Origin of the sequence: Mesorhizobium sp. B2-4-7, assembly GCF_006442685.1 — a bacterium.
Taxonomy (GTDB): domain Bacteria; phylum Pseudomonadota; class Alphaproteobacteria; order Rhizobiales; family Rhizobiaceae; genus Mesorhizobium.
On record NZ_VFVH01000013.1, the window covers coordinates 113,749 to 167,766 of the forward strand.

Consider the following 54,018-nt stretch of genomic DNA (forward strand, 5'->3'; position numbering starts at 1 on the left):
CCGCGACGCGCTCGATGAATTCTGGCGGGTGGAAGTCGCGCTCGACATGGCCGAAACCGCGCGCGACCAGCTTGCCATCGAGCCAGGCCAAATCGTGTCCGGCTTCTGGCCAATGCGCTCGGAAGTCGATGTCCGGCCGCTGATGTTCGCCTTGCGCGAAAAGGGCGCACGGCTCTGCCTTCCGGCGATCCTCGACAAGACGACCATGGTCTTTCGCGAATTGGTACGCGGCGCGCCGATGATCGATATGGGATTTGGCACCGTCGGGCCGCATGAGGAAGCCGAAGTTCTTGACCCCTCCGTCATGCTGGTGCCGCTCGCCGGCTTCGACGCGCGCGGCCACCGCATCGGTTACGGCGCGGGCTATTATGACCGTGCGATCGCCAAGCTTGTCGACAAGGGGCATGCGCCCCGGCTGATCGGCATTGCTTTCGACTGCCAGGAAGTGACGATGGTTCCCAATGAGGACCATGACGTCATCATCCCGGAAATACTCACCGAGAGCGGGTTGCGCCGGTTCGAGCCAGAATTGTAGATAGTTCTTTGGAACGCATGATCTTTGCCGAAAGTCATGCCACTTTTCGGGGTCAAGCGTGATGAGACTTCTCTTCCTCGGCGACATGGTCGGCAAGACAGGCCGCACGGCGGTGTGGGAGCAATTGCCGGGCCTGATCTCGGACTTCAAGCTCGATTTCGTCATCGTCAACGGCGAAAACGCGGCCGGCGGCTTCGGCATCACCGAGGAGATTTTTCGCGAGACCATCGCGGCCGGCGCCGATGTCGTCACCACCGGCAACCATGTCTGGGACCAGCGCGATGCGCTCGCCTTCGCGCCGCGCGAAGAGCGCTTCCTGCGCCCCTCCAATTTTCCCAAGGGTACGCCAGGGCGCGGCTCGGGCGTCTACATCGCCAGGAGCGGCGCGCGCGTGCTGGTCGCCAACATCATGGGCCGGGTGTTCATGCATCCCGAGCTCGACGATCCCTTCCAGGCTGGCGAGCGCGAGCTTGCCGCCTGTCCGCTCGGCGAGCAGGCGGATGCCGTGGTCATCGACTTCCACGCCGAGGCGACCTCCGAAAAAATGTGCTTCGCGCATTTCGTCGACGGTCGCGCCAGCCTCGTGGTCGGCACTCACACCCACCAGCCGACCGCCGATCACCATATCCTCAATGGCGGCACCGGCTACATTTCCGACGCGGGCATGTGCGGCGATTATGATTCGTCGCTCGGCATGGACAAGGAGGAGCCGCTCAACCGGTTCCTGTCGAAAGTGCCGAAGGGGCGTTTCGAGGCGGCGACCGGACCCGCGACCTTGTGCGGCGTCGGCGTTGATATTTCCGACCGCACGGGGCTGACCGAGAAGATCGCGCCGTTTCGCCGCGGGCCGCGGCTCGAGGAAACGGCGCCGTCCTTCTGGACGTGACATTGATATAGGGGCTCTCAATACCTAACTGCCGGCGACACTGCTCTAGATCGTAGAGGGGACGACCTCCATGCAGCTTATCGAGTTCCTGGCGCCGCACTTCGCCTTCGTGTCCGATCCCACCGCCTGGGTCGCGCTGTTGACCCTGGTGGTGCTCGAGATCGTGCTCGGCATCGACAACCTGATCTTTATCTCGATCCTGACCAACAAGCTGCCGGAAGCACAGCGAGCCCGCGCCCGCCGGCTCGGCATCTCGGCGGCGCTCGTCATGCGGCTGGTGCTGCTCGCCACCATCTCGATCATCGTCCAACTGACGGCGCCGGTCTTCACCGCCCTTGGCCACGGCTTTTCCTGGCGCGACCTGATCCTGATCGCCGGTGGCCTGTTCCTGGTGTGGAAGGCGACCAAGGAGATCCATCACACGGTCGACCCCGACGACCACCAGGACACGATGCTGGGCGAGACCGTGCAGATGAGCCTTGCCGGCGCCATCTTCCAGATACTGCTTCTCGACCTTGTCTTCTCCATCGATTCCATCATTACCGCCGTCGGCATGACCGACGAGATCGCCATCATGTACATCGCCGTCATCGTGGCGGTTACGGTGATGATGCTGGCGGCTACGCCGTTGGCGAACTTCATAGCCAGGAACCCGAGCATCGTCATGCTGGCGCTGGGCTTCCTGTTGATGATCGGCATGACGCTGATCGCCGACGGCATGGGCTACCATGTGCCCAAGGGTTATATCTACGCGGCGATGGGTTTTTCGGCGCTCGTCGAAGGCCTCAACATGCTGGCGCGGAACCGCAAGAAGGCGAAGTCCGGCGGCGGGCATTGAGCCTGACGACATGGCCAATGCCGAGTTCAGGCTGACTCTTACGAAATTGTACGTACAATATCGTTGCGATTCGAATGGGATGCTGAAAGAGCCAGGCGCAAACTTGCCAAGCTCGGCATCGGATTCGATCTCGCGCAGAAGGTGTTCGATGATCCGCTTTATCTCATCGTGCCCGACCGGTTTGAAGATGGTGAGCAGCGTTGGCACGCTATCGGGACGATCGATGCCGTAGTGGTCATGCTGGTTGTACACACATATCCTGATCGCGAAGATGAGGAACGAGTTAGGATTGTTGGTGCCCGGAAAGCGACAGCGCATGAAAGGAGGCGCTATGAGCAAGAAGGACCTTAGTCAGGATCAGCGCAACCAGCTCGCCAAGCTGGCTGGTTTGCCTGACCGCGAAATTAATACTTCCGACATCCCAGAAGTTCCGGCGGAGAATTGGATTCATGCTCGTCGTGGACATCTTTACAGACCACTCAAGCAGCCAGTGACAATCAGACTCGATGCCGACGTGCTATCGTGGTTCAAGGAGCATGTCGGGGGTGGTGGTTACCAGACCGAAATCAATCGTGTGCTCCGCCATCACGTGATCGAGCAGGAAAAGCGTAGAACCTGAGCCGGTTCAACTCCCCGGCGCGCCCTTCGGGTGACGGTCGCCGATCAGGCCTAGTGTCAGGCCTTGTTCGAGCCAGGCCTTGGCGCCGGCCAGAACGAGCGTGAAGCCGCCGGTTGAATCGACCGCCTGTTTCGCCTGTTCGTCGCCGTTGCCGGCAAAGCCGAAATTGCGGACCTCCAGGAAGGTCGCGTCACCTGGCATTTCGGTGAAGGTCCAGATCACCGTGGTCGGCGGATCGCCCCATTGCATGGAGATCTTTTCGTTGGCGACGATCTCGCTGACGACCACGGTCGTCGAGATGCCATACATGCGCCACTCCCATTGAACCGGCTTGCCGCCGTCCAGCCTGCCGCTGGAATGGGTGAACCAGAATTTCGTGGTGATCTCCGGGTCGACGATGGCCTCGAAAACGTCGGAGACCGGCCGCCGGATCATCATGGCGGCTTCGGCCGTCGGTGTCTCGCGGATTTCCATACCGTTCTCCCCTGCCGAATACGCCTTCACCAGGCGTCGGGCTCCCGCACCATGTGAACGATGTTGGCGGGGCTGGTGATCCAGAAACCGCGGAAGCCTTCTCGCCGCGGCTCGATGGCGTCGCATCGCTCGACGCCGACCTTGGCGAGATGATCGGCGGCGCCCGGGAAATCCCCGGTGAACAGTCCCAGCCAGATCTCGGCTTGGCCCGGTCCTGCTATGGCAGATTGATCTGCCAGGAAACGCCGAACCTGTCGTTCAGCCAGGCGAAACGACGGCTGAAACCGTAATTGCCGGTCGGCATCAGAAACGTGCCGTCTTTGGACAAGGCCTCGACGATGCGCTCCAGCTCTTCTTCGGTGGAACAGTCGACGAAGAGCGAGACCGACGGCGTGAAGGTGAAGGCGTGCTGTACCGGGCTGTTGAAGATCATGACCTCCGTGCCGCCGATGGATGCGCGAGCCAGCTTGACTGCCCCTGCGGGTCCGTCCTCGCCTGCACCGTAGCGCGTGAGGTCGAGGACGCGGCTATCCGGAATGGTCTCACAATAGAAGGCCATGGCTTGCTCGGCCTTGCCTTCGAACATCAGGAACGGGGTTACTTTCACGGCAGGCCTCCCTTCGCTCAAATGTTGGTCTCGTTGGCAGGCTCGCCCTTCATCTCGCTGCGGTAGTAGCCTTCGCGCAAATTGATGCCGTGTTCGACATAGGCCTTCATGCAGGCCAGCATCTGCGACCAGCCCTCGCAATTGAGATAGGACTTCTTCAGGCCGACCGCGTCCTCGTGCCAGCCGGCCTCGGCGATGGTGACGAAGGTGCCGCCGTCGTCGAGCGGCTCGAAATTCATCTCGATGCGGGTCTTGTAGGCCGGCTTTCCCTCTTCGTCGGTGGCATCCCAGCGCAGCACGATGCGGCTGTCCCTGACGATTTCGTCTACTTCGACCGGCACCTTGCCCCACCACACGACATTGGCGCCCGGCACCAAGGGCGCGCTGGCACCGCCGATGGTGGTGAAATAGGAGCTGAGCTTCTTCGGATTGACGACCGCGTCGAAGACGTCGGCGACCGGTTTGCCGATGCGTCCTGAAACCCTGAAACCAAGAGACATATCCACAGTTCCTTCCTTGATTGATAGGAGCTTATGTTATAAAAAAATAACATGTCAAGCCGATCGCAAGACGACAATGTTTTCAAGGCGCTGGCGCATCCGCGTCGGCGCGAGATGCTGGATCTGCTGAAGGACGCGCCAAAGACGACCGGCATGCTGTGCGAGGCGTTTTCCGACATCGACCGCTGCACCGTCATGCTGCATCTCAAAGTGCTGGAAGAGGCCGATCTCATCGTGGCGCGGCGCGAGGGGCGCGAGCGCTGGAACCATCTCAATGCGCTGCCGATCAAGCAGATACACGACCGCTGGATCAGCCAGTACGCAGGCCATGCTCTTAGTATCATAGACCGGCTGAAGTCGGATCTGGAGGGGTGAACAGCCGTCACGGCTTTTGCCGTGCGTGGTAAAGCGCGGCGCGGCTGGACGAATTGAGCCGATTTATCTATAAGCCGGCCATTCCGACAAAGAGCGCCATACGTCCATTCGGACGCAGCAGGGACGTTCTGACATTTTGAATTCGAGCATTGCGGAAGGCGGGTCATGCATCTCGCCGCGCAATGCTCTAGCCGAACACGACAGGGGTGCCATGGCTGGCCATTCACAGTTCAAGAACATCATGCACCGCAAGGGCCGTCAGGACGCGGTGCGGTCGAAAATGTTTTCCAAGCTGGCGCGCGAAATCACCGTCGCGGCCAAGAGCGGGACGCCCGATCCGTCGATGAATCCGCGCCTGCGCCTTGCCGTGCAGAACGCCAAGGCGGTGTCGATGCCGAAGGACAACATCCAGCGCGCCATCAACAAGGCGTCGATGGGCGACGCCGAAAATTACGAAGCCGTGCGTTACGAGGGCTACGGTCCCGGCGGCGTCGCCGTGATCGTCGAGGCGCTGACCGACAATCGCAACCGCTCGGCTTCGAATGTGCGCGCCGCCTTCACCAAGGCCGGTGGGGCGATGGGTGAAACCGGCTCGGTGTCCTTCATGTGGGATCGGGTCGGCGAGATCTATTATCCAGCATCGGCCGGCAGCGCCGACAAGGTCATGGACGCGGCGATCGAAGCCGGCGCCGATGACGTGGAGTCGGATGAGGAAGGCCACACCATCTATTGCGCCTTCGAAAACCTCGGCGAGGTGTCGAAGGCACTGGAAGCCTCTCTCGGCGAGGCGGAATCGGTGAAGCCTATCTGGAAGCCGCAGAACAATGTTCCGGTCGACGAGGAACGCGCCCAGTCGCTGATGAAGCTGGTCGCCACGCTCGAGGACGACGACGACGTTCAAAGCGTCTACGCCAATTTCGAGGTCGACGAGGAGACCATGGCCAAGCTCAGCGCTGCGTGAGCAAAGCCTGACATGACCGAAAAACCGCTGCCCATCATCCGCATCACCTATTGCACGCAGTGCCAGTGGCTGCTGCGTGCCAGCTGGATGGCGCAGGAACTGCTATCGACATTCGGCACCGATCTGGGCGAGGTGACGCTGGTGCCCGGCACCGGCGGCGTCTTCACCATATCGTGCAACGAGGTGCTGGTCTGGGATCGCAAGCGCGACGGCGGCTTTCCGGATGCGGCAAAACTCAAGCAACTGGTGCGCGACGTCATCGACCCGGACCGCGATCTCGGTCATTCCGACCGCAAGGCGAAGAGCTGAGACTTCCGCAGAAGCCGGACGTCATTTTCCTCGCCTCTGCCCGAAAATCGCGCCGATCCCTGCGCCGATTGCTATGCCCATGCCGATGCCGACGGCAGGGTCATCCATCGCTGCGCCACAGACAGCGCCGAGGCCGATCCCCGCGGCAATGCCCAAGGCCATGGTGGAATCGGGTCGTTCACGGCGCTTCTCCCGATAAACACGCCTCGGTCGCCGCGATGCCGAACGCGGCGGACCGAGACACGTCAACGCGCGGCGAACCAGAAGGATGCCAGCGCGGTGATGGCGGTGATCGCGCGCACGTGGTTCCACATCACCCAGTCCCTGAGATAGGTGGTCCATACAGCAGCGCCGTTGCTGCTGGCCGGATCGATGGCGGCCAGCGCGTCGTTGAGCGGCACGTTGAAAACCATCGTCACGATCGGGTTGCCGACGAGATAGATGACTGCGCCGGCCAGCAGCCAGAAGGAGCCTGGCTGCTGCCAGCCGATGATGGCGCCGGCGATCAAGACAAGGCAGATCAGGCCGGTGCCGAACAAGGCGGTCATGAACATCGGCGTGATGACGGTGATGTTGATCGAGTTCATGGCGGCGATACCGCCCGCGGCAGGCAGGCGAGCCATTGCCGGCATGACGAAGTTGGAAAAGGCGAAGAACACGCCGCCAACAACGCCCGAGCCGATAGCGGCGATGAAGATGAGGGTGGGAAGTAATTTCGGGATCATGTCAGTTGCTCCAGATGCCGGTTGCGGCGGTTTCAGTCGCAATGGGCAGAAAAGTTTTGGGGGGTGGCCGGGCACCTGTTCGACGCCTTCAAATCAATTATCCCGTCTGCTTCTTTCAAAACATGATAAATCCTCATATTTGCAAAACGTGATAAACCCTCGTATTTTGCGAGTCAAGTCATTTCTGGGTGGCATTGCCGCCCGGCGTCTGTTGAAGAGCCATGGAAAAAACCGCCACGTCCCCACCGGAACAGGTCGCCACGCCACGCCGCGCGCCGAGCCAGCAGCGCAGCCGTGAACGGGTCGAGCGCATGCTCGCCGCCGCCTCGGCGCTGATTGCGGAGCAAGGCAGCGATGCCATGCGCATGGGCGAGGTGGCGGAGCGGGCTGGGGTGTCGATCGGCTCGCTCTACCAGTTCTTCCCCGACAAGCGGGCGATCGTCTGGGCGCTGGCCGAGCGCTACACCGCCGAAAGCCAGGCCTGTATTTCAGCCGCGCTCAAGGACGTCGGCGACGCCGAGGGCCTTCGGCGGGCGTTCTCGGAGCTGGTGGACATTTATTACCACCTGTTCCTGGCGGAGCCGGTGATGCGCGACATCTGGTCGGGCACGCAGGCCGACAAAGCGCTGCGCGAACTGGAGCTCGCCGACAGCCGTGCGAACGCCGAATTTCTCACTGCGACGCTCAAACGCCTGCGGCCCGATGCCGATGCCGTCGCGCTGGAGACGACGGCGTTTCTCGTCTGGCAGATGGGCGAGGCCGCCATGCGGCTGGCGATCTCGGTCGAGCGGAAGGAGGGCGACAGGCTGGTCGCCGCCTACAAGCGCATGGCGCTCAGGGAATTGCTTGCGGAATAGGATGCTCTCACCCGCCCCCTCGTGGGGAGGGTCGCTGCGAAGCAGCGGGGTGGGGGCAGCGCCGACCCACCCGACCTTCGGTCCGACCTCCCACACGGGACCGACAAGGGGGAGGTGGAGGCAAGCGCCAGCGTGAAGGGACGTGCATTGGCCAACAAAAAACCCGCCACGAGGACGGGTTCTCTGGTCAGCGAAAAGCTGATGGGGCCTAGAGGCCGAAACCTTCGAAGCGCTTCTTGAACTTCGACAGGCGGCCGCCGCGGTCGAGCAGGGTCTGCTGGCCGCCGGTCCAGGCCGGGTGCGTGGTCGGGTCGATGTCGAGGTTCATCGTATCGCCTTCCTTGCCCCAGGTCGAACGGGTCATGTACTCGGTGCCGTCGGTCATGACGACCTTGATGGTGTGGTAGTCGGGATGGATATCGGTCTTCATGGCTCGGTTCCTGGTTTGCCGGGTGCGGCTGACGGGCTGAAAGCCTGCGTCGATGCGCCCCTTTTTAAAACTCGAAGCCGCAGCTATTGAGGAGCCACGGCTTCTAAAACGGTCGGCGAGCCTATACATCAGCCGGAATTGAATCACAAGGCCGCGGCAAGCGCATATTGAGGCGCATAGCTGAAGGCGGCCAAGAGGAAAGACCAGGATGGCGCAAACCAGCAGCGCAGACGAGCGCCGGCGCTCGCTCAAGCCGCTCAGGCGCCTGTTTCCCTACATCGGCCGCTACCGCACATTGGTGGCGGGCGCCGTCATCTCGCTGATCGTCGCGGCGGTGACGACGCTGGCGCTGCCGCTGGCGGTACGGCGCATGATCGATCATGGGTTCACGCCGTCCGGTTCCTCCTTCATCGCCGAATATTTCGCCGCGCTGGTGGCGATGGCCGCGCTGCTGGCGGCGGCATCGGCGGGCCGCTACTATTTCGTCATCACGCTCGGCGAGCGCGTCGTCGCCGATATCAGGCGCGATGTCTTTGCCCATGTGACGAAACTGTCGCCGGCCTTCTTCGACACTGCCCAGTCGGGCGAGATCGTGTCGCGGCTCGCCGCCGACACCACGCAGGTCAAATCGGCGGTCGGGGCGACCGCTTCGGTGGCGCTGCGCAATGTCATCCTTGGCCTCGGCGCGGTCGCGATGATGGTTTTCACCAGCCCGAAACTGTCCGGGCTGGTCATCGCAGCCATTCCAATCATCGTGCTGCCGCTGGTCGCCTTCGGCCGCTCGGTGCGGCGCAAGTCAAGGCAGGCGCAGGACACGCTGGCCGATGCCACCGCCTATGCCAGCGAGCAGATCGGCGCGGTGCGCACATTGCAGGCCTTCACCAATGAGACGCTGGTCACCGGGCGTTTTTCGGGTGCCGTCGAGGCTGCCTTCGAGGCCGCGCGCGCCTCGATCTTCGCGCGCTCGTTCCTCACCTTCTTCGCCATCTTCACGATTTTCTCCTCGGTCGTGGCGGTGCTGTGGTTCGGCTCGCGCGACGTGCTCGACGGCAATCTGTCGCCGGGCACGCTAGGCCAGTTCCTGCTCTATTCGGTATTCGCCGCCGGTGCGCTCGGCGCGCTATCGGAGGTCTGGGGCGAATTGGCCCAGGCAGCAGGTGCCGCCGAACGGCTGACCGAAATCCTGGCCGAGGAGCCGGCGATCGTGGCGCCTGCCAATCCCAGGCCGCTGCCGGTGGCGAGCAAGGGAGCGATCAGCTTCGAGGCCGTGTCCTTTTCCTACCCGGCCCGGCCCGACCGCGCCGCCGTCCACGGCCTGAGCTTCTCGGTCAAGCCTGGCGAGACGGTGGCGATCGTCGGTCCCTCGGGAGCGGGCAAGAGCACGGTGTTCTCGCTGATCCTGCGCTTCTACGATCCGGAGACCGGCAGGATCCTGATCGACGGCGTCGACATCCGCGAAGCCGACCCCCTTTCGATACGGCAGCGCATCGCCATCGTGCCGCAGGACGTCACCATCTTCGCGGCCAGCGCGCGCGACAATATCGGCTTCGGCCGGCCGGGCGCCAGCGAGTCAGAGATCGAAGCGGCGGCAAAGGACGCGCTGGCCGACGAATTCATCCTCAAGCTCGAGAAGGGCTATGACAGCCAGGTCGGCGAGCGCGGCGTGACGCTGTCGGGCGGGCAACGCCAGCGGGTGGCGATCGCCCGCGCCATCCTGCGCGACGCGCCGATCCTGTTGCTCGACGAGGCGACCTCGGCACTCGACGCCGAAAGCGAGACGCTGGTGCAAATGGCGCTGGAGCGGCTGATGCGGGGCCGCACCACGATCGTCATCGCGCACCGTCTGGCGACGGTGCTGAAGGCCGACCGCATCCTGGTCATGGATGGCGGCCGTATCGTCGAGGAAGGCACGCATCAGAGCCTGGTGACCAAGGGCGGCATCTATGCCCGGCTCGCCAAGCTGCAGTTCGAGACCGGCGCCAGCGCCTTCAGGGGCGCGGCTGAGTAGCGGCGACGCTGGCGTGCTCACGCGGCTCCATACCGTTTGCGCAGGTGGTCGGTGAAATAGACGGCATTGAGCTTTTCACCGGTGGCGCGTTCGAGCAGGTCGGGCGTCGACCAGCGCGATCCGTGCGACCATATGTTCTTGCGGCGCCAATCGTTGATGGCACCGAAATTCCCCTTGGCAAGATCGTCATCGGCCGACGGATGCTCCCGCGTCAGCGCAGCCCATTGCTGCGCCGCCATCATCGCGCCCAGCGTGTAGGAGGGAAAGTAGCCAAAGGCGGCAGCAGGCCAATGCACGTCCTGCATCGGCCCGTCCGCGGGATTGTCGATGGTTGAGAGGCCGAGATAGTCGCGCATCCTGGCGTCCCAGGCCTCGAGCAGGTCGGCCACCTCGAGCCTGCCGGAGACGAGCTCCTGCTCCAGTTCATAGCGCAGGATGACATGCAGCGGATACGTCACCTCGTCGGCATCGACACGGATCAGGCCGCGCTCGACATGGTGGACATGCGGCAGGATATCATCAAGCGACCAGGCTTCGCCGAGATGCTTTTCCACGACCGGCAATGCCCAACGCCAGAAGGCAGGATTGCGCCCGATCTGCTTTTCAACGAACAGGCTCTGGCTTTCATGCACGGCCATGCCGCGCGCCTTGCCGAGCGGCCAGTGCGACCAGGCCTTCGGCAGGTTCTGCTCGTAGAGTGCATGACCGGTCTCGTGCAGCACGCCCATCAGCGCCGACAGGAAATCGGACGTCTTGTAGCGGGTGGTGATGCGCACGTCGCTCGGCACACCGCCACAGAACGGATGGTGCGACACCGACAGCGAGCCGTGCGTCAGGTCGAAGCCGACCGCCGCCATCATGGCGAGGCCGAGTTCGCGCTGCCTGTCGACCGCATAGGTTCCCGAAAGCGGCTTGAGAGGGCGCTTGCGCAGCCGCGCTTCCTGCACCGCCAATGCTTCCGGCACGAAACCCCTGAGAAATGTCTTCAGCTGGGTGAAGACAGGCGTGATATCCGCGGCGCGGTTGCCGGGGTCGTATTGCTCCATCAGCGCGTCGTAGGGGGCGAGGCCGAGGATGTCGGCGCGCAGGGCCGCCTCTTCGCGCACCAGCGCCACCACGCCTTCAAGCGCCGGCAGGAAGCCCGCCCAGTCGTTCTTGGCCCGCAGGTCGCGCCACAGCTGCTCGCAGCGCATGCGGGCGGTCGTCTGGCGTTCGACGAATTCGACCGGCAGGCAGGTCAGGTTGGTGTATTGCCGCCCCAGTTCGGCCAGCGCCGCCCGCTGTTCATCGTCAAGCGCCTCGCCTTCGGCGGCGGCGATCCAGTCCGCTATTTCCGGCGCGGTCGCCCTGGTGTGGTACATGCCGGCAAGTGCCGCCATGGCCTCGGCGCGCTTCTCGCCGCCACCGACGGCCATGTGGGTCGCTTCATCGGCGCCGAGGATGGCCAGCGCGTGCTCCAGGGCTTCGAGCTTGTGGCCGAGGTCATCGAGTTTTTGAAAGGACATGGCGGCTTCCGTGATTGAGGAAGGGGCGAAAAGATACCAACGCCGGAGCGTTTGCAACCCTCACGCGCCATCCGGCAGATGCACCTTGCGCTGGCGAGCCGACGCGTGAAATGCTGCCCGACGATACATCACGAGGGAATACGATGATCGGCAACATCCTGGTCGGGCTGGTGGCCTTGATCCATGTCTATATCGTCTATCTGGAGATGGTGCTCTGGGACACGCCGCGCGGGCACAAGGCATTCCGGCTGACGCCGGAATTCGCCAGCGCCTCGAAGGTGCTTGCCGCCAATCAGGGTCTCTATAACGGCTTTCTCGCCGCCGGCCTGATCTGGGCCCTCTACCTCGGCACGGCCGGTTTCCAGGTCAAGGTTTTCTTCCTGCTCTGCGTGGCCGTTGCCGGGCTCTACGGGGCGGCAACGGTCGGTCGCAAGATCCTGTTCGTGCAGGCCGCGCCGGCAGCGGCTGCCTTGGTAGCGGTCTGGCTCGGCTGGTGAGGAAAAGAGGCGCCTGCGGGATTGGGTCCCGTAGACGCCAGGTGGTCCCTTCCTTTTGGGCCGCGATCAGAATGGCCTCAGCCGTTCGGATAGTTCCCGCCGTCGGCGCCGTCGCCCATCAGGAAACCGCTACCGATGTCGACCCTCAGCCGCTGGTCGACATTGTCGAGACGGCGCAGCAGGTCATGATATTGTGCGGCCGGTATCCTGCCGTGATCCGACGAGGCTATCTTCTCCGCCGCCTGACCTATGCGAGCGGTGCGCATCTCCAGGCGCTCCGCCGCGGCCGGGGTGATGTTGTTGGCCTGTCTGGCGGTGATTATGCCCTGATGCACGCCTTGAACCTGTTCAATGAGAGCCTCGACACGCGGGCCGGTCATGTCGGTTGGGTCGGTCGCGTCGAGCGCGCCCTTGTGGTGACCCGCGGCGTAGGCGCCGGCAAGCGGGGCGGCGACAAGAATCGCGGCAAGGGTTGCAGTCTTGAGAGATGCTGAAGAGCGCATGACGGCGCCTCCTTTTGCTGCGGAAAAGAACGGCTCTGCCGTTCCGCTTCCGGACGATGCGGGCCGTCCAGTTCCGTCGCGTCGCGATGGGAGGCATCGCCGGCGGTTCTCGGCCCTGCGCAGCACGCTAGGAGCGCTTTGCGGCGAAGTGTAATTAAAAAAAGATAATCTTTTCAGGCCTTGCCGGTGCACAACTGCGCCCTATAGTTGAGCCGGCGAACAAATTCGCGTGAGATCGCGTGATGATGGATCACCGTTCGGTGAGCTTCAGTTCGATCCGGCGGTTCTTGTTGCGCGCCTCTTCAGTGTCGGCGGGATCGAGCGGCTGGAACTCGCCGAAGCCGGCGGCGACCAGTCGGTTGGCCGGCACGCCGTTCTCGATCAGGAACTTCACCACGGAAGTGGAGCGCGCCGTCGACAGCTCCCAATTGTCGCGATACCGACCGGTGCCGGACAGCGGCTTGTTGTCGGTATGGCCGTCGACGCGCAGCACCCAGTTGATCTCCGGGGGAATCTCCTTCTGCAACTCGATGATGGCGTCGGCAAGTTTCTTCATCTCGACCTTGCCGGCATCGTTGATCACCTCCGAGCCGGTCGGAAACAACACTTCCGACTGGAAGACGAAGCGGTCGCCGACTATGCGGATGTTCTCGCGGTCGGCGAGGATTTCGCGCAGGCGGCCGAAGAAGTCGGAGCGGTAGCGGTTGAGTTCCTGCACGCGCTGCGCCAGCGCCACGTTGAGGCGGCGGCCAAGGTCGGCGATCTTGGTGTTGGAATCCCGGTCGCGGGCCTCGGAGACGTTGAGCGCGTCCTCGAGCGCGCCGATCTGCTTGCGCAAGGCCGCGATCTGCTGATTGAGGATCTCGACCTGGCTCAGCGCCTGCTGGCTGATCTGGCGCTGGCTGTCGAGCTCGCCCGTCAGCGCCGCCGCGCGCTGGTTGGCCGCATCACCGGCGCCCGCACCTTGCGCCAGCAGCTGCTGGAGCCGGCTCTTCTCCGCTTCGGCCGCCGACAGCGATGCCTGCAGATTGGCGAGCGAATCCTCCTTGTCCTGTGTCGTGGAACGCTCCAGCGCCAGAAGCTGCGTCAGTTCGTTGATCTGCGAATTGAGACGCGACAGCACGGCGTCCTTGCCGGAGATTTCGCGGCCGAGCAGGAACTGCGCCAGCACGAAGACGGTGAGCAGGAACATGATGGCCAGAAGCAGCGTCGACAACGCGTCGACGAAGCCCGGCCAATAGTCGATGCGGCGGTCGGCGCGCCGGCTCCTGGCGAGCGCCATGCTAGTGCACCCCGGTCTTCTTCAGGGCGTCGGCGATCTTTTCCAGCGTGTTGCGCATCGCCTTTTGTTCATCCGACTGTGCTTCGACCCAGTCGCGCATGATCTGCTGCTCGGAGCGCATGTTCTTGACCAGGCCGGAAATGCCGTCGGCGAGATTGGCCATGGCGGTGGCGACGCGCGGATTGGAGCCGCCGCCATTCTCCTGCATGCTGCGCAGCCGCTCCGACAGCAGGCGGATTTCATCGGAAGGCTCGGTCCGGACCGCGTCGGAGACGACGATGTCGGACGACAGGTCGGTGACCGAGGACAGCCAGTTCTCCAGTTCGGTGTAGAAGCGCGTTTGCGCGCGGCCGGCCTGCAGGTCGAGGAAACCGAGAACGAGCGAGCCGGAAAGGCCGAACAGCGAGGACGAGAAGGCCGTGCCCATGCCGGCGAGCGGCGCCGACAGCCCTTGCTTCAGCGAATCCAGCACAGCGGCGGCATCGCCCGTGCCGGGATCGAGCGACTCGATGGTCTCGCGGATGGAGCCGATCGTGTTCAGCAGGCCCCAGAAGGTGCCGAGCAGGCCAAGGAACACCAGGAGGCCGACGAGGTAGCGCGAGGTGTCGCGGCTTTCATCGAGCCGCGTGGCGATGGAGTCGAGCATGGTGCGCATCGAGCTGGTCGAAAACGCCATGCTCGACGAGCGGCCGATCATCGCCTTCATCGGCGCCAGCAGCACCGGTTCGGTGATCTCGGAACCGGCGCGGAAGGAGTTGACCCAGCGCACTTCGCGAAACAGCCGCCCGACCTGGACGAAGGCCAAAAGGATGCCGACGGCAAGCACGCCGATGATCAGGCCGTTGAGCCCCGGATTGGTGACGAAGGCGGTCGAGATCTGCCGTGTCAGGATCGCTGCGATGAAGGCGACGATGGCCAGGAAGATGACCATGGTCAGCAGGAAGACCTGCGGGCTCGACAATTTGTGTGGGTCGTAGATCAGCACGTCGGAGCGCCTGCCCATGCCGAAGGATCTGAGAAAAGCCATCCGTGCCCCGTTTCCGATGCCGCTGCCGCCGATCACGTCGTCGGCGACTCTAAACGGAATTGTGACCAAATTGAATGGTGCTTGGCAATATTGCCGCCAGCAGTTTCAGAGACGGTTGATGACCAGGCAATCGACCATCGCCGCCAGATGCAGGCCTGCGCCGGTGACCACGAAACCATGCCACAGCGCGTTGTGGAAGCGCAGCGCCTTCCAGGCGAAGAAGATCACGCCGCAGGAATAGACGACACCGCCGGCGACGATGAGCACGATCGCCGTCGTCGGCAAGGTAGCGACGAGCGGCTCGACCAGGACGATGCCGCTCCAGCCGATGGCGAGATAGAAGACGATCGCCAGCCGGTCGAAGCGGCCGGGGAAAAACACCTTTATGGCGATGCCGATAATGGCCGCGGTCCAGACCAGGACGATCATCCAGCCGGCCAGCGCCGAGCCGTCGAGCTGCGCGAGAAAGGGCGTGTAGGTGGCGGCGATGAGCAGATAGATCGCAGCGTGGTCGAAACGCCGCAAAATCCATTTCACCGGCGAAGTCACCGGCCATAGATTGTAGGTCAGCGACACCGAGAGCACAGTGAGCAGCGACACGACATAGAAGGCGGCGGCGATGTATTCGCCCGGTCCGACCCGGAAGGCGGCCAGCGCCAGCAGCGCCGAACCGGCCGCGATCGCCAGCACGATGCCGACGGCATGGACGATGCCGTCGGCGATCATCTCGGCACGCGAATAGTGCCATCGTCCGACAAAGGGGATCTCGATCTGCGGCGGCGTCTTGATCATCATCGTCCTGCGTCAACCCTATCTGGGCAAGCGCCGGACAGTATTTCAAGCTTTGTTTGCGGTTTTGCGACTGCGGCGCTTCAGCGCGGCGGGGATTTGACATTACTCCGCGCTTATTCCTGCTTCAGCGGGCAGCGAGCGGCTTTTTCACGGCCTTCAGGAGGGCGCGCTGGATGATCTCGTTGCCGGCGACGACCGAACCGTTGTCGAGCATGTCCTGACCGCCGTCCATGTCGGAGGCGAACCCTCCTGCTTCACGGATCAGCAACAGGCCGGCTGCGATGTCCCAGGGCGACAGGCCGACTTCCCAGAATCCGTCCATGCGGCCGGCGGCGACGTAAGCGAGATCGAGCGAGGCCGAACCCAGGCGCCGGACGCCGGAAACCTCGGCCATGACATTGCGTAACTCGATCAGGAAATTGCCATGCTGGCCACGCCCCAGATGCGGCACCCCGCAGCCGATGACGGTGTCGATGAGCTTGGTGCGGCCGGCGACACGCAGGCGGCGGTCGTTCATGAAGGCGCCGCCGCCGCGCTCGGTCGTATAGAGCTCGTCCATGGCCGGATTGTAGATCACGCCGGCCACGATCTGGCCCTGGCGCTCGAGCGCGATCGAGACAGCGAAAAGCGGAATGCCGTGCAGGAAATTGGTGGTGCCGTCGAGCGGATCGACGATCCAGCGGTGCTGGCTGTCATCGCCGGCGATCGTGCCGCGCTCTTCCATCAGGAAGCCGTAACCGGGCCGCGCCTTCGACAGTTCGGCAAAGACAATATCCTCGGCCTTGCGGTCGGCCTGGCTGACATAGTCGCCCGGTCCCTTCATCGAGACCTGCAGGTTCTGGACCTCGCCGAAATCGCGCGACAGCGAGCGGCCGGCCTTCATTGCGGCCTGGACCATGACGTTGAGAAGGGCTGAGCGTGCCATCGTAACTCTTCCTGCTGCACGCGCTTTAACCTTTGTCCTGATGCATGTCGGTGACCCGAAACCTGGGCCACCTCTGGGCGACATGCATCAGTCGGCGCGGCGCATATAAGTGATTTCATTGGTGTCGACGACGATGCGTTCCCCCGCGCCGATGAATGGCGGCACCAGCACGCGAATGCCGTTTTCCAGCACCGCGGGCTTGTAGGAAGAGGCCGCCGTCTGGCCCCTTACCACCGGGTCCGCTTCGGTGATGGTCAGCGTTACCTGGTCGGGGAGCGAAATGCCGATAGGCCTTTCCTCGTAGAGCTGGACCGTCACCATCATGCCGTCCTGCAGGAAAGCGGCGCGGTCTCCGACGAAGTCCTTCGCCAGCTCGAGCTGCTCGTAGCTCTCGGTGTCCATGAACACCAGGGCGTCGCCCTGCTCGTAGAGGAAGGAAAAATCCTTGAGATCGAGCCGGATCTGCTCGACCGTCTCTGCCGAACGGAAGCGCTCGTTCAGCTTTGTGCCGTTGATGAGGTTCTTCAGTTCGACCTGGTTATAGGCGCCGCCCTTGCCCGGCTTGACCGTGTTGGTCTTGACGGCCACCCACAGGCCGCCATCGTGCTCGATGACGTAGCCGGGACGGATTTCGTTGCCGTTGATCTTGGCCATGATGATGTGATCCGGGAATGAGATGTTCGCAAGACAGCGATTTCGGGCCTCCAAGACCACAAATCGCCCGAAGAGGCAAGCTGGCGCTGATCGGGTGTCCCGTGGCGGCGGCTCAATCGAAGCGCACGATGGTGCCGCGTTGCGGCGTCTTGTCCTGCGAGAAATCGAGCATGACCTCGTCGACATAGCACCAGCCCCACGTCTCGGGCGGGTCGTAGGCCTCGATGACCGGATGGCCGGTCGCCCGGTAGTGGCCGGTGGCGTGACGGTTCGGAGAACTGTCACAGCAGCCGACATGGCCACAGGTGCGGCACAGCCGCAGATGCACCCACCAGGAACCGGTCTTCAGGCACTCCTCGCAACCTTCGGCGCTTGGCGTTACCTCGAGGATGAAGCTGCCATGCGTGCATCGTTTGTCGGGCGAAGCCATTTCATTGCCTCCTTGGAGAAGCGATGCCGCGATATAAACCCTCAACCGCTCTCATCGAAACCGCGGCGACCGCTTCGGTAATGATATCGAAGACTTTTGCCAGCCGACGGATCTGCGACGACCGCATGATAGCCATCTGCATGGAAAGATCGAGGTCACTTGCCTCGACGAGCATCGCGCGATGACTTCCGCTGGATTTCCGCTGATCGCGTCAGGGCAGGCGGTTTGCCTTCTGCAGTGCCTGCTTGGTCTGGTCGTCGCTCAATCCTTGCAGGAAATCGTCCATCTCGGGGTCGATGAGGCCGGCGCGGCGGGCGACGATGTACCAGGCGCCGGCAAGCACGAGGTCCGGCTCGGTGCCGATGCCTTGCATATAGAGTTTCGCCAGGCGGTTCTGGGCGGCGACATTGCCGCCTTCGGCGGCCTGCTTCATCCAGCCGAAGGCGGATTTCAAATCACGCCCGCCGCCGCGGCCCTCGATCATCCAGGTGGCGAGGTCGAGTTGCGCGGTGTCATAGTTTTGCCGCGCGGCCTGAGCCAGCAGGCGCCGGGCCTGGGCGTCGTCGCGCGATTTGCCGCCGACGCCGTTGGCATAGATCTGTGACATCGCATACTGGGCGTCGGCGAGGCCGGTCGCCGCGGCGCGCTCGTAATAGGTCACGGCCTTGGCGATGCCGGCGTCGCCGGGGTCCTGCTGGACCAGCATCTGCGCGAAATTGAATTGTGCCAGCCGGTTGCCCGCTTCGGCGGCGGCCTGCATCAGCGCATAGGCTTCCTTTTCGTCCTTCTTGACGTAGCGGCCGTCGAGCAGCATCAGCGCATATTGGAACTGCGATTCCGGCACCCCTTGCTCGGCGGCGGCTGCGTACCATTTCGCCGCTTCGGCCGCATTGAGGGGCACGCCCAGTCCGCGCGACAGGATCTCGGCCACCAGCGTCTGCGCCGCCGGGTCGCCGTTTTGCGCCCGCACCAGCGCGAGGTTGTAGGCGGTCTTGTAGAGTCCGCGCTGGAAAGCCCCGTAGGCCGCATCCGCCGGCTTGGCGCCGAAGCGGTCGGGATTGATCGCGTCGGCCGAAGGCAATGGCGCTGGCTCGGCGGTGGTGGCGGGCTGCGGCAACTGCTTTTCGATCGGCTTGTCGGTATGCACGCCGGCATCCGGCTTAGGGTGCGGCGAAGGAATCGTTTCGGCGGCAGCGGCCTGGATCATGACCGCAGCAAGCAGGGCCTGAAGGGGAAGCCTTGCCGAAGACACGTCAGTCCTCGAAACGCGGTGCGGTTTCGTCGAGCAGCGCATTGGCCCGCGCGATCGCCGCCTTGGGATCGACGCCGTCGGCGAACACCGCACTCGACAGGGCGACGAACTCGGCGCCCGTATCTGCGACGGTTTCGATCGAAGCGAGCTCCGATCCGGCCATGACAATGCAGGGGATCTGAATCATCTGCGCCCACCATTGTCCCAGCGCCAGGTTGCGCGGATGCGGATCGGGCTTGTTGTCGTAGCCGAAGCGGCCGAAGAAAATATAGTCGGGCCTGACTTCGCCGAGTTCGAGCGCGTCATCACGCGTCTTGGCGCCGCCGGCGCCGACCATCATTTTTGCCTGGAAATGCTCGACCGTCTCGGCGAGCTCGGCCTTGGAGACCTCGACATGAATGCCGTCGGCCTGGACACGCCCGGCGATGCGCGTATCGCCGGCAATGACGACCGCGATGCCGGCCGCCTGTGCCGCCGGTACGATTTCGGCGGCGAAGGCCTGGAAGGAAGCTTCGTCCATGTCGTTCTGCGGCAGGATGAGCGAGGCGACGTCGCCGCCCTCGAAGGCCGAGACGATACGGGCGGCCGGCACGCCAGATGGCGCGATCAGCACGATGCGGCAGCGATTGGGGGGCGTTGCGTCGTTCATGGCCTTCGATCCCGGGTTTCGCCTATGCCGGGCGAAGATGGTTGGATTGCGGCATAGAGCAAAGTGCCCGCTTTGAACAGGCGGGCAGGCGGGATCGCTATTTTTGACCGCCGAAGCGCCGGCGATTGGCGTTACTCGATCGGTTGCGCACCTGCCGCGGCAGGCCTTGGCTTCCACAATGTCCAGCCGAGATTCATGCCGGCGGCCGCGATCAGGATGGCGGCGGCGCCGACGAGTTGGCTGAGATGCAGGCGATGGCCGAATGCCGTGACGTCGACCAGGATCGCAACGATCGGGTAGATGAAGGACAGCGACCCCTGCAGGTGCGTCGGCAGCTTCTGGATGGCGCCGTACATCAGGATGTACATCAGACCGGTGTGGACGATGCCGAGCGTCGCCAGCATGGCCCAGCTCCTTGCGTCGGTCGGAAGATGCGAGAGATTGGCGAAGGGCGCCAGCATCAACACGCCGACGCAGACCTGGACGAGCGCGATGAGATGCGGCGGCGTGCCCTTGAGCTTCTTGGTGACGATGGCGGCGACGGCCCAGAAGAAGGCAGCGGCCAGCGCCATGACGATGCCGGCGAAATAGTTGGTGCCGATATCGCCGGCGTCAGGGGCGGCCTCGACGATCAGCACCATGCCGGCGAAGGCGATTGCCAGCCAGGTCAATTTCGTCAGGGTCAGCCGCTCGCCGAAGAAGAGCGCGCCGAAGCCGACCAGCATGAAAGGCTGGGTATTGTAGACAGCGGTGGCGATCGAGATCGACGCGCGCGAGAATGCACTAAACAGCAGCAGCCAGTTGACGACGATAGCGGCGCCACCGAGGGCCGCGATGGCGAAAACGCGAAGCGACAGCCTGTTGCGCAACAGGCCGAGGCCGACGCAGATGAAGAGCAGCGTCACCGCGCCGAAAGCGCAGCGCCAGAACACCACATCCATGATAGGCTGGCCGGACAGGACGACGAACCATCCGATCGTTCCCAGGATCGCCATTGCGGTGGACATTTCGATCGTCCCACGTGCTGTATCGCTCACGGCAAATCTCCAGATCATTGAGCGTGCATAATCTCATGCTGATCCTGGGCTTTCCATCCAGCGAGAAAGGTGACATGCTGGTTTTGCCTATTAAAAATAGGTAAATACCCGGAAATCCTGAGAATGTGAAATGCTTGACGATCTCGACCGACGTCTCCTCGAAATCCTGGTGAGGGATGCGCGGACTTCGCTGAAGGAGCTGGCCGGCCAGGTCGGCCTGTCGTCGCCGAGCGTTTCGGAGCGGCTGCGGCGGCTCGAGGAGCGCGGCGTGATCAGGGCTTTCACCGTCGAGATAGACCCGCTGGCGCTCGGCTATACATTGCAGGCGATCGTGCGCATCAAGCCGCTGCCGGGCAAGCTGCACATCGTCCAGAAGCTGATCGAGGAGATCGCCGAATTCGGCGAATGCGACAAGGTGACGGGGGACGACTGCTTCGTCGCCAGGCTGTTCGTGCGTTCGATCGGCGACCTCGACGGCATCCTCGATCGGATCGCCGACAAGGCCGAGACCAGCACCGCCATCATCAAGGCGCAGCCGATCCGGCGGCGGCCGCCACCGCTCGGCGCATGACCGGTCCGCGTTTCTTGACTCTGCTTGGCGGTGGTGGAAATGCGTGGCGGCTCCGCCAGTCAGGCATATGAACAACTAGGAAAGAACATGGCGCAGAATGTCTATGATCAGCCGGACTTCTTCGCAGGCTACAGCCAACTCGGCCGGTCCGTCGAAGGGCTGGAGGGCGCCGCCGAATGGCCGGCGCTGCGCGCGATGCTTCCCGACGTCAGCGGCTTGCGAATCGTCGATCTCGGTTGCGGCTTCGGCTGGTTCTGCCGCTGGGCTCTTGAACACGGGGCCAAGGAGGTTCTGGGTCTCGACCTGTCGGAAAAGATGCTCGCCCGGGCGCGTGCCGCCGGCCCGGACGCCGGCATCGTCTACGAACGCGCCGATCTCGATGAACTCAGCCTGCCGCCGACGGCTTTCGATCTCGCCTACAGCTCGCTTGCCCTGCACTATGTCAGCGATGCCGCGCGGCTGTTCCAGACCGTGCACCGGTGCCTAGTCCCCGGCGGGCATTTCGTCTTCTCGACGGAGCATCCGATCTATATGGCTCCGACGCATCCCGGCTGGTCTGTCGATGCCGAAGGCCGCAAGACATGGCCCGTCGACCGGTATCTGGTGGAGGGACCGCGCAAGACGGACTGGCTGGCCAAGGGAGTTGTGAAACATCACCGCACCATCGGCACCACGCTCAACACGCTGATCCGGTGCGGCTTCACCATCGAGCATGTCGAGGAATTCCGTCCGACCGACGCGCAGATCGCGGCCAAGCCCGAACTGGCGGAAGAGCTCGAGCGGCCGATGTTCCTGCTGGTCTCGGCCCGGCGATAGGCAGAGCAGAATGGGCCGGCCTTGCTGTGGCGACGCCCACATTTGCTGTCGCTCCGCTCGGGAATCTGGGCTATTCAGGCGTTGACTCGCTTTCCCTCCAGACCAGTCCCTCCTCCATGTCAGGCCTGCTTTCCGATCCGTGGTTCTATGCGGCCGCCGTCCCGGCGGTCATTCTGGTCGGCCTGTCCAAGGGCGGATTTGGCGGCGCGGTCGGTTTCGTCGGCGTGCCGCTGATGGCGCTGACCATGCCGCCGGTGCAAGCGGCGGCCATCCTGCTGCCCATCCTATGCCTGATGGACATCGTTTCGGTATGGACATGGTGGGGCGTCTATAACAGCAAGATGCTGGTCGACATGATGCCCGGCGCGGTGATCGGTATCGGTCTCGGTTGGCTGACGGCCGCACTGGTCACCGAGGAGGCCGTGCGGCTGATCGTCGGCGCCGTCGCCATCATTTTCGTGCTGCGCTGGCTCTATCTGAAATACCGCCACGGCGCCGACCATGCGGCGCACCCCAACCGCGTCGCCGCGGCCCTCTGGGGCACGGTCGCCGGCTTCACCAGCTTCGTTGCCCATGTCGGCGGCCCGCCCTTTCAGGTCTACGCGCTGCCGATCCGGCTCGACCCGAAGGTGTTGTCCGGCACGGCGGCGATCTTCTTTGCCGCCACCAACGCGCTGAAGCTCGTTCCCTATTTCGCGCTCGGCCAGTTCGACAGCACCAATCTGACCGCGTCGGCGGTGCTGATGCCGCTGGCGCCGCTATCCACCATCGCCGGCGCCTGGCTGGTGCGCCGCATGCGTCCGGAGATCTTCTATCCCTTCACCTATGCGACGGTGGCCGTCGTCGCGGTGAAGCTTCTGTGGGACGGGATCGCCGGCCTGATGTAGCCGGGACCGTTTTCGCCTGCCTCAGGCGACGCTCGGCACCATGCGCCTTGGTCGGCCGAGCGCCAGGGTGGCGCCGGCCGCCAACACAAGCCCCATGGCGGCAAGGACCGTGAAGTCGTCGATGGTCGGCTTCAGCACCATGTCGGCGATGATGATCAGCATTACCGCATAGTCGAAGCGCGCCGCCCGCAGGATGCGCTGGCCAAAGGCAAGGGCGGCCGGCGTCACGCCATCCCTGGCGATCATCGCGCCCATATGGTCGGCGCTCGGCTTGAAGACGAACATGCCGATTGAAAAGGTGGTGGCGTAGCCGGCAAGGCCGATCAGGATCCACAGTTGCGAGAAGCCGACCCAGAACCAGCACATGACTAGCCCGAAGGCCAATGTCAGCATCGACATCGGCGCGAAGAAGCGGTTTCCCAATTCGCCCGTAGCCCGCATTGCCTGCAGCGTTCCCTGGATGTTTCCCGACCGATCGGCGAGCGTCGCCAGCACCATCAGCGCGAAACCGCCGCCGACCCATAGGGTCGCCGAAAGAATGTGCAGCAATTTAACGATGGAATACCAATCCATGGCTTTCTCCCCGGTGCCTGATGTAGCGAAGGAAGCGAGCCGTCGCCCGCCCGCCGCTTCGATGGCCAAGCGTGTATCGCCGCGCCTGTTTCGGAACGATGTCGTGAAAAAACCAGTTCTGTTTCAAGTGCCGGCTAACGTAAGGAGCCGCTGATATTGCGAGCGCGCCATCCGGTTTTCTGTTATTATGAGTGGCGTCCGGGGGCGCGACATCGTCCAGAAACAGTGCCGATGCTAGTGCGCCCGCGCCGGGAGCCCGGTGGCGAGAGCAATCGCCTGACGATCAACCCTTTCCCGAACACGGGAAAGGCAACTCGGGGGAAAGATATGCAAGGGGTAGCACGGAATTTCTTCACGCTGGCCGTTATCTATGCGCTGTGCGGCATGGCGCTCGGCCTGTACATGGCGATCAGCCAGGACCATGGCCAGATGCCGACCCACGCCCATACGATGGTCGCTGGATGGCTGATGTCGGCGGTCTTCGCCTTCTTCTATCACCTGTTTCCGGCGGTCGGACAGAAGACGGTTGCCGTCGTTCACTTCTGGCTGACCGCAATCAGCGGCATCGGCCTTTTGATCGGGCTCTACTTCCTGCTTGGCGGCAATGCCGCGATCGAACCGCTGGTGGCGGCGTCTTCGATGGGTTTCTACGCGGCCTTGCTGCTGTTTGCCTTCATTGCCTTGCCGGCGGTGTGGAAAACGGCCTGAGTCGAGGCTCGGCACATCCTTCAGGAACTGTGCTGTTACGGCACAGTGGCGCGGGGTTCGCTCAAAAAACATCGGCGCCGTTAAGGGTTCATTAAGCTTTACAGGCGTTTACTATGCGCATCCAGTGATCTGGATTCTTACCGAGTGGTTGGAGCCACTTTGTTTGACGCCTCCCTGTTAAACTCCTGAGAGCCGCCTTATCCGCGGCTCTTTTTTTGTCCGCTTTCCAGCGACACGGTCCGCACCGGATCACGTTAACCTTCTGTTAAACATGTGCTTGCCTTCACCCCGGACGAGGCGCATTTTCAAGCTTCAGTTATGTAGGGTTCCGGGTGTATCGGCAGTAAGCCGAATCGGCCGGTTGCAAGTGCAGGGGCGTATCGATGAACGAGCCTTCGAAGGGCAGCGCGAAAACCGTCAAGCTGGCGGAACGTCGGGTCTTTTCGCACTCCTTCAAACCGCTCTACCAGGAAGGCATGGGGCTAGTCGAACAGGCGGCGGAGTATCTCGACGGCAAGGGCCGGGCCGAGGCCAAGAAGCTGTCGCGGCTGGCGGCCACGCTCTATGCGGCCGAATCGATGCGGCTGACCACCAGGCTGATGCAGGTCGCCTCGTGGCTGCTTCTGCAGCGCGCCGCGAATTCCGGCGAGATGACCCGCGACCAGGTCGCATCGGAAAAGTCCAAGGTGCGCCTCGACACCGCCTCCGCCCATGACGAGGCGGCCGGCTGGGCCGAACTGCCCAAGGATTTCCTCGACCTCGTCAACCGGTCGCTGCGCCTGCAGGCACTGGTGCGCCGCATGGACGAGGAGATCTACGGCGCCGGCGCGGTGGTCGACATGCAGCCCATGAGCCGCCGGCCCAATCCGGTCTCGGACCAGATCAGCCTGCTCAACACGGCTTTCGCCCGAAACTGAACTATTCTGGAACGTTCCCGGTCAGCGCGTTACTGTTTCCGGTTTGTTCACATTTCGCTGGCATCGCTGTCTCCGGGAGATAGAGTAACCGAATGAGGGACGCGATTCGCATCATCGGTATCGATCCGGGGCTCAGGCGCACCGGCTGGGGTATTGTCGAAAGCCTCGGCAATTCGCTGCGCTTCGTCGCGTCCGGCACGGTGCGTTCCGAAGACAAGGCGGCGCTGGCGACGCGGCTGTGCCAGCTGCATGACGGGTTGACTGAAATCCTGCATACGGCCATGCCGCATGAGGCGGCCGTCGAACAGACCTTCGTCAACAAGGATGCGGTGGCGACGCTGAAGCTTGGCCAGGCGCGCGGCATCGCCATGCTGGTGCCCGCACGCGCCGGCCTGGTCGTTGCCGAATATGCACCCAATGCCGTCAAGAAGGCGGTGATCGGCGTCGGCCATGGCGACAAGAAGCAGATCCACATGATGGTAAAGGTGCTGCTGCCGAAAGCGACCTTCGACACCGAACATGCCGCCGACGCGCTCGCCATAGCCATTTGCCACGCGCATCACCGGCAAAGCGTCGCCTATCGGATGGCACTTGCCGGTTGACGATGTTCTTGACTTGTTCCCTTGTCTGTCGTAGGTAATACTTTGAGGTATTACCATGCGCGTCACCACCAAAGGCCAAGTCACGATCCCCAAACAGATAAGGGATCACCTGGGTATCCGCCCGGGCTCCGAGGTGGAATTCGTGGCCACCGATGAGGGTGCTCGGCTTGTGGCCGTCAACGAGAATCTCCCCGAGGAGGAGAAATTGCGCAGGTTCAGTAATGTCCTTGACCGGATGGAGGGGACGTTGGATCTGGGTGGCATGACGACCGACGAGTATATGGAGTGGCTGAGGGGGCCGCGTGAAGATCTCGACGTTGATTGACACAAATGTCCTGATCGACGTTTGGGGGCCGGCCGGACCGCTGACAAAATGGTCGGCGTCTGCAATCGCCTCATGCCGCCGCGACGGCGACTTGGTGGTCAATACGATCATCTGGTCTGAACTGGCGCCGCTGATCGCCTCGGAGGCAGCGCTTCGAAAAGCGGTCGACATGCTCGAGATCGATCGCGAGTTTCTGCCCTGGGATGCGGCCTTCCTTGCAGGTGTGACGCATTCCCGTTATCGCCGTGCTGGTGGAATCCGCGAACGAACCTTGCCGGACTTCTTTATTGGCGCTCATGCGACCGTTGCCGGACATCGTCTTTTGACGCGCGACGCCGCGCGTTATCGCAGTTATTTCCCGGACCTTGACATCATTTCTCCTGAAACGCACCCATGAGGGCCTATCTTCCATGAAAGATTTGGCATGATCGGCAAGCTCAAGGGTATGCTCGACGAGATCGACGAGGATCATTGCCTGGTCGACGTGCATGGCGTCGGTTACGTCGCCTACTGCTCGGCGCGGACGCTGGCCGCGCTGCCTTCGCCCGGCGAAGCGGTGGTGCTGTTCATCGAGACCTATGTGCGCGAGGACATGATCCGGCTCTACGGCTTCCAGTCGGTGCTGGAGCGCGAATGGTTCCGGCTGTTGATGAGCAATGTGCAGGGCGTCGGCGCCAAGGTGGCGCTGGCCATCCTGTCGACACTGGCGCCGGCCGACCTTGCCAACGCGATCGCGTTGCGCGACATCGCCATGGTTTCCCGGGCGCCGGGCGTCGGCAAGAAGGTGGCCGAGCGCATCGTTACCGAATTGAAGAACAAGGCGCCGGCCTATGCCGGTGCCGCGTCGGGCACGATCGGCTTGAAGCAGGAGCTCGGCGAAGGCGTGGCAGCCGCGCCGATCACAGACGCGGTCTCGGCCCTAGTCAATCTCGGCTATTCCCGCGACACCGCCGCCAATGCGGTGGCGGCGGCACTGAAGACGGCGGGCGAGGAGGCGGACGCGTCGAAGCTGATTCGCTTCGGGCTCAAGGAACTGGCGCGGTGAGCGCACGCTTGTCCGGTTCCCGGCCATATGCAAGGAAGGCGGCATGAGCCTTTCCCCCCGTCTGATCGCTCCGGAAAAACGCGGTGAGGATGCCGACCAGAGTTTGCGGCCGCAGACGCTTGACGATTTCGTCGGCCAGGCGGCGGTGCGGGCCAACCTCAAAGTGTTCATCGAGGCCGCCAAGGGGCGCAAGGAGGCGCTCGATCATGTGCTGTTCGTCGGGCCGCCAGGTCTAGGCAAGACGACGCTGGCGCAGATCATGGCGCGCGAGCTCGGCGTCAACTTCCGCTCAACCTCCGGACCGGTCATCGCCAAAGCCGGCGATCTCGCCGCACTCTTGACCAATCTCGAAGAAGGCGACGTCCTGTTCATCGACGAGATCCACAGGCTGAATCCTGCGGTGGAAGAGATCCTCTATCCGGCGATGGAGGATTTCCAGCTCGACCTGATCATCGGCGAGGGGCCGGCGGCGCGCTCGGTCAAGATCGACCTTGCCCGTTTCACCCTGGTCGCCGCCACCACGCGGCTCGGCCTGCTCACCAATCCGCTGCGCGACCGCTTCGGCATCCCGGTGCGGCTCAACTTCTACACGGTCGAGGAACTGGAGCAGATCGTGCGGCGCGGCGCACGCATCCTGCAAATGCCGCTCGGCGATGACGGCGCGCTGGAGATCGCGCGGCGCGCGCGAGGCACGCCGCGCATCGCCGGCCGGCTGTTGCGGCGCGTGCGCGATTTCGCTTCGGTCGCCGGCGATGGTCATGTGAACCGCTTGATCGCCGACGAGGCCTTGACCCGGCTGGAGGTCGACGCGCTCGGCCTCGATGCGCTCGACCGCCGGTATCTTTCGATGATCGCGCGCAATTTCGGCGGCGGGCCGGTCGGCATCGAGACGATCGCCGCCGGCCTGTCCGAGCCGCGCGATGCCATCGAGGACATCATCGAGCCCTATCTCATCCAGCAGGGTTTCATCCAGCGCACGCCGCGCGGCCGTGTGCTGACGGCCAATGCCTGGCGCCATCTCGGCCTCGACGCGCCGAAGGACCTGGCGCAACAGCAGATCAATTTGTTCCAGGAAGAATAGCGGCCCCCGGCGGCGGCGTTCGGGCCGGCGATCAAGCGTCCGTAACCGCTTTGCGGCGTGCGACCGGAGATCTCGCTGATCGATCCCGGCGGCGGCGTGGAGCAACGGCGCTCAGTGAAGCGACCGGATCACGTCCAGCACATCGGGTTCGGCCTTTTCGCCGTTGAAAGCATCGACAATGCCGAAAGCGCCGCCGTAACTCCACACCGACCAGGAGAAGCCATGCGCCTCGGCGCGCGCGATCATGTCCCGGACATAGGCGGCACGATAGCCGGCCGGCATCACATAGGGATTGTCGTATTCCTGGCGGATCATGCCGAACTCGCCCAGCGTGACGTTTTCCGGCCGGATGCGGTTGGCCTTCGCCCAGGCATCGACGGCCTTGAACGGGGCGTCCATGAGACCAAGCAGCTTGGCGTCGGTGTCCATGCTGGCTACCTGCTCGTCGAGATAGGCAAGCAGCCCGCCCTGCCGCGCCCAAGGTGCCTCGGTCTTGATCCTGGCGCGGATGGCGTCGAGCGTGACGTCGAGCTCAGCCGGCGGCACCGCGGTCAGCGGGTAGGGCAGGCCGGTCACATAGGGAATGAAATCGCCGGCCCAGGTCGCGCCCTGATGGGTAAGCAGGAACGGATCGTAGGAATGGAAGGTCCAGATGACGTTGTCGTCCGGGATCGCCATCGGATCGATTTTTTCCAGCGACGACGCCGCGGAATAGCAGGCCCCGGTCAGCACAAGCGTCAATCTCGTCGCCGAAGAACGCGCCGCGGCGAACAACCTCTGCTGGCGTTGCGGCCACAGGCTGGTGCCGTCGGCGTCGCAGTCGACGATCGGTTCGTTCATCGGTTCGAAGGCCACCTGCCCCGGATCTTCCCCGGCGAGCGTGTGCGCCATCTTGCGCACCACCTCGACATAGGCATCGAATGTCACCGGGTTGTTCATCACCTCGGCCATGCCGATCTTACGCCCACTGCCGGCGGGGATCAGATGCATGTCGACGACAACCTTCAGGCCGGCGCGGTTGATCATGCGGACAGAGTCCAGCACGCTGGCATAGAGATCCTCGCGCAAGGCCATCGTATTTTCGGAAAGGAAGGGCGAAGGATCGACCGGCATGCGCAGGAAATCGAAGCCTGCATGCTTCAAAGCCTCGAGATCGTCGTCCTTGAGAAATTTGCGCCATTCCGGGTAGGGCAGGATGGCCTTGGCGTTGCCCCATTGGTCTTCGCCCGGCCAGGTCACCCACTGGTCGAGATTGAGCCCGCGCTTCATGGAGAAGGTCGCGGCCTGGCTCGGCCCGGCCAGAGCCATCACGACGAACAGAGCCATCACCACGAACAGCGCCGTCACCAAGGTCTTGATCATCGCCGTCAACAGTGCCATCCGATGCCATGTCACGCGCGGCACAGGTGCCTTGCCGCGACTGAAAAAGGAAGCGCAATGGACGATCATGGTGAATCCGCGACCTTGCTGGCGGGGATTTCCGGTGCGCTGACGGCGTTCGGCCATCGGCTGATGGCGCGGGTCTATTATGCCGACACCGATTTCTCCGGCGTCGTCTACCACGCCCGCTATCTCGAATTCCTCGAGCGCGGCCGCTCCGACTATCTGAGGCTGAGCGGCGTCCACCACACCGAACTTGCCGATGGAAAGCATGGCCAAAGAATAGTCTGGGTGGTGCGTCGCATGGAGATCGACTTCCGCATCCCGGCCCGCATGGACGACATCCTGACGATCGACACCCGGACCGAGGAAATCTCCGGCGCGCGCATCTTCATGGCCCAGCAGCTCAAGCGCGGCGACGAGGTGCTGGTCGAGGCCAGGGTGGAGGCGGCGATCATCGGCGAGAATGGCCGGCCACGCCGCTTCCCCAGGGAGTGGATAGCAGCGTTCATACCCAAGGCGGGCTAAAAGGCCGACGTCGTTGGTATCGCCGGCGCCGGCTTGAAGCGCGGCAATGCGCCGCGTCTGGTGGACTAACCCATCCTTAACCATAACGGTTCATGAAGAGATTGGTGAAGATTGGCGCTATCCAGCGCCTTCCTTTCACCAACATTTGCCCCGAAAAGGCCGCGAAAGGCACGTTTTGGGGTTGTTCCGGTAGCTTCGCGCGAACCGACCACAAGGGATGCCAGGGGCCAGCCGCCAGCTTCGCCCGGAAATCTTAAGGACGTTACGATGGAAAATATCGCACTCGCCGAACCGGGCGCGCAATTGTCGATTTGGGCGCTGTTCATGCAGGCCAGCTGGGTGGTCAAGCTGGTCATGATCGGGCTGCTCTGCGCCTCGGTCTGGACCTGGGCGATTATCGTCGACAAGCTCGTATCCTATGCCCGCATGCGGCTGGCGCTGAACCGGTTCGAGCAGGTGTTCTGGTCGGGGCAGTCGCTGGAGGAGCTTTACCGAACGTTGGCCGACCGCAAGACATCGGGCATGGGCGCCATCTTCGTTGCTGCCATGCGCGAGTGGAAGAAGAGTTTCGAAAAAGGCGCCAAGACGCCGCTCGGCTTGCAAACCCGCATCGATAAGGCGATGGACCTGGCGCTGACCCGCGAGATGGAGAAGCTCGAAGGCCGCCTCGGCTTCCTCGCAACCACGGGCTCGGCGGCCCCGTTCATCGGCCTGTTCGGCACCGTCATTGGCATCATGACGTCGTTCCAGGCGATCGCCGGCTCCAAGAACACCAGCCTGTCGGTGGTCGCGCCCGGCATCGCCGAGGCGCTGCTGGCGACCGCCATCGGCCTGCTCGCCGCCATTCCGGCCGTCATCGCCTACAACAAGCTGTCATCGGATGCGAGCAAGATCGCGGTGCGCATGGAAGGGTTCTCCGACGAGTTCTCCGCCATACTCTCGCGCCAAATCGATGAAAAAGTAGCGCCGAAGGCCTGAGGAGTAAGCCGATGGGAATGTCCGTAGGCATGGCTGGACGCGGCGGACGCGGCCACAGGCGGCGCGGCCGCCATCATGGCCTCATCGCCGAAATCAACGTTACGCCGATGGTCGACGTGATGCTGGTGCTGTTGATCATCTTCATGGTCGCCGCGCCGCTTTTGACGGTCGGCGTGCCGATCGATCTGCCGGATACGCAGGCCAAGGCGATGAATGCCGACACCCAGCCGATCACCGTTTCGATCAATGCCGCCGGCCAGATCTATCTCCAGGAAACCGAAATCCCGATCGAGGAATTGGTGGCGAAGCTGCAGGCGATCTCGAAGACCGGTTATGACGAGCGCATCTTCATCCGCGGCGACAAGTCCACCGACTACGGCACGGCGATGAAGGTGATGGCCCGCATTTCGGCCGCCGGCTACAAGAATATCGGCCTGGTTTCACTGCAGGAACAGGATCAATAGACCCACTATGAGGACCGGCCTCACCACATCGGTGATCATGCATGCGGCGCTGATTGGCTTCGGCCTGTTCACGCTGTCGGCACCGGCCGCGCTTCCGTCGGCCGACGTCGAGTCGGTCGCTGTCGACATCGTGCCGATCGAAGCCACTGCCCAGGTGCTGCAGGGCGACAAGAAATCGGTGGTGCATGAAAAGCCGGCGCCCTTGCCCACGCAGCGTCCCGATGTGGTGCCGGATGCGCAGAAGGTCGGCGAGAACAGCGTCGATGCCGACAAGCCGATAACGCCCGAGGCCAAGCCGAAGCCGGTCGACATGACGTCGGCTCCGGCGCCGGCGCCAACGCCGATCGAAAAGCCGAAGACCGAGGACGTGCCGAAGCCGCAGGAAAAGCCCAAGCCGACGCCGGCCACGGAAGTGGCTCCCGCGCCGCAGCCCAAGGAAGAGGTCAAGCCCGAGCCGGTCAAGCAGACCGAGCCGAAGCCGGCGCCGGCCAAGGAGCCGACGCCCGCACCGCCACAGGACAAGACCGCGGCCATCGAGCCGACGCCCGAGGTGAAGCCGGACGCGGTCGCCCAGGCGATCGCCAAGGACCAGCCTGACGATGCCCAACTGCCGGACTCCGCGCCCGCGCCTCAGGCGCGGCCGAAGCCGCAGCCGGCACAGGCCGAAAGCGCCAAGGCGCCGGAGCGCAAGGACGCCGACAAACCGGTCAAGGAGGCTTCATCCAAGCCGAAATCGGAGGACAAGCAGTTCAATTCCGATGAGATCTCGGCCCTGCTGGACAAGCAGAAGCCCTCCGGCGGCGGCGCCAAGCGTTCGACACAGCAGGCTTCGCTCGGCGGCGAGAAGGACCAGGGCCAGAAGCTGTCGAGATCAGAACTGGGCGCCCTGTCGGATCAGCTTGGCGGTTGCTGGACATTGCCGGCGGGGCTGGAGGGCTCGGAGAACTTCGTCGCCGTGGTCATGTTCAACCTCGACCCCTCGGGCAAGCTGGATGGCCGGCCCACCGTCGAGAAATCGAGCGGGAATCGCCAATTCGATGAAAGCGCCGTGCGTGCGGTTCAGAAATGCAACATGGCCGGCCTTCAGGTTCCGGCGGGCAAACAGGACATCTGGGCCCAGGTCCGTGTCACTTTCGATCCGAGGGAAATGCTTGGCCTTTGAGGCCTGCCCTGCAGAATCAGTGAAGAGAAGCGAGAAGACATGAAATTCATCCTCAAGCCGCTCCTGATGGTCGCGACAATAGCGCTGGGCTCGATGGCCGGCGCCGTCATGCCTGCGTGGGCGCTCGTCGAGATCAACGTCAACAAGGGCAATGTCGAGCCGCTGCCGATCGCCATCACCGATTTCCAGTCGGGCGATGGGCTTGGCGCGCAGATTTCCGGCATCGTCACCGCCGACCTGAAGCGCTCGGGCCTGTTCGCACCGATCGACAAAAGCGCCTTCATCGAGAAGATCGCCAATCCTGACGCAGCGCCTCGCTTCGACGACTGGAAGGTGATCAATGCCCAGGCTCTGGTCACCGGCAGCGTCAGCAAGGAGGCCGACGGGCGCATCCGCGCGCAGTATCGGCTGTGGGACACGTTCGCGGGACAGCAGATGTCGGGCGAACAATTCTTCGCCAACGACGCCAATCAACGACGCGTCGCTCACATCATCGCCGACGCCATCTACGAGCGGCTGACCGGCGAGAAGGGCTATTTCGACACGCGCGTCGTTTTCATCGACGAGTCCGGCGCCAAGAATGCGCGCAAGAAGCGCCTCGCCATCATGGACCAGGACGGCGCCAATGTGCGCTATCTCTCGGACGGCAGGGCGATCGTCTTGACGCCGCGCTTCTCGCCGAACCGGCAGGAAATCACCTACATGTCCTATGAGAGCGGCCAGCCGCGGGTGTATCTCCTGCAGATCGAGACCGGCCAGCGCGAACTGGTCGGCAATTTTCCGGGCATGACGTTTGCGCCGCGCTTTTCGCCGGATGGCCAGAAGGTGATCATGAGCCTGCTGCGCGACGACGGCAATTCCAACATCTTCGCCATGGACCTCAGGAGCCGCTCGACGACCCGGCTCACCAACTCGACCGCCATCGACACTTCGCCTTCCTATTCGCCCGACGGCAGCAAGGTGGTGTTCACCTCCGACCGCGGCGGACGCGCGCAGATCTATGTGATGGGCGCCGACGGTTCGGGCCAGACCCGCATCTCCTTCGGGGACGGGGTCTATTCGACGCCGGTGTGGTCGCCGCGCGGCGATCTCATCGCCTTCACCAAGCAGACCGGCGGCGAATTCCAGATCGGCGTTATGAAGACCGACGGTTCGGGCGAGCGCATCCTGTCATCCGGCTTCCAGCAGGAAGGACCGACCTGGGCGCCGAACGGCCGCGTGCTGATGTTCTTCCGCGATTCCGCCGGCGGCCCGAAACTGGTTTCTGTCGATCTCACCGGCCGCAACGAGCAGTCGATCCCGACCGCGAACTTTGCCTCCGATCCGGCCTGGTCGCCGCTGCTGGAGTGAGAGGAATTGGAGAAATGAAGAAATGAAGAATTGAGGGATGGAGAGAGAAGCGGGCTACATCAAGCGCGCGAAGGATTTGGATGTCTATAGGCATGCTTATGGGGTTTCCCTCGACGTCCACAAGGCCACGCTTGTTTTTCCGAAAATGGAACAATACGCGTTGGCTGACCAAATGCGCCGATCCAGCAAGGCGATCTGTGCCAATCTGGCTGAAGGATTTGCCAAACAGACCCATTCCAGGCCCGAATTTGCGCGTTTCATTTCGATGGCCATGGGATCATGCAGCGAAGTAGAGACGTGGATTTCGTATGCGTTCGACCTTGGCTACATCACCCACGCGCAGCGCGATGAATGGCTTCAATCCTATGTCCATATCTATGGAATGCTGGTGAATCTCAGGAAGAAGTTGAAATGACCCTTTTCCTCAATTCCTCAATTCCTCAATTCCTCAATTCCTCAATTCCTCAATTCCTCAATTCCTCATTTCTTCAATTCCTCAATTCTCCATTTCCACCTCTTTGTCGCGTTTTAGCCGCATTTCCGCCTACGGTCCGCGCTCAATGTCGCCCTTGGTCAAGCGTTGGGCGCAATGGCTGCGGACGGCAGCCTAAACCAAATTTTAACCGTGTTTCTTGAATGCCGGTTAACCCAAACGTGGTTACTGGGTGATCAACGAAATCACTCGAATGCGAAGGAGAGGCGGCATGAGCCGTATCGCAGCACTTACCAGAAATCCCGTCATGATCGCGCTGGTGGCGATGCTCGCCATTGCCGGTTGCGCTTCGAAGAAGACGCCCAACAGCGCCGCCGATCTCGGCCTCAACGGCGCCGGTGCCGCAACGCCCGGATCGGCGCAGGACTTCACCGTCAATATCGGCGACCGCATCTTCTTCGACACGGACTCCTCCTCGATCCGCGCCGACGCCCAGACGACGCTGTCGCGCCAGGCGCAGTGGCTGAACCAGTACAAGCAGTATGCGATCGTCGTTGAAGGCCATGCCGACGAACGCGGCACGCGCGAATACAATTTGGCGCTCGGTGCCCGCCGCGCCGCCGCCACGCGCGACTTCCTGGTCTCCAAGGGCGTCTCCGCCAACCGCCTGAAGACCATTTCCTACGGCAAGGAACGGCCGGTCGCGGTTTGCGACGACATCTCCTGCTGGTCACAGAACCGCCGCGCGGTCACCACGCTCAGCGGCGCCGGTTCCTGACATTTTTCGCGCGTCGAGCGACGCGCGAAAAACACGACGACAAAAATGCAACACAGGTGTGCGAAAGGCGGCTGAAAGGCCGCCTTTTTCATGTTTGGTCCCTTCAAACAAAATTTGGCCGAAGTCTCGCGTCCTGCTATGAGCCGAGGGCGCTTGGCTGGTCCCATACCGATTGGAAGGCGCGAACAAGCTAACGACACGGCGAGAGGCATATGCATTTGAGATCAGTTCTGAGCGGCACGCTTGCGCTGCTTCTCCTTTCAGGCGTCACCGCGATGGCGGGTGGCTTAGGGACTGATGGCACGGGACAGCCAGCCGACAGCGGCTTCTCGTTCCATCTGCCCAGCATCGAGTTGCCTGGCGTTTTCAGCGAAAAGAAGAAGTCGGACCAGGTTCAGTTCGCGCAGCAGTCGACTGGCACAGGCGCCACCGGGCTCGAGGACCAACTGCGCCAGATGAACGGCAAGATCGAGGAACTGAACTTCCAGATCCTGCAAATGCAGGAGCAGATCCGCAAACAGCAGGAAGACAACGAGTTCCGCTTCCAGCAGCTCGAAGGCGGTACGCAGGGTGCGCAGCAGCCGGCCGGGCAGAAGAAGTCACAGGCCGCGCCCGCCGACAGCGATGACAGCGTGGCCGAGGCGCCGGCCACGCAACCGCCCGCGGAGGCCGACAATCGGGCAGCGGCCGGCCAGTCGGCTGGCGGCGGCCAGAGCGTCGAGGACGTCATCGTCGAATCCTCTGACGGTGATCCGGGCAAGGTGATCCCCGGAACGGGAGCGCCCGAAAAGACCTTCGGCAGCATCACCGTCGACAAGAACGGCAATGTGGTCGATGCCGGCGGCAGCACGCAGGCGACCCCACCGGCGCAGGATGTCGCTCCAGCCACCGGCGCTCCGGCCAAGAGCGGCAAGTCCGACGGCACGGTGGTTGCGGCGCTGCCTTCCACGAACGATCCCGAGGAGCTCTACCGCAACTCCTACCAGTTCATCCTTTCGGGCGACTACGGCACCGCTGAACAGGGTTTTCGCGACCACATCGCGCGTTTTCCCCGTGACGCGAAAACGGCGGATGCGCACTATTGGCTGGGCGAATCGCTGCTTGGCCAGCAGAAATATCGCGATGCCGCGGAGGTCTTCCTCGCCGCCAGCAAGGACTATCCCAAGGCCAAGAAGGCCCCCGACATGCTGCTGAAGCTCGGCGTGTCGCTGGTCGGCCTGAAGCAGCACGACGTGGCCTGCGCCACCTTCAGCGAGGTCGGCAAGCGCTACCCCGACATTTCCAACACGCTCAAGGAGCGCGTGAAGCAGGAAAAGGCCCTGGCGGCGTGCTAGCCCTTCTCCTGCCTGCCGTTGCCTTGCCCTCGGAGCCGTGTTCGGGCGACATGCATTGATGCTCGACACCGAGCCTGATCTTTCGAAAGACCTTTTTTCGCACATCGACTTTACCAGCGGCGCCGTTGCGGCCGTATCCGGCGGCAGCGACTCGACCGCCCTACTTCTCCTTCTCAAACGACATCTCGACCGAACCGCGCCGTCCGCGAAGCTGCTGGCGGTGACGATCGACCACGGTTTGCGGCAGGGCGCGGCGGCCGAAGCGGAAGCGGTGGCCAGGCTTTGCGCCGCGCACGCCATCGCGCACCGCATCGTCGCCTGGTCCGGACGCAAGCCGTCGACCGGGCTGCCGGCCGCCGCGCGGGAGGCGCGTTACCGGCTGCTGGCCGAGACGGCGCGGGCGGAAGGCCTCGGCCTGATCGTGACCGGTCATACAGCGGACGACCAGGCCGAGACGGTGCTGATGCGGCTAGTCCGAGGCAAGGGCGCCCGCGAGGAAGGGCGCGGCCTTGCCGGCATGGCGCCGGTCACCTTGCACGACTGGCACGAATGGATCGTGCGGCCGCTCCTTGGCATTCGGCGCGCGGCTTTGCGCAACTTCCTGCGGCGCGAGCATGTCGGCTGGGCCGAGGACCCGACCAATGCCGACGCGGCCTTCGAGCGACCGCGCATGCGCGCGGCACTGGCCGGCGCTGACGGTGCGCAGCGCATCGATGACGCATTGACGCTGGCGGCGCGCGAGAGCGAGGCGCGCAGCCGGCTTGGCATCCGCGCCGCGGATTTAATCGCGCGCTTCGCCAGCCAGGCGGCGCCGGGTCTTGTCCGCCTCGATCCGACCCTGCTTTCGGCCGGCGACGATCCGGCGGCCGTCTATGCGCTGCGCATCCTCCTCGCCATAAGCGGGGGCGTTGCGTTTCTGCCGGACCAGGCGCGATGCGAGGCGCTGTTCGGTAGGCTGAAGGCTGGATTTCTTTGCGCCACATTGTCGCGGACGGTGGTCGATTCCAGGCGCGCCGGCATCTTTCTGCGCCGCGAGACGCGAGGCTTGCCGCCTGTAGTCGCGGCCACCGGCGGGCTGCTCTGGGACGGCCGCCGGAACATCACGTTGGACGACGGCGGCAGTGCATTGTTGATCGCGCCGTTCGGGGCAGCGGCGGCGAAGCGTCTGGCAATCGCGGAAGGCGAGACGCCGCGCAGCCTCGTGCGCGCCGCGCTGGCCTGCGAGCCGGCATCGCGGCAAGCCGTTGAAAACCCTGGCCTGCCTCAGGGTGGGCAGGCGTCGCCGGGGTTCACGGCACAGGCCGTCGTGGCCCCCTTTGTCCGTTTCCTGCCGTCCTTCGACCTGGCGCCGGCGCGGGTCGTCGCCGAATTGATCGGCGCACCGTTGCCTCCCGCCCTGCCTTTCAAGCGGCCATAGCGCCGGTCGGTCATGGGCGAAAGCTTAACCCACACGTGCTGTTCTGCTTGGCAAGGGGGGGCGCTCTCCCTATGTTAGGCTCAAGTTTCCTCTCACGACGCGTGTCCGCGTGGACGCCAACGGGACAATTGATGAATCCGAACTATCGCAACCTCGCGCTCTGGGCGATCATAGCGGTCCTGCTCATCGCCCTCTTCAATCTGTTCCAGACGCCGCAGACGCGTGGGGCTTCGAGCGATGTACCTTATTCGCAGTTCCTGCAGGATGTCGCGGCGGGCCGGGTCAAGACGGTGACCATCGCCGGCGCCCGCATCTCCGGCACCTACACCGACAATTCGAGCGGCTTCCAGACCTATTCGCCCGGCGATCCGTCGCTGGTCTCGCGGCTGCAGGACAAGAACGTCACCATCAATGCGCGGCCGGAGACCGACGGTTCAAACTCGCTGTTCGGGTACCTGATCTCGTGGCTGCCGATGATCCTGATCCTCGGCGTATGGATATTCTTCATGCGCCAGATGCAGTCCGGCTCCGGTCGTGCCATGGGCTTCGGCAAGTCGAAGGCCAAGCTTCTGACCGAGGCGCATGGCCGCGTCACCTTCCAGGACGTCGCCGGCGTCGACGAGGCCAAGGAAGACCTGGAGGAGATCGTCGAGTTCCTGCGCGATCCGCAGAAATTCCAGCGGCTCGGCGGCAAGATCCCGCGCGGCGTGCTCTTGGTCGGCCCTCCGGGAACCGGCAAGACGCTGCTCGCCCGCTCGGTCGCCGGCGAGGCAAACGTGCCGTTCTTCACCATTTCGGGTTCGGACTTCGTCGAGATGTTCGTCGGCGTCGGCGCCAGCCGCGTGCGCGACATGTTCGACCAGGCCAAGAAGAACGCGCCCTGCATCATCTTCATCGACGAAATCGACGCGGTCGGCCGTCACCGCGGCGCGGGTCTCGGCGGCGGTAATGATGAGCGCGAGCAGACGCTGAATCAGCTGCTGGTCGAGATGGACGGCTTCGAGTCCAACGAAAGCATCATCCTGATCGCCGCCACCAACCGGCCCGACGTGCTCGACCCGGCGCTGCTGAGGCCCGGCCGTTTCGACCGCCAGGTGGTGGTGCCGAACCCCGACATCGTCGGACGCGAGAAGATCCTGAAAGTGCATGTGCGCAACGTGCCGCTGGCGCCCAATGTCGACCTCAAGGTCGTCTCCCGCGGCACGCCGGGCTTCTCCGGCGCCGATCTGATGAACCTCGTCAACGAGGCCGCCCTGATGGCGGCGCGGCGTAACAAGCGCCTCGTGACCATGGCCGAGTTCGAGGACGCCAAGGACAAGATCATGATGGGCGCCGAGCGCCGCTCCTCGGCCATGACCCAGGCCGAGAAGGAGTTGACCGCCTATCACGAGGCCGGTCACGCCATACTGGCGCTCAACGTGCCGTCGGCCGATCCGCTGCACAAGGCGACAATCATTCCGCGCGGCCGCGCGCTCGGCATGGTCATGCAGTTGCCGGAAGGCGACCGCTATTCGATGAGCTACAAGTACATGATCTCACGGCTTGCCATCATGATGGGCGGCCGCGTCGCCGAGGAGTTCAAGTTCGGCAAGGAGAACATCACGTCGGGCGCTTCCTCCGATATCGAGCAAGCGACCAAGCTGGCGCGCGCCATGGTCACGCGCTGGGGCTTTTCCGACAAGCTCGGCCATGTCGCTTATGGCGACAACCAGGAGGAAGTGTTCCTCGGCCATTCGGTGGCGCGCACGCAGAACATCTCGGAAGAAACCGCGCAGATCATCGACGCCGAGGTGCGGCGCCTGATCGACGAGGCCTATTCGACCGCGAGGTCGGTGCTGACCAAGAAGAAGAAGGAATGGATCGCGCTGGCGCAGGGCCTGCTCGAATACGAGACGCTGTCGGGCGACGAGATCAAGCAGCTGATCGCCGGCGAGAAGCCCGCGCGCGATCTCGGCGACGACACGCCGCCGAGCCGTGGTTCGGCCGTGCCGAAGTCGGGCCGCCGCAAAAAGGGTCCCGAGCCCGAGGGCGGCATGGAACCGCAGCCGTCGAGCTGAACTCGGCCAAGAACAAATTGAGAAACGCCGCGGTTCGACCGCGGCGTTTTTGTTTGGGGCAGGCTGCTGAGTTTCTCCGTGGCCTGCGCCTGCAAGGTTGGCTAGGCGATTGGCGGAAGCCGGCGTGGCAGCAGCCAATCTTCCCACTTTGTGGAAGATGACGGGCAGCTCAGCGGGGGCAGCGTCCGCCGACAAATCGAGTTAGGCCTTCCGGGCTGCGGGGGAGGATCTCTCTTGCCGTTCGACGATTCCTCGAGCCACCCTCGCCCAGCTTTTCGTGAATGCGAGGCAACCTGGCCGGAGCAGGCAACGATCCTTCGTGCCCCCCCTCTGGCCTGCCGGCCATCTCCCCCACGAGGGGAGTTTGCAGCGTCGCCGGCAACGCGCCTCTCGTCAGCGGGGATTCCTGCTGAAGCTGCGGGCAAAAAAGCCCGCGAACCCTGCGGCTCGCGGGCCTTACTTTCCTCAAATAGTGCTGTCGCTCAGCTCTTCAGCTTGGCATTGCACAGGCTGTAGAAGCCGCCGCCCTTCTGGATCCACTTCAAGCCGCCAAGCGTGTTGGCGTCCTTGTTGGCATAGTACTGCTGGAGGCAGGTATGCATGCGGGCCTTGGCCGGGGTTTCGGTGGCGAATTTCGGCGAGATTGCGGTCGGGAAACTCACGCCCTTCGGCGCAGCGACAGTCGGCTTTGCCGGCTCCTTGGTGTAGGTCGCCTCTGTTGGAGCCGGGACGGTGTCATCGTCCGAGGCGCTGGCGCCGCATTCGGCCTTCCGGAAGTCGTTCCACTTCATGCCGTTGAGCGTATTGGCGGTCTTGGCAGCCTGGTACTTGCTGCTGCAGTCGGCCATGCTCAGGCCCTTGCCCGAGCTGTCGGTCGCCGCAGCCGTGGTCGCCGCCTTGGTGGTCGCCGGTTTGGTGGCGACGGCAGCGGATGCGCCGGCGGCAGCGGACGCGCCGGTGGCGCATTCGCTCTTGCGGAAGTCGTTCCACTTCATGCCGTTGAGCGTGCCGGCGGCCTTGGCCGCCTGGTACTTGGTGCTGCATTCCTTTGCGGTCAGGCCTTTGGCTCCGTCGTCGGCGGCGGCCGCAGCCTTGGTCGCCTTGGCCGGCTTCGTATCGGCCGCCTTGGTGTCCGCTGCCTTGGCGTCGGGCTTGGCTGTCGCGGCGGCATCAGTGCCGCACTGCGCCTTGCGGAACTGGTTCCAGGTCTGGCCGGCAAGTGTCCCCGCGTCCTTGGCCGCGTTATACTTCGTGCTGCACTCGGCCATCGTCAGCGCGTTGGCTGGCGCGGCCAGGAATAACGTCGCGACCGCAAGGCCGGTCAAAGTGGCAAGTCGGTGGATGAGCATAGCGTTTCTCCGTTGCAGCAGCCCATTATACGTCCCAGCAAATCAATAACGCTCAACGGTCGGTTGCGCCAGATGCTAAGTGGCGTATACATCGCCGAAACCCGGCTTCTGCCGGCAAGGTGATGAAATCGTTGCCTGTTGCCGGCTGGAAGACAAGAATTTGTGGGTAAATCCATGTCGAATGGTCCACAGGCATGGTATATTGTGGCGAGGCAGCGCCATCACGCTAGGTTGCGCCAGTCTGTGTGCAATGCACAACAAGGGTTTTCTAAAGGATTGGTAACAGATAATCACGAAATGTGATCGTAGTGCGCCGGCCAATTATGGCATGACGTACCGGGCAAGAACCACCGGGGACACTGACTAGCATGGCAGGAAATTATTTCGGCACGGACGGTATTCGCGGGCGCGCCAACAAGTTTCCAATGACGGCGGAAATCGCGATGAGGGTCGGCATGGCGGCCGGCCTGTCCTTCCAGCGCGGCAGCCATCGTCACCGTGTGGTGCTCGGCAAGGACACCAGACTTTCCGGCTACATGATCGAGAACGCCATGGTGGCGGGCCTCTGCGCCGCCGGCATGGACGTGTTCCTGCTCGGCCCCATCCCGACGCCGGCGGTCGCCATGTTGGTGCGTTCGCTGCGCGCCGATATCGGCGTCATGATCTCGGCCTCGCACAATCCTTATTACGACAATGGCATCAAGCTATTCGGTCCCGACGGCTACAAGCTCTCCGACGAGATCGAAGAGCGCATCGAGAGCATGCTGGACAAGGATATCGAACTGGCACTCGCCGATTCCGACGGACTTGGTCGCGCCAAGCGCGTCGATGGCGTGCATGACCGCTACATCGAGTTTGCAAAGCGCACCTTGCCGCGTTCGATGTCGCTTTCAGGTTTGAGGATCGTCGTCGATTGCGCCAATGGCGCCGCCTACAAGGTTGCCCCCGAGGCGCTTTGGGAGCTGGGCGCCGAAGTGGTGGCCATCAATGTCGAGCCCAACGGCTTCAACATCAACAAGGAATGCGGCTCGACCCATCCGGCAGGCCTGCAGAAGAAAGTGCACGAGGTGCGCGCCGACATCGGCATCGCGCTCGACGGCGATGCCGACCGTGTCGTCATCGTTGACGAGAACGGCGCGATCGTCGACGGCGACCAGATCATGGCAATGATCGCCGAGTCCTGGCACCAGAGCGGGCGGCTTGCCGGCGGTGGCGTCGTTTCGACGGTCATGTCCAATCTCGGCCTCGAACGCTTCCTCGGCGACATGAAGCTGCAATTGCACCGCACCAAGGTCGGCGACCGCTATGTCGTCGAGCATATGCGCGCGCACGGGCTCAATGTCGGCGGCGAGCAGTCGGGCCACATCGTGCTGTCGGACTTCTCGACCACGGGCGACGGCCTGGTTTCGGCGCTGCAGGTGCTGGCCTGCATCAAGCGGCAGGGCCGGCCGGTCAGCGAATTGTCGAAGAAGTTCGAGCCGGTGCCGCAACTCCTCAAGAACGTCCGCATCGCCGGCGGCAAGCCGCTCGAGGAAGCTCCGGTCAAGGCTGCGATCGAGGACGCCCGTCAACGCCTCGGCAAGGCGGGGCGGCTCGTCATCCGGCCGTCCGGCACCGAGCCGCTGATCCGTGTCATGGCCGAGGGCGACGACCCGCAGCTGGTCGAGGCCGTCGTCAACGACATCGTTGAGGTCATCTCGGAAACACGCAGCGCCGCCTGATCTCAGGTGCATTCGGAGGGCCGACGCCGCTCTGATTGCTTAGAAGCCCGCCCGTCCGGCGGGCTTTTGTTTGCCTGCGAAACTGGTTCGAGACACGTGGAACCATCCGAATTCCTCAAATGCTCGAGATTCGTGGTTAATAGACAGGGTTAAATGCCTTTTAACCTTTGCAATTCATTATCCACGCCTGAAAGCCAATCTCATTCGGACGCGACCGCTGTTCCGAGGGTTTCTAGGGGTGACAAGCATGTTCAATACAGCAAGAAAGGCCCTGTTCGCCGCGCTGTTCGCGGGCCTGGCATGGCCGGTGTTCGCGGCCGACCTTCCGGAGCCGGTGGTCGAAGAGGCGCCGCCGCCGGTATACGAGCAGCCAGTCGATGTCGGCGGCTGGTACATTCGCGGCGATCTCGACTACCACAAGTCGAAAGTGCGCGGCATCGATTACACGACCTACACCATCGATCCCTGTAATTGTAACGTCATTCCCGGCGACAGGAGCTTCGATTTCGGCAAGCTCAAGGGCGGCTTCTCGCTCGGCGCCGGCGTCGGCTACAAGATCAACGATCATTTTCGTACGGATTTGACCGCCGATTACTGGTTCAAGTCGAACTTCGACGGCGGAACCTCGGACGCTTTCTCGACGTCGACCGAAGTGTCGAAAATGAGCGCCTTGCTGCTGCTGGCCAACGCCTATGTCGATCTCGGCACCTATCACGGCATCACGCCCTATGTCGGCGCCGGCATCGGCGGCGCGCATGTCAGATGGGACGATGTCAGGGACCCGAACACCACCGAGTTCAACCCCGGTGCGAAAAGCTGGCGCTTTGCCTACGCGCTCATGGCCGGCGCTTCCTACTGCCTGACCGACAAGCTGATCCTGGACGCGGGCTATCGCTACAGCCACATCCAGGGCGGCCGCATGTTCGAGTGGGATATCAGCAGCGCCGGGCCGGGCTTCGACCGCGGCATCGACACGCATGAGGTGCGCGGCGGCCTGCGGTACCAGTTCGGCGGCAACAACGGTTGCGCCGCGCCGACGGTGGCCTATCAGCCCGAACCCGAGCCGATCTACACCAAGTAACATCCGACCATCCAACGGTCCGAAACCGCCCGGCATCAGCCGGGCGGTTTTCGCTTGTCTGCCTGCCCGAAATCATTCGCTAACGCTCTGTTAGCCTTAACCCCGACTTAACCACTATGGTTAACAATGCTTCCTGAAACGATGGCTGCCGTCTGGTGGCGCCGAAATCGGGAGCAGGGGATCATGAAACTCACATCGCGTATGGCGCCGGTGCTTGCCACATTCGCCATCATGCCGCTGACGCCTGCGCTGGCCGCCGACTATGATCCCCCGGTCTATGTCGACCAGGCGCCCGACTACGTGCCGGTCGAGGTCGGCTCGGGCTGGTATCTGCGCGGCGATGTCTCCTACCTGGTAGAGAAGAGCTTCAAGAATGAGGATTTCGCCTTCACGCCGGCGAGCTTCGACAACGAGGAAGACCCGGTCTTCGCCAGCATCGGCTTCGGCTACCACTTCAACGATTATCTGCGTGCCGATCTCAATCTGGGTTACCTGCCCGGCAACAAGATCGGCATTGGCTATGACGATTCAGCGACCGCGGCAGAGGCGACCCTAGCGTCGGCGTCCCTGAAGAACTATGCCTTTTCAGGCATGCTCAACGGCTATGTCGACCTTGGTACCTATGTCGGCATAACACCCTATCTCGGCGCCGGCATCGGCATCGTCAGGAGCACGCACAAGCTCTCGGCGAGCTATTTCACCGACAATGGCGATCCAACCGACGACTTCGGCCTGAGTGACGACAAGACCAAGTATTCCTTCGCTTACACGCTGAATGCCGGCCTTGCCTATCAGGTGTCGAAGAATGTTTCCGTCGATCTCGGCTATCAGTATTTCTCGGCGCCCGACGCCGAATATGTGACGGCCGAGAGCCTGACCTCGTTTCCGGTCCACAAGGGAATCAGCAATCATCAGGTTAAGCTCGGGCTACGCTACGATCTCTGGTAGCAGGCTGGCATACATGAACCCTGGCGGCGGATCTCTTCGGTCCGCCGTTTGCGTTTGAAGCTCACGAGATCCTGATTGCGGATCGCCGATATCCTGCCCGCGACAAAAACTTTCCCCTTGACGCCCGAAGCCCGAGCGCATATCGCCGTCCGTGGGCCACCCCTCCCCAACGAGGGGCCACTATCTGGAAGGATAGACCACGATGACGACGCATACGAAGCCCGGACTCCGTCCGGCAAACCCCAATTTTTCCTCAGGTCCCTGCGCGAAACGTCCCGGCTGGTCGGTCGAGGCGCTGAAAGCTGCCGCGCTCGGCCGTTCCCATCGCGCCAAGATCGGCAAGACCAAGCTCGAACAGGCGATCGCGCTGACGCGCGAAATTCTCCAGGTTCCTGCCGACTACCGCATCGGCATCGTGCCGGCGTCCGATACAGGCGCCGTCGAGATGGCACTCTGGTCGCTGCTGGGCGAGCGCGGCGTCGACATGGTCGCCTGGGAGAGTTTCGGCTCCGGCTGGATCACCGACGTGGTCAAGCAGTTGAAGCTTGCCGATGTGCGCAAGCTCGAGGCCGGTTACGGCGAACTGCCGGATCTCGGCAAGATCGATTTCGACCGCGACGTGGTCTTCACCTGGAACGGCACGACCTCGGGCGTGCGCGTGCCGAACGGCGATTTCATCCCGGCCGATCGCAAGGGTCTGGCCATCTGCGACGCGACATCGGCCGCCTTCGCGCAGAAGCTCGATTTCGAGAAACTCGATGTCGTGACCTTCTCCTGGCAGAAGGTGCTGGGCGGCGAAGGCGCGCATGGCATGCTGATCCTGTCGCCCCGCGCGGTCGAGCGGCTGGAGAGCTATAAGCCTGCATGGCCGCTACCGAAGATCTTCCGCCTGACCTCGGGCGGCAAATTGATCGAAGGCATCTTCAAGGGCGAAACCATCAACACGCCATCGATGCTGTGCGTCGAGGACTATCTCGACGCCCTCAGCTGGGCGAAATCGATCGGCGGCCTCGATGCGCTGGTCGCCAGGGCCGACGCCAATGCCGCGGTGCTCGACCGTTTCGTCGCGAAATCCTCCTGGCTTGGCCATCTCGCCGTAGAGCCGGCGACGCGGTCGAACACGTCCGTCTGCCTGTCCTTCACCGACGGGCAAGTCGCTGCACTCGACGCCGACGCACAGGCGGCCTTCGCCAAGGGTCTGGTTTCAGCGCTCGACAAGGAAGGTGTCGCCTATGACATCGGTTCCTATCGCGACGCGCCGCCCGGCCTGCGCATCTGGTGCGGCGCAACGGTCGAGACCTCCGATCTCGAAGCGCTGATGCCCTGGCTCGACTGGGCCTTCGCCGGCCAGAAGGCGTCGCTGAAAGCAGCGGCCTGAAACTCGAACGGTATCATTTTCTGGAATACCCCTCATCCGGCCGCTTCGCGGCCACCTTCTCCCACAAGGGGAGAAGGATCGGCGCCTCACATTCTCCCCCCCTGGAGAAGGCGCCTGAGCGAAGCGAAAGCGGGTGTGGGGTAAGCAACAAGGACCAATCCCATGCCTCGCGTTCTCGTCTCGGATAAACTTTCCACCACCGCCGTTCAGATCTTCAGGGATCGCGGCGTAGAGGTCGACTATCTTCCAGATATCGGCAAGGACAAGGAGAAGCTGCTTGAAGTGATTGACCAGTATGACGGCCTCGCCATCCGCTCGGCGACCAAGGTTACCGAGAAGCTGATCAATGCCGCCACCAGGCTCAAGGTCGTCGGCCGGGCCGGCATCGGCGTCGACAATGTCGACATACCGGCAGCCAGCCGCAAGGGCATTATCGTGATGAACACGCCGTTCGGCAATTCGATCACGACGGCCGAGCATGCGGTAGCAATGATCTTCGCGCTCGCCCGCCAGATCCCGGAAGCCAACGCCTCGACGCATGCAGGCAAATGGGAAAAGAACCGCTTCATGGGCGTCGAGATCACCGGCAAGACGCTCGGCGTCATCGGCTGCGGCAATATCGGCTCGATCGTCGCCACGCGCGGCGTCGGCCTGAAGATGCATGTCGTCGCCTTCGATCCGTTCCTGTCGGACAAACGCGCCGAGGAACTCGGCGTCGACAAGGTTGAACTGGACGAGCTCTTCGCCCGCGCGGACTTCATCACGCTGCACACGCCGTTGACCGACAAGACGCGCAACATCATCGATGCCGCCGCGATCGCCAAAATGAAGGACGGCGTGCGCATCATCAACTGCGCCCGTGGCGGGCTGGTCGTCGAAGCCGACCTGGTGGCGGCGCTGAAGAGCGGCAAAGTGGCCGGCGCCGGCATCGACGTGTTCGAGGCCGAGCCGGCCGAACAGAACGCATTGTTCGGCATGGAGAATGTGGTGGCCACCCCCCATCTCGGCGCCTCGACGGCGGAGGCGCAAGAGAACGTCGCGCTGCAGGTCGCCGAACAGATGGCCGACTACCTGATCAAGGGCGCCGTCTCCAATGCCATCAACATGCCGTCGATCACCGCGGAGGAAGCGCCGCGGCTCAAACCCTTCGTCAAGCTCGCCGAAGTGCTTGGCGCCTTTGTCGGCCAGGTCACCGAGGACCCGATCAAGGAGGTGGAAATCCTGTTCGACGGCTCGACCGCGACGATGAATACGCGCGCGCTGATCAGCGCGGCCCTTGCCGGGCTGATCAGGCCGCAGGTAGCCGACGTCAACATGGTGTCGGCGCCGATCATGGTGAAGGAGCGCGGCATCATCGTCGCCGAGGTCAAGCGCGACAAATCGGGCGTGTTCGACGGCTATATCAAGCTGACGGTCAAGACCGAGCATATGACGCGCTCGATCGCCGGCACCTGTTTTTCCGACGGCAAGCCGCGCTTCATACAGATCAAGGGCATCAATCTCGATGCCGAGGTCGGCCAGCACATGCTCTACACGACCAATGCCGACGCGCCGGGCATTATCGGCCTGCTCGGCACGGTGTGCGGCGAGAACGGCGTCAACATCGCTAACTTCCAGCTCGGCCGCAACCGGCCGGGGGGCGATGCCATCGCGCTGCTCTATCTCGACGCACCGTTTCCGGAAAAAGTGCTGGAGCAGGTGCGGGCGCACAAATCGATCGATTCGGCCAAGCGGCTGCAGTTCGACGTCGGCAGCGTGTAGGGCTTGTCTGCTGGGGCAATGCCGCCCCGGCAGTCTCGTCCGACGACGTGGCGGCGGTGCGCAAGGAATTGCAGTAGTCCTGCGAATTGCCGGGCGAGCCGACGCTCTCCTCAAGGCTGACGATCGGGGCGCGAAGTGAGTTTACTGGCGCCTCGGCATGGCTGCCTTGCGGCCGCTATATTCGGCAAGCGCGATGCCGCCCAGCACGAGGACGAGCGCCAACGCCTGGTAGAGCTGGAATGTCTCGCCGACGATCAGCACCGAAAGCAGGGTGCCGAAGATCGGCACGAGGTTGATGAACAGGCCGGCCCGGTTGGCGCCGATCAGCTCATTGCCCCTGATGTAGAATATCTGCGAGACGACCGAGGCGCCGATCGCGGTATAGACGATCACCGCCCAGCCGCGCGCGTCGGGAACGATGACCTTGCCGGCCACGATTTCCCATAGGAAGAACGGCAGCGAGGTGATGAGCGCGGCGAGCGACATGGCCAGCATCAGGCTCTGCCATTGCATGGCCGGCTTCAGCCGCAACCCGACCGAATAGCCACTGTAGAGAATGACCGCGACCAGCATGATGGCGTCGCCGAAATTGAGCTCCAATGTCAACAGCCGGCGCGGATCGCCGTGGCAGGCGGTCAGGATGACGCCGAAGATCGTCAGTACCACGCCGGCGATCTGCGCCCAGTTCACGCGGAGGCGGAAGAAGATGAAATTGGCTACGATGATCAGGATAGGCATCGCCGCCTGCTCGATCGAAACGTTGATCGCGGTCGTGTAATTGAGCGCCGTATAGAAGATCGTGTTGAACAAGGTGAAGCCGCTGGCGCCAAGTGCGGCGAGCACGAACCAGTGCCTGCGCACGACGGGCCAATCTCTTTTCAGCGCATTCCAGCCGATCGGCAGCAGGATCGCCACCGCCAACACCCAGCGCAGGAAGACCAGCGTCATCGGTGAGACGTGATCGACCGCCAGCTTGCCGGCCACCGAGTTGCCGCCCCACAGCAAGGTGGTGAGCAGCAGGAACATGTAGGGGCTTCGGTGCATGGCGGGTCGCAGCGGGGAGGAGGTGAATGGGGCGTGCCCGCCGGCCTATTGCCCGCGCCTGGACAAGTAAATGATGTCAAAGCTGAAAATTGTTGTGCCTCAGCCCATTTTCGGCGGCAAAGAAAGGTCGCATCGGCCTGCTCTTGACGTTATAGAGGCCTGTCGTTTCGAACCGTATCCAAGCCGCGCGGCGGCGCCTCGAAGGAAAAGAAACATGGCCAATGTGGTGGTCGTCGGCTCGCAATGGGGTGACGAAGGCAAGGGCAAGATCGTCGACTGGCTGTCGGAGCGCGCCGATGTCGTGGTGCGTTTCCAGGGCGGCCACAATGCCGGCCACACGCTGGTCGTCGACGGCAAGGTCTACAAGCTGTCGCTGTTGCCGTCGGGCGTCGTGCGGCAGGGCAAGCTGTCCATCATCGGTAATGGCGTCGTCTTCGATCCGCACGCATTCGTCGCCGAAGTGGCGAAGCTCAAGGGGCAAGGCGTCGAGGTAACGCCGGAGCGCCTGAAAATAGCCGAAAACACAGCGCTTATCCTGTCCCTGCACCGGGAACTGGACGGCTTCCGCGAGGACGCCGCCTCAAATTCCGGGACCAAGATTGGCACGACCCGCCGCGGTATCGGCCCCGCCTATGAGGACAAGGTGGGCCGGCGCGCGGTGCGGGTGATGGATCTGGCGGATTTGGAAACACTACCCTTGAAGGTCGACAGGCTGTTGACGCATCACAATGCACTGCGTCGCGGCCTTGGCCATGCCGAAGCCACGCATGACGCGGTCATGCAAGAGCTGACCTCGGTCGCCGGCGAAATCCTGCCCTACATGGACCGGGTCTGGAAGGTGCTCGACGACAAGCGCCGGGCCGGCGAGCGCATCCTGTTCGAGGGCGCGCAAGGCACGCTGCTCGACATCGATCATGGCACCTATCCGTTTGTCACCTCGTCCAACACCGTCGCCGGCCAGGCGGCAGCCGGTGCCGGCGTGGGCCCGGGCGCCATCGGCTATGTGCTTGGCATCACCAAGGCCTATACGACGCGCGTAGGCGAAGGTCCGTTCCCGACCGAGCAGCAGAACGAGATCGGTGAATTCCTCGGCACGCGCGGCCATGAATTCGGCGTCGTCACCGGCCGCAAGCGCCGCTGCGGCTGGTTCGACGCGGTGCTGGTGCGCCAGGCCGTCGCCGTCAACGGCATCAAGGGCATCGCCCTGACCAAGCTCGATGTGCTTGACGGGCTGGACGAGATCAAGGTCTGTACCGGCTACCGCCTCGACGGCGAGACGATCGACTATCTACCCGCCAGCCAGGGCGCGCAGGCCCGCGTCGAGCCAATCTACGAGACGCTGGAGGGGTGGAAAGGCACCACCGCCGGCGCGCGCAGCTGGAACGACCTTCCGGCCCAGGCCGTCAAATATGTCCGCCATATCGAGGAGTTGATCGGCGCGCCGGTCGCGCTCCTCTCCACCAGCCCGGAGCGGGACGACACGATACTTGTGACCGATCCGTTTCAAGACTAGTTTCTCAAGCCTTTCCGGGCGTTGCGGCTGATTTGCGGAGGCCGGCCCGGAGCACAATACAGGTCGACTGACGCATGGCGAAAGATTTCGTTTCTGCTCTGAGGGATACGATAAACAATTTTGGCGATCCTACGCCGGAGCTGCGGGCCAAAGTCTACGACAAAGCGCGCTCGACGATTGCAAAGAAGATTGCCGAGCGCGAGCCGCCGCTTTCGCCGTCGGAAGCCGAAAGGCAGAAGCGCGGCCTGGAAGACGCCATATCGAGGCTCGAGCGCGAATATGCCAAAAGCGTGCCGGAGACCGATCCGCTTGCCGAACTGGAGCACATATTTTCCTCCATCGATCGCAACAAGAACCAGTCGAACCATACCAAACAGCCGGTAAAGGCGGAGCCGGCCTGGCCGGCAGCGCCTGCCTCGAAGGCTGAACCCTACAAGCCGCCGCCCCCCGCTCCGGAGCCCGACATCTCCAGGCCTGCATCGCCCGCCGCCGAGGTCGAGCCGAACTGGCAAAAGCCCGTACCGGTGCAGCCGGCCCCGGAGTTCGACGACAGGGCTCAGCCTGGCATGGATGTGGGTCAGGACGACGAGCATGCCGATGTCTTTGCGAGCGACGAAGAGGCTGCGGTCGCCGACACTTTCCAGCGCTTGCGTCCGGCTGAACGCAAGCGCAGCTATGGCGGGCTGATTGCCGCTGCCGTTGCGTTGCTGGTCATTGCCGGCGGCGGCTATGGCATCTGGCTGAACAAGGATGCCTTCGGCAAGATGCTGGGTCTGGGCGGCGGCAGCAAGGTCGCGACGACCGAGCCGGTCAAATCGACACCCGCCAAGCCGGCGAGCGATGCGGCGGCAACGCCCCCGGCACCTGCGGCTAGCGGTGCCGAGCCCGAAGGGACACCGAAGTTCACTCAAAGACTGACGCCGCAAGGAAGCGAGGTCGATCCTGGCCCGGCCGGCGGACAGAGCGGCGTGGGCGAGGGCGAGTCCGTCGCGGCGCTGACGACGCCGCCTTCAGCCACGACCACCCCGGCCTTGTCGGCTCCGGCAGGAGGCACGCCGGCCGCAGGCGCGCCCGCCGGGACCACGCCCCCTGCACCGGGCGCTGCGCCGGCGGCGCCACCCGCCAATGGGACCGCACCCGCGGCGCCGGCTGACAACGCCGCCACGCCGCCCTCGCCTGCCGGTGCGCCGACGCAAACCTCTCTGCCGGTCGGCCAGAAGGCGATCTTCTATGAGGAGCGCACCAGCACCGCGCAGGGTTCGGCCGAGCCGGGCAACATCGTCTGGTCGCTGGTGCAGGAATCGCCCGGCGGCGACCTGCCGCCTGAGCCGGCGATCCGCGCCGAGGCGACCATTCCCGGCAAGGACATCCAGTTGCGCATGACCATTCGCCGCAACACTGACCAGACTCTGCCGGCCAGCCACATCATCGAGATGATCTTCCTGACGCCCGACGGGTTCGAGGGCGGCGGCGTCGACAACATCCTGCGCGTGGCCATGAAGAGTTCCGAGCAGGATGCCGGCAGCCCGCTGATCGGCATTCCGGCCAAGATCGCCGACGGCTTCTTCCTCGTCGCGCTCAACGATACCAAGGCCGACGAGGACGCCAACCTGACCTTGCTTCGGGGACAGGACTGGATCGACGTGCCGGTCGTCTACAAGACCGGACGACGAGCGTTGCTGACGATGGAAAAAGGCATTCCCGGCGAGAAGGTGTTCGACGAGGCGATCAAGGCTTGGCAGGCGAAGACGGCGGGCTGAGATAAAGTCGACTTCGGTCAGAAACCTTGGAACAGCATGTCGATTGCGGCGACGATGTCGTCGTGATGCCTGGAGAGATTCCCCTCGGCATCCAGCAATTCGGAGGCCGTCAAGGCCGACATGAACTGGGTGACCATTACATGATCCTTGCCATCTATAGGGAAGGTCGGGTTCAGTCGGCGGCCAGGAACCGGGGCTATATCAGGCGGCATCAGTGGAATGACCACTCTCGTGCTCAGCCGCTCAAGAAGGTCGGACTGGACATCGAGAAGATAACCGTTGCCGTCGCTATTCCGATAAAGATCGTAGCGTGCCATCAAAACAGCCGGCGTTTGGCCAATGGCAACCCGTTACGCTCGACATAAGCGTTCGAGCTTTCGATCGCTTCCTTGTTCTCTTCTTGCCACCGACGCGTTTTTTCCACCGCGATGGCCTTCGCGATACCCGCCTCGGCGGCGCGGGAGAGATTGATGCCCAACGCCTTGGCGTCGTTGATCAGCTGAGCGTCAATGGATGTGTTGACCGACTTTCGCTGAGGCTTTGGCGTCGATTGAAGCACGGAGAGAGCCCTATTTTATGCGCATAATATAGACGCATAACGTAGCGCATGCAATGCTCACCCCTCCATTTCCTCGCGCAACATCTCCAGTTCGAGCCACTCTTCCTCCAGTGCCGCCAGCGTCGCGCGCTCCTTGTCGAGGGCGGCGATGGTCTTCTGGAACGAGGCCGGATCGCGCTCGTAATAGGCCGGATCGGCGATGTTGTTCTCCAGCCGCGAGATCGAGGCTGTCACCGCCTCGATCTTCTTGGGCAGCGATTCCAGCGCGAATTTCTGCTTGAACGAGAGTTTTTTTGCCGGGGCTTTGGCGGTGGGGCTGTCCGCCTTCGCCGTCGGCGCCTCGCTTGCATCCGCCTTCGCCCGCGCCTTGCGGTCGTCGAGCCTGGTGCCGCCGCGCTGCGCCAGCATGTCGGAATAGCCGCCGGCATATTCGACCCAGCGGCCGCCGCCGTCCGGCGCGATCACGCTGGTCACGGTGCGGTCGAGGAAATCGCGGTCGTGGCTGACCAGGATGACCGTACCGGCAAAGCCGGCGACCAGTTCCTGCAGCAACTCCAGCGTTTCCATGTCGAGATCGTTGGTCGGCTCATCGAGCACCAGCAAGTTCGCCGGCCGGGCCAGCACGCGCGCAAGGATCAGCCGTGCCCGTTCGCCGCCGGACAGCTCGCGCACCGGCGTGCGCGCCTGTTCCGGTTTGAACAGGAAATCCTTCATGTAGGAGACGACGTGGCGCTGCTCGCCATTGATGACAAGGTTCTCGCCGCGCCCGTCGGTGAGATACTGAGCCAGCGTCTCCTGCGGATCGACCGCCTCGCGCTTCT

The 54,018-nt window shown here is 63.3% G+C and carries 62 protein-coding genes and 1 pseudogene (2 of these 63 cut by a window edge); 38 read left to right on the top strand and 25 right to left on the bottom strand.

What is annotated here, in order from left to right; translation table 11 throughout:
* From FJ946_RS27445 to FJ946_RS27465, 5 genes are all read left to right on the top strand, one after another.
* Positions 1-535, top strand: partial view of a 5-formyltetrahydrofolate cyclo-ligase gene (locus tag FJ946_RS27445; protein ID WP_140493119.1) — the 3' portion only. 53 nt of this gene lie to the left of the window's left edge; only the last 535 of its 588 coding nucleotides appear in the window; the start codon falls outside the window, past its left edge; the stop codon is at positions 533-535.
* 61 nt (positions 536-596) lie between these two features.
* Positions 597-1,421, top strand: a complete 825-nt coding sequence (locus tag FJ946_RS27450) for a YmdB family metallophosphoesterase (RefSeq protein ID WP_140493122.1) — start codon at positions 597-599, stop codon at positions 1,419-1,421.
* A 70-nt stretch (positions 1,422-1,491) separates the two neighbouring features.
* Positions 1,492-2,259: a TerC family protein gene (locus FJ946_RS27455; protein ID WP_140517541.1), complete on the top strand. Its 768-nt coding sequence runs from the start codon at positions 1,492-1,494 to the stop codon at positions 2,257-2,259.
* Positions 2,260-2,322: 63 nt separating this feature from the next.
* Positions 2,323-2,610, top strand: a complete 288-nt coding sequence (locus FJ946_RS27460) for a BrnT family toxin (protein WP_140566813.1) — start codon at positions 2,323-2,325, stop codon at positions 2,608-2,610.
* Positions 2,591-2,878, top strand: a complete 288-nt coding sequence (locus FJ946_RS27465; protein WP_140566815.1) for a BrnA antitoxin family protein — start codon at positions 2,591-2,593, stop codon at positions 2,876-2,878. The genes FJ946_RS27460 and FJ946_RS27465 overlap by 20 nt, the downstream gene beginning before the upstream one ends.
* Before the next feature lie 6 nt (positions 2,879-2,884).
* On the opposite strand, the gene FJ946_RS27470 is transcribed toward FJ946_RS27465, so the two are convergent.
* The 4 genes and pseudogenes from FJ946_RS27470 to FJ946_RS27485 all read right to left on the bottom strand — a co-directional run bounded on the left by FJ946_RS27470 (position 2,885) and on the right by FJ946_RS27485 (position 4,459).
* Positions 2,885-3,352: an SRPBCC family protein gene (locus FJ946_RS27470; protein WP_140566818.1), complete on the bottom strand. Its 468-nt coding sequence runs from the start codon at positions 3,350-3,352 to the stop codon at positions 2,885-2,887.
* Between the two features lie 26 nt (positions 3,353-3,378).
* Positions 3,379-3,558: pseudogene (locus FJ946_RS31360) on the bottom strand (hypothetical protein); the annotation flags it as partial.
* Between the two features lie 11 nt (positions 3,559-3,569).
* Positions 3,570-3,959, bottom strand: a complete 390-nt coding sequence (locus FJ946_RS27480; RefSeq protein WP_281405853.1) for a VOC family protein — start codon at positions 3,957-3,959, stop codon at positions 3,570-3,572.
* Positions 3,960-3,976: 17 nt separating this feature from the next.
* Complete coding sequence (locus FJ946_RS27485; protein WP_140493137.1) at positions 3,977-4,459, bottom strand: SRPBCC domain-containing protein; 483 nt, start codon at positions 4,457-4,459, stop codon at positions 3,977-3,979.
* Positions 4,460-4,510: 51 nt separating this feature from the next.
* Between FJ946_RS27485 and FJ946_RS27490 the strand changes: the two genes are divergently transcribed.
* The 3 genes from FJ946_RS27490 to FJ946_RS27500 all read left to right on the top strand — a co-directional run bounded on the left by FJ946_RS27490 (position 4,511) and on the right by FJ946_RS27500 (position 6,104).
* Positions 4,511-4,834, top strand: a complete 324-nt coding sequence (locus tag FJ946_RS27490; RefSeq protein ID WP_140566820.1) for a helix-turn-helix domain-containing protein — start codon at positions 4,511-4,513, stop codon at positions 4,832-4,834.
* A 211-nt stretch (positions 4,835-5,045) separates the two neighbouring features.
* The gene (locus tag FJ946_RS27495; RefSeq protein ID WP_140493143.1) at positions 5,046-5,795 is read left to right on the top strand and encodes a YebC/PmpR family DNA-binding transcriptional regulator; all 750 of its coding nucleotides are present in this window, start codon (positions 5,046-5,048) and stop codon (positions 5,793-5,795) included.
* 12 nt (positions 5,796-5,807) lie between these two features.
* The gene (locus FJ946_RS27500) at positions 5,808-6,104 is read left to right on the top strand and encodes a SelT/SelW/SelH family protein (RefSeq protein WP_140566822.1); all 297 of its coding nucleotides are present in this window, start codon (positions 5,808-5,810) and stop codon (positions 6,102-6,104) included.
* Positions 6,105-6,349: 245 nt separating this feature from the next.
* Here FJ946_RS27500 and FJ946_RS27505 read toward each other — a convergent pair whose 3' ends face one another.
* Positions 6,350-6,829 carry a DUF1772 domain-containing protein gene (locus FJ946_RS27505; RefSeq protein ID WP_181167604.1) on the bottom strand — a complete coding sequence of 160 codons (480 nt, stop codon included), beginning with the start codon at positions 6,827-6,829 and terminating at the stop codon, positions 6,350-6,352.
* A gap of 221 nt (positions 6,830-7,050) precedes the next feature.
* Here FJ946_RS27505 and FJ946_RS27510 point away from each other — a divergent pair, with 221 nt between their 5' ends.
* On the top strand, positions 7,051-7,686 hold the full coding sequence (locus FJ946_RS27510; RefSeq protein WP_140554909.1) for a TetR/AcrR family transcriptional regulator: 636 nt from the start codon (positions 7,051-7,053) through the stop codon (positions 7,684-7,686).
* Between the two features lie 208 nt (positions 7,687-7,894).
* Here the strand turns inward: FJ946_RS27510 and rpmE are convergent, their stop codons facing one another.
* Positions 7,895-8,116 (bottom strand): 50S ribosomal protein L31, encoded by a 222-nt coding sequence (gene rpmE / locus FJ946_RS27515; RefSeq protein ID WP_006327661.1) that lies wholly within the window; start codon positions 8,114-8,116, stop codon positions 7,895-7,897.
* Between the two features lie 208 nt (positions 8,117-8,324).
* Between rpmE and FJ946_RS27520 the strand changes: the two genes are divergently transcribed.
* Positions 8,325-10,124, top strand: a complete 1,800-nt coding sequence (locus FJ946_RS27520; protein ID WP_140493152.1) for an ABC transporter transmembrane domain-containing protein — start codon at positions 8,325-8,327, stop codon at positions 10,122-10,124.
* Positions 10,125-10,141: 17 nt separating this feature from the next.
* On the opposite strand, the gene FJ946_RS27525 is transcribed toward FJ946_RS27520, so the two are convergent.
* A complete protein-coding gene (locus FJ946_RS27525; RefSeq protein ID WP_140566825.1) occupies positions 10,142-11,629 on the bottom strand; it encodes a carboxypeptidase M32 in 1,488 nt (495 codons plus the stop codon).
* Positions 11,630-11,772: 143 nt separating this feature from the next.
* Between FJ946_RS27525 and FJ946_RS27530 the strand changes: the two genes are divergently transcribed.
* Positions 11,773-12,126 (top strand): DUF1304 domain-containing protein, encoded by a 354-nt coding sequence (locus FJ946_RS27530; RefSeq protein ID WP_140493158.1) that lies wholly within the window; start codon positions 11,773-11,775, stop codon positions 12,124-12,126.
* Between the two features lie 77 nt (positions 12,127-12,203).
* On the opposite strand, the gene FJ946_RS27535 is transcribed toward FJ946_RS27530, so the two are convergent.
* The 11 genes from FJ946_RS27535 to FJ946_RS27580 all read right to left on the bottom strand — a co-directional run bounded on the left by FJ946_RS27535 (position 12,204) and on the right by FJ946_RS27580 (position 20,677).
* A complete protein-coding gene (locus FJ946_RS27535) occupies positions 12,204-12,629 on the bottom strand; it encodes a hypothetical protein (protein WP_140493161.1) in 426 nt (141 codons plus the stop codon).
* Positions 12,630-12,879: 250 nt separating this feature from the next.
* On the bottom strand, positions 12,880-13,911 hold the full coding sequence (locus tag FJ946_RS27540; RefSeq protein ID WP_140493164.1) for a peptidoglycan -binding protein: 1,032 nt from the start codon (positions 13,909-13,911) through the stop codon (positions 12,880-12,882).
* A gap of 1 nt (position 13,912) precedes the next feature.
* The gene (locus FJ946_RS27545) at positions 13,913-14,938 is read right to left on the bottom strand and encodes a MotA/TolQ/ExbB proton channel family protein (protein WP_140493167.1); all 1,026 of its coding nucleotides are present in this window, start codon (positions 14,936-14,938) and stop codon (positions 13,913-13,915) included.
* Positions 14,939-15,043: 105 nt separating this feature from the next.
* Complete coding sequence (locus FJ946_RS27550; RefSeq protein ID WP_140566828.1) at positions 15,044-15,730, bottom strand: hemolysin III family protein; 687 nt, start codon at positions 15,728-15,730, stop codon at positions 15,044-15,046.
* A 124-nt stretch (positions 15,731-15,854) separates the two neighbouring features.
* Complete coding sequence (locus tag FJ946_RS27555) at positions 15,855-16,655, bottom strand: inositol monophosphatase family protein (RefSeq protein WP_140493170.1); 801 nt, start codon at positions 16,653-16,655, stop codon at positions 15,855-15,857.
* A gap of 87 nt (positions 16,656-16,742) precedes the next feature.
* Entirely contained in the window at positions 16,743-17,309 is a 567-nt protein-coding gene (gene efp / locus FJ946_RS27560; RefSeq protein ID WP_140493174.1) for an elongation factor P, read from the bottom strand.
* 112 nt (positions 17,310-17,421) lie between these two features.
* A complete protein-coding gene (locus FJ946_RS27565; protein ID WP_140525042.1) occupies positions 17,422-17,739 on the bottom strand; it encodes a UBP-type zinc finger domain-containing protein in 318 nt (105 codons plus the stop codon).
* Between the two features lies 1 nt (position 17,740).
* On the bottom strand, positions 17,741-17,914 hold the full coding sequence (locus FJ946_RS30890) for a hypothetical protein (RefSeq protein ID WP_181165380.1): 174 nt from the start codon (positions 17,912-17,914) through the stop codon (positions 17,741-17,743).
* Positions 17,915-17,950: 36 nt separating this feature from the next.
* The gene (locus FJ946_RS27570; RefSeq protein ID WP_140517548.1) at positions 17,951-18,991 is read right to left on the bottom strand and encodes a tetratricopeptide repeat protein; all 1,041 of its coding nucleotides are present in this window, start codon (positions 18,989-18,991) and stop codon (positions 17,951-17,953) included.
* A 1-nt stretch (position 18,992) separates the two neighbouring features.
* On the bottom strand, positions 18,993-19,640 hold the full coding sequence (locus FJ946_RS27575) for a thiamine phosphate synthase (protein ID WP_140566831.1): 648 nt from the start codon (positions 19,638-19,640) through the stop codon (positions 18,993-18,995).
* A gap of 131 nt (positions 19,641-19,771) precedes the next feature.
* Complete coding sequence (locus tag FJ946_RS27580; protein WP_140566833.1) at positions 19,772-20,677, bottom strand: DMT family transporter; 906 nt, start codon at positions 20,675-20,677, stop codon at positions 19,772-19,774.
* Between the two features lie 130 nt (positions 20,678-20,807).
* On the opposite strand from FJ946_RS27580, the gene FJ946_RS27585 reads away from it, so the two are divergent.
* The 3 genes from FJ946_RS27585 to FJ946_RS27595 all read left to right on the top strand — a co-directional run bounded on the left by FJ946_RS27585 (position 20,808) and on the right by FJ946_RS27595 (position 22,951).
* Positions 20,808-21,248, top strand: a complete 441-nt coding sequence (locus FJ946_RS27585) for an Lrp/AsnC family transcriptional regulator (RefSeq protein ID WP_140566836.1) — start codon at positions 20,808-20,810, stop codon at positions 21,246-21,248.
* Positions 21,249-21,335: 87 nt separating this feature from the next.
* The gene (locus tag FJ946_RS27590) at positions 21,336-22,064 is read left to right on the top strand and encodes a class I SAM-dependent methyltransferase (RefSeq protein ID WP_140517552.1); all 729 of its coding nucleotides are present in this window, start codon (positions 21,336-21,338) and stop codon (positions 22,062-22,064) included.
* Positions 22,065-22,180: 116 nt separating this feature from the next.
* Entirely contained in the window at positions 22,181-22,951 is a 771-nt protein-coding gene (locus FJ946_RS27595) for a sulfite exporter TauE/SafE family protein (RefSeq protein WP_140566839.1), read from the top strand.
* 21 nt (positions 22,952-22,972) lie between these two features.
* Here the strand turns inward: FJ946_RS27595 and FJ946_RS27600 are convergent, their stop codons facing one another.
* Positions 22,973-23,524, bottom strand: coding sequence for a DUF2269 family protein (locus FJ946_RS27600; RefSeq protein WP_140566841.1), 552 nt, complete (start codon positions 23,522-23,524; stop codon positions 22,973-22,975).
* 327 nt (positions 23,525-23,851) lie between these two features.
* On the opposite strand from FJ946_RS27600, the gene FJ946_RS27605 reads away from it, so the two are divergent.
* From FJ946_RS27605 to ruvB, 7 genes are all read left to right on the top strand, one after another.
* On the top strand, positions 23,852-24,232 hold the full coding sequence (locus FJ946_RS27605; protein WP_140550847.1) for a cbb3-type cytochrome c oxidase subunit I: 381 nt from the start codon (positions 23,852-23,854) through the stop codon (positions 24,230-24,232).
* 383 nt (positions 24,233-24,615) lie between these two features.
* A complete protein-coding gene (locus FJ946_RS27610) occupies positions 24,616-25,149 on the top strand; it encodes a DUF1465 family protein (protein WP_140493205.1) in 534 nt (177 codons plus the stop codon).
* A gap of 92 nt (positions 25,150-25,241) precedes the next feature.
* Positions 25,242-25,751 carry a crossover junction endodeoxyribonuclease RuvC gene (ruvC, locus tag FJ946_RS27615; protein ID WP_140493208.1) on the top strand — a complete coding sequence of 170 codons (510 nt, stop codon included), beginning with the start codon at positions 25,242-25,244 and terminating at the stop codon, positions 25,749-25,751.
* A gap of 55 nt (positions 25,752-25,806) precedes the next feature.
* Entirely contained in the window at positions 25,807-26,076 is a 270-nt protein-coding gene (locus tag FJ946_RS27620) for an AbrB/MazE/SpoVT family DNA-binding domain-containing protein (RefSeq protein ID WP_140493211.1), read from the top strand.
* Positions 26,054-26,473, top strand: a complete 420-nt coding sequence (locus FJ946_RS27625) for a type II toxin-antitoxin system VapC family toxin (protein WP_140493214.1) — start codon at positions 26,054-26,056, stop codon at positions 26,471-26,473. The genes FJ946_RS27620 and FJ946_RS27625 overlap by 23 nt, the downstream gene beginning before the upstream one ends.
* A gap of 27 nt (positions 26,474-26,500) precedes the next feature.
* On the top strand, positions 26,501-27,121 hold the full coding sequence (gene ruvA, locus FJ946_RS27630; protein ID WP_140566844.1) for a Holliday junction branch migration protein RuvA: 621 nt from the start codon (positions 26,501-26,503) through the stop codon (positions 27,119-27,121).
* A gap of 43 nt (positions 27,122-27,164) precedes the next feature.
* Positions 27,165-28,202, top strand: a complete 1,038-nt coding sequence (gene ruvB, locus FJ946_RS27635; RefSeq protein WP_140493220.1) for a Holliday junction branch migration DNA helicase RuvB — start codon at positions 27,165-27,167, stop codon at positions 28,200-28,202.
* Positions 28,203-28,313: 111 nt separating this feature from the next.
* Here the strand turns inward: ruvB and FJ946_RS27640 are convergent, their stop codons facing one another.
* Positions 28,314-29,582 carry a cellulase family glycosylhydrolase gene (locus tag FJ946_RS27640; protein WP_140566847.1) on the bottom strand — a complete coding sequence of 423 codons (1,269 nt, stop codon included), beginning with the start codon at positions 29,580-29,582 and terminating at the stop codon, positions 28,314-28,316.
* Positions 29,583-29,639: 57 nt separating this feature from the next.
* Here FJ946_RS27640 and ybgC point away from each other — a divergent pair, with 57 nt between their 5' ends.
* The 10 genes from ybgC to ftsH all read left to right on the top strand — a co-directional run bounded on the left by ybgC (position 29,640) and on the right by ftsH (position 40,083).
* Positions 29,640-30,110: a tol-pal system-associated acyl-CoA thioesterase gene (gene ybgC, locus FJ946_RS27645; protein ID WP_140566850.1), complete on the top strand. Its 471-nt coding sequence runs from the start codon at positions 29,640-29,642 to the stop codon at positions 30,108-30,110.
* Positions 30,111-30,377: 267 nt separating this feature from the next.
* A complete protein-coding gene (gene tolQ / locus FJ946_RS27650; protein WP_140493236.1) occupies positions 30,378-31,088 on the top strand; it encodes a protein TolQ in 711 nt (236 codons plus the stop codon).
* 11 nt (positions 31,089-31,099) lie between these two features.
* Positions 31,100-31,552, top strand: coding sequence for a protein TolR (gene tolR, locus FJ946_RS27655; RefSeq protein ID WP_140493239.1), 453 nt, complete (start codon positions 31,100-31,102; stop codon positions 31,550-31,552).
* A gap of 7 nt (positions 31,553-31,559) precedes the next feature.
* The gene (locus tag FJ946_RS27660; RefSeq protein WP_140566853.1) at positions 31,560-32,714 is read left to right on the top strand and encodes an energy transducer TonB; all 1,155 of its coding nucleotides are present in this window, start codon (positions 31,560-31,562) and stop codon (positions 32,712-32,714) included.
* A 39-nt stretch (positions 32,715-32,753) separates the two neighbouring features.
* Positions 32,754-34,064 carry a Tol-Pal system beta propeller repeat protein TolB gene (tolB, locus tag FJ946_RS27665; protein ID WP_140566857.1) on the top strand — a complete coding sequence of 437 codons (1,311 nt, stop codon included), beginning with the start codon at positions 32,754-32,756 and terminating at the stop codon, positions 34,062-34,064.
* Between the two features lie 37 nt (positions 34,065-34,101).
* The gene (locus tag FJ946_RS27670) at positions 34,102-34,479 is read left to right on the top strand and encodes a four helix bundle protein (protein ID WP_140554922.1); all 378 of its coding nucleotides are present in this window, start codon (positions 34,102-34,104) and stop codon (positions 34,477-34,479) included.
* Positions 34,480-34,768: 289 nt separating this feature from the next.
* Entirely contained in the window at positions 34,769-35,275 is a 507-nt protein-coding gene (gene pal / locus FJ946_RS27675; RefSeq protein ID WP_140493251.1) for a peptidoglycan-associated lipoprotein Pal, read from the top strand.
* A 212-nt stretch (positions 35,276-35,487) separates the two neighbouring features.
* Positions 35,488-36,609, top strand: coding sequence for a tol-pal system protein YbgF (gene ybgF, locus FJ946_RS27680; RefSeq protein ID WP_140566860.1), 1,122 nt, complete (start codon positions 35,488-35,490; stop codon positions 36,607-36,609).
* A 58-nt stretch (positions 36,610-36,667) separates the two neighbouring features.
* Complete coding sequence (tilS, locus tag FJ946_RS27685) at positions 36,668-38,026, top strand: tRNA lysidine(34) synthetase TilS (protein WP_140566863.1); 1,359 nt, start codon at positions 36,668-36,670, stop codon at positions 38,024-38,026.
* A 131-nt stretch (positions 38,027-38,157) separates the two neighbouring features.
* Positions 38,158-40,083, top strand: a complete 1,926-nt coding sequence (gene ftsH / locus FJ946_RS27690) for an ATP-dependent zinc metalloprotease FtsH (protein ID WP_140493260.1) — start codon at positions 38,158-38,160, stop codon at positions 40,081-40,083.
* A gap of 482 nt (positions 40,084-40,565) precedes the next feature.
* Here the strand turns inward: ftsH and FJ946_RS27695 are convergent, their stop codons facing one another.
* Positions 40,566-41,432, bottom strand: coding sequence for a hypothetical protein (locus tag FJ946_RS27695; RefSeq protein WP_140566866.1), 867 nt, complete (start codon positions 41,430-41,432; stop codon positions 40,566-40,568).
* Positions 41,433-41,800: 368 nt separating this feature from the next.
* On the opposite strand from FJ946_RS27695, the gene glmM reads away from it, so the two are divergent.
* From glmM to serA, 5 genes are all read left to right on the top strand, one after another.
* A complete protein-coding gene (glmM, locus tag FJ946_RS27700) occupies positions 41,801-43,153 on the top strand; it encodes a phosphoglucosamine mutase (RefSeq protein ID WP_140493266.1) in 1,353 nt (450 codons plus the stop codon).
* A gap of 247 nt (positions 43,154-43,400) precedes the next feature.
* Positions 43,401-44,234: an outer membrane protein gene (locus tag FJ946_RS27705; protein ID WP_140493269.1), complete on the top strand. Its 834-nt coding sequence runs from the start codon at positions 43,401-43,403 to the stop codon at positions 44,232-44,234.
* Positions 44,235-44,417: 183 nt separating this feature from the next.
* Positions 44,418-45,182 (top strand): outer membrane protein, encoded by a 765-nt coding sequence (locus tag FJ946_RS27710; protein WP_140493272.1) that lies wholly within the window; start codon positions 44,418-44,420, stop codon positions 45,180-45,182.
* A 202-nt stretch (positions 45,183-45,384) separates the two neighbouring features.
* Positions 45,385-46,560, top strand: a complete 1,176-nt coding sequence (locus tag FJ946_RS27715) for a phosphoserine transaminase (RefSeq protein ID WP_140566868.1) — start codon at positions 45,385-45,387, stop codon at positions 46,558-46,560.
* 162 nt (positions 46,561-46,722) lie between these two features.
* Positions 46,723-48,321 carry a phosphoglycerate dehydrogenase gene (serA, locus tag FJ946_RS27720; RefSeq protein WP_140566871.1) on the top strand — a complete coding sequence of 533 codons (1,599 nt, stop codon included), beginning with the start codon at positions 46,723-46,725 and terminating at the stop codon, positions 48,319-48,321.
* Between the two features lie 141 nt (positions 48,322-48,462).
* On the opposite strand, the gene FJ946_RS27725 is transcribed toward serA, so the two are convergent.
* A complete protein-coding gene (locus tag FJ946_RS27725; RefSeq protein WP_140566874.1) occupies positions 48,463-49,365 on the bottom strand; it encodes a DMT family transporter in 903 nt (300 codons plus the stop codon).
* A 214-nt stretch (positions 49,366-49,579) separates the two neighbouring features.
* On the opposite strand from FJ946_RS27725, the gene FJ946_RS27730 reads away from it, so the two are divergent.
* Both FJ946_RS27730 and FJ946_RS27735 read left to right on the top strand, forming a co-directional pair.
* Complete coding sequence (locus FJ946_RS27730) at positions 49,580-50,878, top strand: adenylosuccinate synthase (RefSeq protein WP_140493285.1); 1,299 nt, start codon at positions 49,580-49,582, stop codon at positions 50,876-50,878.
* A gap of 74 nt (positions 50,879-50,952) precedes the next feature.
* Positions 50,953-52,638 (top strand): hypothetical protein, encoded by a 1,686-nt coding sequence (locus FJ946_RS27735; protein ID WP_140566876.1) that lies wholly within the window; start codon positions 50,953-50,955, stop codon positions 52,636-52,638.
* A 17-nt stretch (positions 52,639-52,655) separates the two neighbouring features.
* On the opposite strand, the gene FJ946_RS27740 is transcribed toward FJ946_RS27735, so the two are convergent.
* The 3 genes in view from FJ946_RS27740 to FJ946_RS27750 are tightly spaced (at most 57 nt apart) and all read right to left on the bottom strand, a layout consistent with a single transcriptional unit that may run on beyond the window.
* The gene (locus FJ946_RS27740; protein ID WP_140566879.1) at positions 52,656-52,955 is read right to left on the bottom strand and encodes a CcdB family protein; all 300 of its coding nucleotides are present in this window, start codon (positions 52,953-52,955) and stop codon (positions 52,656-52,658) included.
* Positions 52,955-53,197 (bottom strand): type II toxin-antitoxin system CcdA family antitoxin, encoded by a 243-nt coding sequence (locus FJ946_RS27745; RefSeq protein ID WP_140566882.1) that lies wholly within the window; start codon positions 53,195-53,197, stop codon positions 52,955-52,957. The genes FJ946_RS27740 and FJ946_RS27745 overlap by 1 nt, the downstream gene beginning before the upstream one ends.
* A gap of 57 nt (positions 53,198-53,254) precedes the next feature.
* Positions 53,255-54,018, bottom strand: the 3' end of a protein-coding gene (locus FJ946_RS27750) for an ABC-F family ATP-binding cassette domain-containing protein (RefSeq protein WP_140566884.1). The gene runs 1,054 nt beyond the window's last position; the window shows 764 of its 1,818 coding nt (coding positions 1,055-1,818); its start codon lies beyond the right edge, outside the window; the stop codon is at positions 53,255-53,257.

Bases quoted from the DNA above. Each gene is read 5' to 3' on its own strand.
- FJ946_RS27450 (WP_140493122.1), top strand. From the start codon at position 597: ATGAGACTTCTCTTCCTCGGCGACATGGTCGGCAAGACAGGCCGCACG.
- FJ946_RS27455 (WP_140517541.1), top strand. From the start codon at position 1,492: ATGCAGCTTATCGAGTTCCTGGCGCCGCACTTCGCCTTCGTGTCCGAT.
- FJ946_RS27465 (WP_140566815.1), top strand. From the start codon at position 2,591: ATGAGCAAGAAGGACCTTAGTCAGGATCAGCGCAACCAGCTCGCCAAG.
- FJ946_RS27470 (WP_140566818.1), bottom strand. From the start codon at position 3,352: ATGGAAATCCGCGAGACACCGACGGCCGAAGCCGCCATGATGATCCGG.
- FJ946_RS27485 (WP_140493137.1), bottom strand. From the start codon at position 4,459: ATGTCTCTTGGTTTCAGGGTTTCAGGACGCATCGGCAAACCGGTCGCC.
- FJ946_RS27490 (WP_140566820.1), top strand. From the start codon at position 4,511: ATGTCAAGCCGATCGCAAGACGACAATGTTTTCAAGGCGCTGGCGCAT.
- FJ946_RS27495 (WP_140493143.1), top strand. From the start codon at position 5,046: ATGGCTGGCCATTCACAGTTCAAGAACATCATGCACCGCAAGGGCCGT.
- FJ946_RS27500 (WP_140566822.1), top strand. From the start codon at position 5,808: ATGACCGAAAAACCGCTGCCCATCATCCGCATCACCTATTGCACGCAG.
- FJ946_RS27505 (WP_181167604.1), bottom strand. From the start codon at position 6,829: ATGATCCCGAAATTACTTCCCACCCTCATCTTCATCGCCGCTATCGGC.
- FJ946_RS27510 (WP_140554909.1), top strand. From the start codon at position 7,051: ATGGAAAAAACCGCCACGTCCCCACCGGAACAGGTCGCCACGCCACGC.
- rpmE (WP_006327661.1), bottom strand. From the start codon at position 8,116: ATGAAGACCGATATCCATCCCGACTACCACACCATCAAGGTCGTCATG.
- FJ946_RS27520 (WP_140493152.1), top strand. From the start codon at position 8,325: ATGGCGCAAACCAGCAGCGCAGACGAGCGCCGGCGCTCGCTCAAGCCG.
- FJ946_RS27525 (WP_140566825.1), bottom strand. From the start codon at position 11,629: ATGTCCTTTCAAAAACTCGATGACCTCGGCCACAAGCTCGAAGCCCTG.
- FJ946_RS27530 (WP_140493158.1), top strand. From the start codon at position 11,773: ATGATCGGCAACATCCTGGTCGGGCTGGTGGCCTTGATCCATGTCTAT.
- FJ946_RS27535 (WP_140493161.1), bottom strand. From the start codon at position 12,629: ATGCGCTCTTCAGCATCTCTCAAGACTGCAACCCTTGCCGCGATTCTT.
- FJ946_RS27540 (WP_140493164.1), bottom strand. From the start codon at position 13,911: ATGGCGCTCGCCAGGAGCCGGCGCGCCGACCGCCGCATCGACTATTGG.
- FJ946_RS27545 (WP_140493167.1), bottom strand. From the start codon at position 14,938: ATGGCTTTTCTCAGATCCTTCGGCATGGGCAGGCGCTCCGACGTGCTG.
- FJ946_RS27550 (WP_140566828.1), bottom strand. From the start codon at position 15,730: ATGATCAAGACGCCGCCGCAGATCGAGATCCCCTTTGTCGGACGATGG.
- FJ946_RS27555 (WP_140493170.1), bottom strand. From the start codon at position 16,655: ATGGCACGCTCAGCCCTTCTCAACGTCATGGTCCAGGCCGCAATGAAG.
- efp (WP_140493174.1), bottom strand. From the start codon at position 17,309: ATGGCCAAGATCAACGGCAACGAAATCCGTCCCGGCTACGTCATCGAG.
- FJ946_RS27565 (WP_140525042.1), bottom strand. From the start codon at position 17,739: ATGGCTTCGCCCGACAAACGATGCACGCATGGCAGCTTCATCCTCGAG.
- FJ946_RS30890 (WP_181165380.1), bottom strand. From the start codon at position 17,914: ATGCTCGTCGAGGCAAGTGACCTCGATCTTTCCATGCAGATGGCTATC.
- FJ946_RS27575 (WP_140566831.1), bottom strand. From the start codon at position 19,640: ATGAACGACGCAACGCCCCCCAATCGCTGCCGCATCGTGCTGATCGCG.
- FJ946_RS27585 (WP_140566836.1), top strand. From the start codon at position 20,808: ATGCTTGACGATCTCGACCGACGTCTCCTCGAAATCCTGGTGAGGGAT.
- FJ946_RS27590 (WP_140517552.1), top strand. From the start codon at position 21,336: ATGGCGCAGAATGTCTATGATCAGCCGGACTTCTTCGCAGGCTACAGC.
- FJ946_RS27595 (WP_140566839.1), top strand. From the start codon at position 22,181: ATGTCAGGCCTGCTTTCCGATCCGTGGTTCTATGCGGCCGCCGTCCCG.
- FJ946_RS27600 (WP_140566841.1), bottom strand. From the start codon at position 23,524: ATGGATTGGTATTCCATCGTTAAATTGCTGCACATTCTTTCGGCGACC.
- FJ946_RS27605 (WP_140550847.1), top strand. From the start codon at position 23,852: ATGCAAGGGGTAGCACGGAATTTCTTCACGCTGGCCGTTATCTATGCG.
- FJ946_RS27610 (WP_140493205.1), top strand. From the start codon at position 24,616: ATGAACGAGCCTTCGAAGGGCAGCGCGAAAACCGTCAAGCTGGCGGAA.
- ruvC (WP_140493208.1), top strand. From the start codon at position 25,242: ATGAGGGACGCGATTCGCATCATCGGTATCGATCCGGGGCTCAGGCGC.
- FJ946_RS27620 (WP_140493211.1), top strand. From the start codon at position 25,807: ATGCGCGTCACCACCAAAGGCCAAGTCACGATCCCCAAACAGATAAGG.
- ruvA (WP_140566844.1), top strand. From the start codon at position 26,501: ATGATCGGCAAGCTCAAGGGTATGCTCGACGAGATCGACGAGGATCAT.
- ruvB (WP_140493220.1), top strand. From the start codon at position 27,165: ATGAGCCTTTCCCCCCGTCTGATCGCTCCGGAAAAACGCGGTGAGGAT.
- FJ946_RS27640 (WP_140566847.1), bottom strand. From the start codon at position 29,582: ATGGCACTGTTGACGGCGATGATCAAGACCTTGGTGACGGCGCTGTTC.
- ybgC (WP_140566850.1), top strand. From the start codon at position 29,640: ATGGACGATCATGGTGAATCCGCGACCTTGCTGGCGGGGATTTCCGGT.
- tolQ (WP_140493236.1), top strand. From the start codon at position 30,378: ATGGAAAATATCGCACTCGCCGAACCGGGCGCGCAATTGTCGATTTGG.
- tolR (WP_140493239.1), top strand. From the start codon at position 31,100: ATGGGAATGTCCGTAGGCATGGCTGGACGCGGCGGACGCGGCCACAGG.
- FJ946_RS27660 (WP_140566853.1), top strand. From the start codon at position 31,560: ATGAGGACCGGCCTCACCACATCGGTGATCATGCATGCGGCGCTGATT.
- tolB (WP_140566857.1), top strand. From the start codon at position 32,754: ATGAAATTCATCCTCAAGCCGCTCCTGATGGTCGCGACAATAGCGCTG.
- FJ946_RS27670 (WP_140554922.1), top strand. From the start codon at position 34,102: ATGGAGAGAGAAGCGGGCTACATCAAGCGCGCGAAGGATTTGGATGTC.
- pal (WP_140493251.1), top strand. From the start codon at position 34,769: ATGAGCCGTATCGCAGCACTTACCAGAAATCCCGTCATGATCGCGCTG.
- ybgF (WP_140566860.1), top strand. From the start codon at position 35,488: ATGCATTTGAGATCAGTTCTGAGCGGCACGCTTGCGCTGCTTCTCCTT.
- tilS (WP_140566863.1), top strand. From the start codon at position 36,668: ATGCTCGACACCGAGCCTGATCTTTCGAAAGACCTTTTTTCGCACATC.
- ftsH (WP_140493260.1), top strand. From the start codon at position 38,158: ATGAATCCGAACTATCGCAACCTCGCGCTCTGGGCGATCATAGCGGTC.
- FJ946_RS27695 (WP_140566866.1), bottom strand. From the start codon at position 41,432: ATGCTCATCCACCGACTTGCCACTTTGACCGGCCTTGCGGTCGCGACG.
- glmM (WP_140493266.1), top strand. From the start codon at position 41,801: ATGGCAGGAAATTATTTCGGCACGGACGGTATTCGCGGGCGCGCCAAC.
- FJ946_RS27705 (WP_140493269.1), top strand. From the start codon at position 43,401: ATGTTCAATACAGCAAGAAAGGCCCTGTTCGCCGCGCTGTTCGCGGGC.
- FJ946_RS27710 (WP_140493272.1), top strand. From the start codon at position 44,418: ATGAAACTCACATCGCGTATGGCGCCGGTGCTTGCCACATTCGCCATC.
- FJ946_RS27715 (WP_140566868.1), top strand. From the start codon at position 45,385: ATGACGACGCATACGAAGCCCGGACTCCGTCCGGCAAACCCCAATTTT.
- serA (WP_140566871.1), top strand. From the start codon at position 46,723: ATGCCTCGCGTTCTCGTCTCGGATAAACTTTCCACCACCGCCGTTCAG.
- FJ946_RS27725 (WP_140566874.1), bottom strand. From the start codon at position 49,365: ATGCACCGAAGCCCCTACATGTTCCTGCTGCTCACCACCTTGCTGTGG.
- FJ946_RS27730 (WP_140493285.1), top strand. From the start codon at position 49,580: ATGGCCAATGTGGTGGTCGTCGGCTCGCAATGGGGTGACGAAGGCAAG.
- FJ946_RS27735 (WP_140566876.1), top strand. From the start codon at position 50,953: ATGGCGAAAGATTTCGTTTCTGCTCTGAGGGATACGATAAACAATTTT.
- FJ946_RS27740 (WP_140566879.1), bottom strand. From the start codon at position 52,955: ATGGCACGCTACGATCTTTATCGGAATAGCGACGGCAACGGTTATCTT.